This window comes from Neobacillus terrae (assembly GCF_011393025.1).
Classification (GTDB): domain Bacteria; phylum Bacillota; class Bacilli; order Bacillales; family Cytobacillaceae; genus Neobacillus_A; species Neobacillus_A terrae.
This window is the reverse complement of sequence record NZ_JAAOEO010000006.1, coordinates 1-57,671: the sequence shown is the minus strand read 5'-3', so window position 1 is coordinate 57,671 and position 57,671 is coordinate 1. Positions and strand designations below refer to the sequence as shown.

General features: G+C 36.7%; 58 protein-coding genes, 4 pseudogenes and 1 riboswitch. Of the genes and pseudogenes, 40 read left to right on the top strand and 22 right to left on the bottom strand.

All coding sequences use genetic code 11. From position 1 onward, the window contains the following. The first annotated feature begins 99 nt into the window (after positions 1-99). The 9 genes from abc-f (at position 100) to G8761_RS10435 (ending at position 8,516) form a co-directional block, all read left to right on the top strand. Positions 100-1,851: a ribosomal protection-like ABC-F family protein gene (gene abc-f / locus G8761_RS10475; RefSeq protein WP_166026327.1), complete on the top strand. Its 1,752-nt coding sequence runs from the start codon at positions 100-102 to the stop codon at positions 1,849-1,851. Positions 1,852-2,385: 534 nt separating this feature from the next. Beyond that, entirely contained in the window at positions 2,386-3,480 is a 1,095-nt protein-coding gene (gene mtnA / locus G8761_RS10470; RefSeq protein WP_243449977.1) for an S-methyl-5-thioribose-1-phosphate isomerase, read from the top strand. Between the two features lie 147 nt (positions 3,481-3,627). Further along, the gene (locus tag G8761_RS10465; RefSeq protein ID WP_166026325.1) at positions 3,628-4,164 is read left to right on the top strand and encodes a redoxin domain-containing protein; all 537 of its coding nucleotides are present in this window, start codon (positions 3,628-3,630) and stop codon (positions 4,162-4,164) included. A 293-nt stretch (positions 4,165-4,457) separates the two neighbouring features. Beyond that, entirely contained in the window at positions 4,458-4,589 is a 132-nt protein-coding gene (locus tag G8761_RS10460; RefSeq protein WP_027319564.1) for an FbpB family small basic protein, read from the top strand. Between the two features lie 67 nt (positions 4,590-4,656). Beyond that, the gene (locus G8761_RS10455; protein ID WP_166026324.1) at positions 4,657-4,800 is read left to right on the top strand and encodes an acid-soluble spore protein N; all 144 of its coding nucleotides are present in this window, start codon (positions 4,657-4,659) and stop codon (positions 4,798-4,800) included. A gap of 136 nt (positions 4,801-4,936) precedes the next feature. Next, a complete protein-coding gene (tlp, locus tag G8761_RS10450; RefSeq protein WP_166026322.1) occupies positions 4,937-5,179 on the top strand; it encodes a small acid-soluble spore protein Tlp in 243 nt (80 codons plus the stop codon). Positions 5,180-5,433: 254 nt separating this feature from the next. Further along, a complete protein-coding gene (locus G8761_RS10445) occupies positions 5,434-7,782 on the top strand; it encodes an AAA family ATPase (RefSeq protein ID WP_243449976.1) in 2,349 nt (782 codons plus the stop codon). Beyond that, on the top strand, positions 7,779-8,210 hold the full coding sequence (locus tag G8761_RS10440) for an acyl-CoA thioesterase (protein ID WP_166026320.1): 432 nt from the start codon (positions 7,779-7,781) through the stop codon (positions 8,208-8,210). The genes G8761_RS10445 and G8761_RS10440 overlap by 4 nt, the downstream gene beginning before the upstream one ends. Positions 8,211-8,222: 12 nt before the next feature. Continuing rightward, positions 8,223-8,516 carry a hypothetical protein gene (locus tag G8761_RS10435; protein ID WP_166026318.1) on the top strand — a complete coding sequence of 98 codons (294 nt, stop codon included), beginning with the start codon at positions 8,223-8,225 and terminating at the stop codon, positions 8,514-8,516. 338 nt (positions 8,517-8,854) lie between these two features. Here the strand turns inward: G8761_RS10435 and G8761_RS10430 are convergent, their stop codons facing one another. The 5 genes from G8761_RS10430 to plsY form a co-directional block, all read right to left on the bottom strand. Further along, the gene (locus G8761_RS10430; RefSeq protein WP_166026316.1) at positions 8,855-9,145 is read right to left on the bottom strand and encodes a HesB/YadR/YfhF family protein; all 291 of its coding nucleotides are present in this window, start codon (positions 9,143-9,145) and stop codon (positions 8,855-8,857) included. Positions 9,146-9,353: 208 nt separating this feature from the next. Next, the gene (locus G8761_RS10425) at positions 9,354-10,502 is read right to left on the bottom strand and encodes a CapA family protein (protein WP_243449975.1); all 1,149 of its coding nucleotides are present in this window, start codon (positions 10,500-10,502) and stop codon (positions 9,354-9,356) included. 436 nt (positions 10,503-10,938) lie between these two features. Then, positions 10,939-11,139 (bottom strand): hypothetical protein, encoded by a 201-nt coding sequence (locus tag G8761_RS10420; RefSeq protein WP_166026312.1) that lies wholly within the window; start codon positions 11,137-11,139, stop codon positions 10,939-10,941. Positions 11,140-11,273: 134 nt separating this feature from the next. Beyond that, positions 11,274-12,416, bottom strand: coding sequence for an ATP-binding protein (locus G8761_RS10415; protein WP_166026311.1), 1,143 nt, complete (start codon positions 12,414-12,416; stop codon positions 11,274-11,276). A 422-nt stretch (positions 12,417-12,838) separates the two neighbouring features. Beyond that, entirely contained in the window at positions 12,839-13,426 is a 588-nt protein-coding gene (gene plsY, locus G8761_RS10410; RefSeq protein ID WP_166026309.1) for a glycerol-3-phosphate 1-O-acyltransferase PlsY, read from the bottom strand. 172 nt (positions 13,427-13,598) lie between these two features. Between plsY and G8761_RS10405 the strand changes: the two genes are divergently transcribed. The 7 genes and pseudogenes from G8761_RS10405 to G8761_RS10375 form a co-directional block, all read left to right on the top strand. Then, positions 13,599-13,892, top strand: coding sequence for a DUF3243 domain-containing protein (locus G8761_RS10405; protein ID WP_166026306.1), 294 nt, complete (start codon positions 13,599-13,601; stop codon positions 13,890-13,892). 516 nt (positions 13,893-14,408) lie between these two features. After that, entirely contained in the window at positions 14,409-15,599 is a 1,191-nt protein-coding gene (gene chrA, locus G8761_RS10400) for a chromate efflux transporter (protein WP_338000940.1), read from the top strand. A gap of 100 nt (positions 15,600-15,699) precedes the next feature. After that, positions 15,700-17,436 (top strand): glycosyl hydrolase family 18 protein, encoded by a 1,737-nt coding sequence (locus G8761_RS10395; RefSeq protein WP_166026304.1) that lies wholly within the window; start codon positions 15,700-15,702, stop codon positions 17,434-17,436. Between the two features lie 199 nt (positions 17,437-17,635). Beyond that, positions 17,636-17,782, top strand: a complete 147-nt coding sequence (locus tag G8761_RS10390; RefSeq protein WP_166026302.1) for a response regulator — start codon at positions 17,636-17,638, stop codon at positions 17,780-17,782. Then, positions 17,775-18,131, top strand: a complete 357-nt coding sequence (locus tag G8761_RS10385) for a response regulator (RefSeq protein WP_166026300.1) — start codon at positions 17,775-17,777, stop codon at positions 18,129-18,131. The genes G8761_RS10390 and G8761_RS10385 overlap by 8 nt, the downstream gene beginning before the upstream one ends. Positions 18,132-18,387: 256 nt before the next feature. Further along, positions 18,388-18,999, top strand: a complete 612-nt coding sequence (gene wrbA, locus G8761_RS10380) for an NAD(P)H:quinone oxidoreductase (protein ID WP_166026298.1) — start codon at positions 18,388-18,390, stop codon at positions 18,997-18,999. A 170-nt stretch (positions 19,000-19,169) separates the two neighbouring features. Continuing rightward, positions 19,170-19,442, top strand: a pseudogene (locus G8761_RS10375) (IS3 family transposase); the annotation flags it as partial. Between the two features lie 628 nt (positions 19,443-20,070). On the opposite strand, the gene G8761_RS10370 reads toward G8761_RS10375, so the two are convergent. The 4 genes from G8761_RS10370 to G8761_RS10350 form a co-directional block, all read right to left on the bottom strand. After that, the gene (locus G8761_RS10370) at positions 20,071-20,277 is read right to left on the bottom strand and encodes a hypothetical protein (RefSeq protein ID WP_166026294.1); all 207 of its coding nucleotides are present in this window, start codon (positions 20,275-20,277) and stop codon (positions 20,071-20,073) included. A 662-nt stretch (positions 20,278-20,939) separates the two neighbouring features. Next, positions 20,940-21,020: a YjcZ family sporulation protein gene (locus G8761_RS10365; protein ID WP_420800246.1), complete on the bottom strand. Its 81-nt coding sequence runs from the start codon at positions 21,018-21,020 to the stop codon at positions 20,940-20,942. Between the two features lie 55 nt (positions 21,021-21,075). Next, positions 21,076-21,201 carry a YjcZ family sporulation protein gene (locus G8761_RS10360; protein ID WP_166026289.1) on the bottom strand — a complete coding sequence of 42 codons (126 nt, stop codon included), beginning with the start codon at positions 21,199-21,201 and terminating at the stop codon, positions 21,076-21,078. A gap of 661 nt (positions 21,202-21,862) precedes the next feature. Further along, positions 21,863-23,545: a GMC family oxidoreductase gene (locus G8761_RS10350; RefSeq protein ID WP_166026287.1), complete on the bottom strand. Its 1,683-nt coding sequence runs from the start codon at positions 23,543-23,545 to the stop codon at positions 21,863-21,865. A gap of 492 nt (positions 23,546-24,037) precedes the next feature. Continuing rightward, positions 24,038-24,122, top strand: a riboswitch (cyclic di-GMP riboswitch). A gap of 68 nt (positions 24,123-24,190) precedes the next feature. Here G8761_RS10350 and G8761_RS10345 point away from each other — a divergent pair. Continuing rightward, positions 24,191-25,006, top strand: a complete 816-nt coding sequence (locus G8761_RS10345) for an N-acyl homoserine lactonase family protein (protein ID WP_166026285.1) — start codon at positions 24,191-24,193, stop codon at positions 25,004-25,006. Between the two features lie 99 nt (positions 25,007-25,105). Here the strand turns inward: G8761_RS10345 and G8761_RS10340 are convergent, their stop codons facing one another. Continuing rightward, complete coding sequence (locus tag G8761_RS10340) at positions 25,106-26,971, bottom strand: YhgE/Pip domain-containing protein (RefSeq protein WP_166026283.1); 1,866 nt, start codon at positions 26,969-26,971, stop codon at positions 25,106-25,108. 157 nt (positions 26,972-27,128) lie between these two features. On the opposite strand from G8761_RS10340, the gene G8761_RS27640 reads away from it, so the two are divergent. The 9 genes from G8761_RS27640 (at position 27,129) to G8761_RS10295 (ending at position 32,850) form a co-directional block, all read left to right on the top strand. Further along, complete coding sequence (locus G8761_RS27640) at positions 27,129-27,425, top strand: family 43 glycosylhydrolase (RefSeq protein WP_166026281.1); 297 nt, start codon at positions 27,129-27,131, stop codon at positions 27,423-27,425. Further along, positions 27,337-27,762, top strand: coding sequence for a family 43 glycosylhydrolase (locus G8761_RS10330; RefSeq protein WP_243449974.1), 426 nt, complete (start codon positions 27,337-27,339; stop codon positions 27,760-27,762). Before G8761_RS27640 ends, G8761_RS10330 begins: the two co-directional genes overlap by 89 nt. A 279-nt stretch (positions 27,763-28,041) precedes the next feature. Continuing rightward, entirely contained in the window at positions 28,042-28,356 is a 315-nt protein-coding gene (locus G8761_RS10325; protein ID WP_166026278.1) for a hypothetical protein, read from the top strand. After that, a complete protein-coding gene (locus G8761_RS10320; RefSeq protein ID WP_166026276.1) occupies positions 28,307-28,936 on the top strand; it encodes a beta-xylosidase family glycoside hydrolase in 630 nt (209 codons plus the stop codon). The genes G8761_RS10325 and G8761_RS10320 overlap by 50 nt, the downstream gene beginning before the upstream one ends. A gap of 199 nt (positions 28,937-29,135) precedes the next feature. Next, positions 29,136-30,065: an aldo/keto reductase gene (locus G8761_RS10315; RefSeq protein ID WP_166026274.1), complete on the top strand. Its 930-nt coding sequence runs from the start codon at positions 29,136-29,138 to the stop codon at positions 30,063-30,065. 704 nt (positions 30,066-30,769) lie between these two features. Beyond that, complete coding sequence (locus G8761_RS10310) at positions 30,770-31,654, top strand: alpha/beta fold hydrolase (RefSeq protein ID WP_166026272.1); 885 nt, start codon at positions 30,770-30,772, stop codon at positions 31,652-31,654. Positions 31,655-32,133: 479 nt separating this feature from the next. Continuing rightward, positions 32,134-32,289, top strand: coding sequence for an NUDIX domain-containing protein (locus G8761_RS10305; protein ID WP_207789182.1), 156 nt, complete (start codon positions 32,134-32,136; stop codon positions 32,287-32,289). 293 nt (positions 32,290-32,582) lie between these two features. Beyond that, positions 32,583-32,714, top strand: coding sequence for a YjcZ family sporulation protein (locus G8761_RS10300; RefSeq protein ID WP_166026269.1), 132 nt, complete (start codon positions 32,583-32,585; stop codon positions 32,712-32,714). Positions 32,715-32,754: 40 nt separating this feature from the next. After that, entirely contained in the window at positions 32,755-32,850 is a 96-nt protein-coding gene (locus G8761_RS10295; RefSeq protein ID WP_166026267.1) for a YjcZ family sporulation protein, read from the top strand. A 1,253-nt stretch (positions 32,851-34,103) separates the two neighbouring features. Here G8761_RS10295 and G8761_RS10290 read toward each other — a convergent pair. The 3 genes from G8761_RS10290 to G8761_RS10280 all read right to left on the bottom strand — a co-directional run bounded on the left by G8761_RS10290 (position 34,104) and on the right by G8761_RS10280 (position 35,478). Continuing rightward, a complete protein-coding gene (locus G8761_RS10290) occupies positions 34,104-34,313 on the bottom strand; it encodes a hypothetical protein (RefSeq protein WP_053600615.1) in 210 nt (69 codons plus the stop codon). A gap of 142 nt (positions 34,314-34,455) precedes the next feature. Then, a complete protein-coding gene (locus G8761_RS10285) occupies positions 34,456-34,638 on the bottom strand; it encodes a hypothetical protein (protein WP_043932599.1) in 183 nt (60 codons plus the stop codon). Between the two features lie 423 nt (positions 34,639-35,061). Next, entirely contained in the window at positions 35,062-35,478 is a 417-nt protein-coding gene (locus tag G8761_RS10280) for a DUF1284 domain-containing protein (RefSeq protein WP_166026265.1), read from the bottom strand. A 231-nt stretch (positions 35,479-35,709) separates the two neighbouring features. On the opposite strand from G8761_RS10280, the gene G8761_RS10275 reads away from it, so the two are divergent. The 3 genes from G8761_RS10275 (at position 35,710) to G8761_RS10265 (ending at position 37,187) form a co-directional block, all read left to right on the top strand. Further along, complete coding sequence (locus G8761_RS10275) at positions 35,710-36,024, top strand: putative quinol monooxygenase (protein ID WP_166026263.1); 315 nt, start codon at positions 35,710-35,712, stop codon at positions 36,022-36,024. 257 nt (positions 36,025-36,281) lie between these two features. Then, positions 36,282-36,524: a hypothetical protein gene (locus G8761_RS10270; RefSeq protein ID WP_166026261.1), complete on the top strand. Its 243-nt coding sequence runs from the start codon at positions 36,282-36,284 to the stop codon at positions 36,522-36,524. A gap of 474 nt (positions 36,525-36,998) precedes the next feature. Then, positions 36,999-37,187, top strand: coding sequence for an amino acid transporter (locus G8761_RS10265; RefSeq protein WP_166026259.1), 189 nt, complete (start codon positions 36,999-37,001; stop codon positions 37,185-37,187). Positions 37,188-37,352: 165 nt separating this feature from the next. On the opposite strand, the gene G8761_RS10260 is transcribed toward G8761_RS10265, so the two are convergent. Both G8761_RS10260 and G8761_RS28255 read right to left on the bottom strand, forming a co-directional pair. Beyond that, positions 37,353-37,838, bottom strand: coding sequence for a nitroreductase family protein (locus tag G8761_RS10260; protein ID WP_166026257.1), 486 nt, complete (start codon positions 37,836-37,838; stop codon positions 37,353-37,355). Between the two features lie 545 nt (positions 37,839-38,383). Next, positions 38,384-38,515, bottom strand: a pseudogene (locus G8761_RS28255) (IS110 family RNA-guided transposase); the annotation flags it as partial. A gap of 901 nt (positions 38,516-39,416) precedes the next feature. Between G8761_RS28255 and G8761_RS10255 the strand changes: the two are divergent. The 5 genes from G8761_RS10255 to G8761_RS10235 all read left to right on the top strand — a co-directional run bounded on the left by G8761_RS10255 (position 39,417) and on the right by G8761_RS10235 (position 45,268). Further along, complete coding sequence (locus tag G8761_RS10255; RefSeq protein WP_166026255.1) at positions 39,417-40,817, top strand: DJ-1/PfpI family protein; 1,401 nt, start codon at positions 39,417-39,419, stop codon at positions 40,815-40,817. Positions 40,818-41,245: 428 nt separating this feature from the next. Further along, positions 41,246-41,506 (top strand): hypothetical protein, encoded by a 261-nt coding sequence (locus G8761_RS10250; RefSeq protein WP_166026253.1) that lies wholly within the window; start codon positions 41,246-41,248, stop codon positions 41,504-41,506. A 1,158-nt stretch (positions 41,507-42,664) separates the two neighbouring features. Further along, complete coding sequence (locus G8761_RS10245; RefSeq protein ID WP_166026251.1) at positions 42,665-43,015, top strand: DoxX family protein; 351 nt, start codon at positions 42,665-42,667, stop codon at positions 43,013-43,015. A gap of 323 nt (positions 43,016-43,338) precedes the next feature. Continuing rightward, complete coding sequence (locus tag G8761_RS10240) at positions 43,339-44,649, top strand: hypothetical protein (RefSeq protein ID WP_166026249.1); 1,311 nt, start codon at positions 43,339-43,341, stop codon at positions 44,647-44,649. Between the two features lie 388 nt (positions 44,650-45,037). Beyond that, on the top strand, positions 45,038-45,268 hold the full coding sequence (locus tag G8761_RS10235; RefSeq protein WP_166026247.1) for a hypothetical protein: 231 nt from the start codon (positions 45,038-45,040) through the stop codon (positions 45,266-45,268). 1,408 nt (positions 45,269-46,676) lie between these two features. On the opposite strand, the gene G8761_RS10230 is transcribed toward G8761_RS10235, so the two are convergent. Then, complete coding sequence (locus tag G8761_RS10230) at positions 46,677-47,621, bottom strand: metal ABC transporter substrate-binding protein (RefSeq protein WP_166026246.1); 945 nt, start codon at positions 47,619-47,621, stop codon at positions 46,677-46,679. 197 nt (positions 47,622-47,818) lie between these two features. Between G8761_RS10230 and spoIIP the strand changes: the two genes are divergently transcribed. The 3 genes and pseudogenes from spoIIP to G8761_RS10215 form a co-directional block, all read left to right on the top strand. After that, entirely contained in the window at positions 47,819-48,967 is a 1,149-nt protein-coding gene (spoIIP, locus tag G8761_RS10225) for a stage II sporulation protein P (RefSeq protein WP_166026244.1), read from the top strand. Between the two features lie 227 nt (positions 48,968-49,194). Continuing rightward, positions 49,195-50,139 carry a S53 family peptidase gene (locus tag G8761_RS10220; RefSeq protein ID WP_166026243.1) on the top strand — a complete coding sequence of 315 codons (945 nt, stop codon included), beginning with the start codon at positions 49,195-49,197 and terminating at the stop codon, positions 50,137-50,139. Between the two features lie 131 nt (positions 50,140-50,270). After that, positions 50,271-50,465, top strand: a pseudogene (locus G8761_RS10215) (L-dopachrome tautomerase-related protein); the annotation flags it as partial. 238 nt (positions 50,466-50,703) lie between these two features. Here the strand turns inward: G8761_RS10215 and G8761_RS10210 are convergent. Genes G8761_RS10210 through G8761_RS10190 form a run of 5 tightly spaced genes read right to left on the bottom strand, consistent with a single transcriptional unit; the run spans position 50,704 to position 53,019 of the window. Continuing rightward, entirely contained in the window at positions 50,704-51,003 is a 300-nt protein-coding gene (locus tag G8761_RS10210; protein WP_166026241.1) for a spore coat protein, read from the bottom strand. Positions 51,004-51,021: 18 nt separating this feature from the next. After that, the gene (locus tag G8761_RS10205; protein WP_007083743.1) at positions 51,022-51,216 is read right to left on the bottom strand and encodes a hypothetical protein; all 195 of its coding nucleotides are present in this window, start codon (positions 51,214-51,216) and stop codon (positions 51,022-51,024) included. Between the two features lie 17 nt (positions 51,217-51,233). Next, positions 51,234-52,370, bottom strand: coding sequence for a zinc-dependent alcohol dehydrogenase (locus G8761_RS10200; protein ID WP_166026239.1), 1,137 nt, complete (start codon positions 52,368-52,370; stop codon positions 51,234-51,236). A gap of 18 nt (positions 52,371-52,388) precedes the next feature. Further along, complete coding sequence (locus G8761_RS10195; protein ID WP_166026237.1) at positions 52,389-52,757, bottom strand: spore coat protein; 369 nt, start codon at positions 52,755-52,757, stop codon at positions 52,389-52,391. Positions 52,758-52,773: 16 nt separating this feature from the next. Next, positions 52,774-53,019 (bottom strand): spore gernimation protein GerQ, encoded by a 246-nt coding sequence (locus tag G8761_RS10190; protein ID WP_166026235.1) that lies wholly within the window; start codon positions 53,017-53,019, stop codon positions 52,774-52,776. Between the two features lie 728 nt (positions 53,020-53,747). Between G8761_RS10190 and G8761_RS10185 the strand changes: the two genes are divergently transcribed. Together G8761_RS10185 and G8761_RS10180 are read left to right on the top strand one after the other, a co-directional pair. Then, positions 53,748-54,191, top strand: a complete 444-nt coding sequence (locus G8761_RS10185; protein WP_338000939.1) for a CBO0543 family protein — start codon at positions 53,748-53,750, stop codon at positions 54,189-54,191. Between the two features lie 586 nt (positions 54,192-54,777). Next, positions 54,778-55,557, top strand: a complete 780-nt coding sequence (locus G8761_RS10180; protein WP_166026231.1) for a PAS domain S-box protein — start codon at positions 54,778-54,780, stop codon at positions 55,555-55,557. A gap of 199 nt (positions 55,558-55,756) precedes the next feature. On the opposite strand, the pseudogene G8761_RS10175 reads toward G8761_RS10180, so the two are convergent. Then, positions 55,757-56,593 (bottom strand): annotated as a pseudogene (locus G8761_RS10175) (STAS domain-containing protein). Between the two features lie 296 nt (positions 56,594-56,889). On the opposite strand from G8761_RS10175, the gene G8761_RS10170 reads away from it, so the two are divergent. Then, a partial coding sequence (locus G8761_RS10170; RefSeq protein ID WP_166026229.1) for an IS110 family transposase occupies positions 56,890-57,671 on the top strand: 782 nt, incomplete at its 3' end.

Below are 57,671 nucleotides of genomic sequence, written 5' to 3'. Positions count from 1 at the left end.
AGCGCAAAGAGACTATGCTGTTTAACTATGGCTCTATTTGTACTCCTTTTTAGCTATGGCTTTATTAATCCTCTTCAGGTACCTGAGGAGGATTTTTTTATGGCAAAAAATAATAATTTATACGAGCATCAGTTATTAGAAACAGTGTTAAATGTAAAGAAGCTGACTAAAAGCTTCGCTGACCTAACCATTATTAATGAAATTGATCTGCAAATTAAAAGGGGTGACAGAATTGGTCTTGTTGGTTATAACGGATCAGGGAAAACCACCCTGGCGAAATTATTAATAGGAATTGAAAAAGCCGATAGAGGTTCAATAGAATTTTTAAGAAAAATAAATATTGGTTATCTTCCTCAGTCAATTGAAATAAGCGAAGAAATTGCTGATATGGATCAGGACTACTCCCATACCTTAAAGCAATTGAGTATGCTGGGACTTCAAAAATTACAAGCATGGGATGATGACCGTTTGAAGAATTTAAGTGGCGGGGAAAAACTAAAGCTTGCTTTATCTCTGATTTGGCATAAGAATACAGACTTCCTCCTTCTTGATGAACCAACAAACCATTTAGATTTTAAGGGAATGGAGTGGCTGGCTACAGAGCTTGAAAAATTTGATGGACCTGCCATTATAATTTCCCACGATCGCCACTTTTTGGATAGGACAGTTAATCAAATTTATGAGTTAAGAAATAGCAAACTGCATGTTTATAATGGAAACTATAGTGATTATCAGAAGGAAAAGCATCGGCAAAAAGAAGTACAGCTACATCAATATGAGACACAAATGAACATGAAGAGGAAGATAGAATCACAAATACAGCAGTTGAAAAACTGGTCTGAGAAGGCACATAGGGAATCCACAAAGCAAGGTTCACCTTCCGAAAAGCGTCAAATAGGCTTTAAAGAATATCACCGTGTAAAAGCCAAAAGAATGGATCAGCAAGTTAAATCCAAAATGAAAAGGCTTGAACAAGAGCTGGACAAAAATAAAATTGAAAAGCCAGATGAAGAAGCTTCTATCTCGTTCCAATTTGAATCAAAGAGTAAAAGGGGAAGGAGAATAATTGAGGCGAAAGGAATAACAAAAAGGTACGGAACCAGGATATTATACAAGGATAGCCATTTTACGATACAGCATGGCGAAAGAATTGCTTTATTAGGCGAGAATGGCTGTGGTAAAACCACGTTAATAAAAAATATTCTGGGGGATGCCCCGTTAAGTTCAGGGGAAATATGGTGCAGTGATTCATTAAAAATTGCTTATCTTAGCCAGGACGTGCTTGATCTGCCACCAAAAAAAACAATCCTTGAGGCTTTAGACTTAAACACCAGGGAGGAAACCCAAACGGCCAGAACCCTCCTGGCAAATCTGGGACTGAATAAAGAAACTATAGGGAGGAAGGTCGGAACATTAAGCCTTGGTGAACGAACTAGAGTCAAACTGGCAGATTTATTGATGAAGGAATATGATCTGTTGATTTTGGATGAACCAACCAATCATCTTGACCTTCCCAGCAGAGAACAGCTTGAAGAAACATTGAACCTTTTTAATGGTACCGTCATAGCTGTATCTCACGATTTTTATTTTATTAATAAAATCTGTGATAAGGTACTTGCTTTTGAAAATGATAAAATTCAGCGGTATGAGCTTTCACCTTATGAACATTACCATAGGAAAAATCAGTTAGAAGAAAGCGGTATTCGAACAGAAGAAACTCTTATGGTAATTGAAAACCGTATCACTGCGTTACTAGGAGAGCTCTCTTTACTTGATCCAATAAGTGAAAAATATAGGGAGCTTGATACAGAGTTCAAACGTCTGCTCTCTTTAAAAAAGGCTCTTTTTTAAGAAATTGTTGCAATTTGAAGAAACAGTGAGAAAAAATAGGCGAGACTCCTCGAAAATGCATTCGCATTTTCTTCGTGCGGTGACGATTCACCGATGCAATCTCAACGTCCTGCGGGAAAAGCAAGCCAGGCGAGACCCCGCAGGTCGTTAGCGACCGAGGAGAAAGAAGAACGGAAGCGCCTTGTTCAGCCCCGACAAGCGCTGGAGGGCCTGACGATGAAGTCGTTCTTTACTTCAAAGTCAGGACTGAAGCGACCTCGAGGGGCTAGGTGCTGAAGTTTGACAGGCTCGTGGATTGCCCTCGGAAAGCGAGTCTATTTTTGCTTTTATAAACAACAGAGCTTACGAAAAGAGCTTTAAAAAAAGGTCTATTCTAATAATTTAAGGGGCCAAAGGATGGCCCTTTTGATGTTTTCATAAATTTTAAGTATTAAGTATTATAAAACCGATTGATTTAAAAAATTCTAAAAAGACGAATAAATTTCTTCCTCTAAAGTCTGATTTAATGTTAAAATGTCGAAGGAATCTTATGGAATGGCTTTTACAGATTTATCTGCAGAAGAGGGGATGGAAGAATTGAGTGAGCAAGTTTTTTTAAGTTCAGTATCATACAGCAATGGAAAATTAAAAATTTTAGATCAAACTAAAATACCCAATAAAACCGAATTCCTTGAAATAGAAGATATACAAGATGCCTGGGATGCAATCAAGCAATTGAAAGTACGTGGTGCTCCTGCGATAGGTATTGCTGCTGCTTATGGATTATTGCTGGGAATCAAAAATGCTCCTGAAAGTTCGTTCGAGAATTTTTATCAGGTTTTTAAAGATCAATCCAATTATTTGGCGACTTCAAGGCCAACAGCCGTTAATTTATTTTGGGCTTTAAAGCGTATGGACGATACAGTTCAAAAATCAAAGCTTCTTTCTATAAAGGAAATAAAGGAAGCACTTGAAAGAGAGGCTCACTTTATTCGACAAGAAGATGAGGAAGTATGCCGTTCCATCGGTGAAAACGCACTGACTCTTTTCGAAGACGGAATAGGAGTGCTGACACACTGTAATGCAGGGGGCATTGCTACTGCAAAATACGGGACGGCTCTTGCACCGCTTTATCTTGCAAAAGAAAAAGGCTGGAATCTTCGTGTATTCGCTGACGAAACAAGACCTTTGCTCCAAGGGGCCCGTTTAACAGCATGGGAGCTTCAGCAGGCAGGAATAGATGTTACTCTTATAACAGACAGTATGGCTGCCATGGTAATGTCTAAGGGATGGGTACAAGCCGTTATTGTCGGATGTGATCGGGTAGCTGCAAATGGTGATGTAGCAAATAAAATCGGTACTTATGGGGTCGCTTTGCTAGCAAAAGCTCATAATATTCCTTTTTATGTTGCCGCTCCTATTTCTACGATCGATCTTGAAACAAAAACAGGAAATGACATACCAATTGAAGAGCGTGATGCAAGAGAGATCACCGAGGGATTTGGACAAAGAACCGCACCTGAGGGTGTAAAAGTGTTTAATCCTGCATTTGACGTCACTCCTTCACATTTAGTTTCTGCCATTATTACCGAAAAAGGAATTATCAAAGGAAACTACGGTGAAGAATTAGAAAAGCTCTTACAAAAGTAAAGAATGGAATTAATAAGAACATACTCTTAGTACAGTTAGTATTCTTTTTTATTGTTTACTGAATCGACACATTTACAGCCTTATTTCTACCTGTATTATAGTGTAAAATCAGTTTAGCAGTATCTTTCTGGAATAAGGAGGAGCACTATGATAAAAAAAGTAATAGCGGCTGTTATTTTAATCGTTCTTTTGTCTGTCGCTATCGTCCAGGCCCTGGAGAAAAAGGCCGACACACCCAAGGAATCAAAAACATCCATGGAAGAAAACCAAGGATTAAAAACTGGTGTAAAAGCACCTGATTTTGAATTAAAGACATTGACAGGTGAAACAGTAAAACTTTCTGATTTAAAAGGAAAAAAAGTCATGCTTAATTTCTGGGCAACGTGGTGTCCGCCATGTAAAGCTGAAATGCCTGAAATGGAGCAATTTTTTAAAGAAGATCATAAAGCTCTTGAAATACTCGCAGTTAATATTGATCCACAATTGGACGTAAAAGGCTTTGCAGATCAAAATGGGATTACTTTCCCTATCCTGTTAGACGATAAAGATGAAGTTAATGCAAAATATCACATTATCTCAATTCCAACAACTTATTTTATTGACAGTAAAGGCATAATACAGGATAAGTTTACAGGAGCAATGCCACTAGAGGCAATGCAGCAATATACACAGGATTTAAAGTAAATAGAGAAGATTAATGAAAGAACACCAATGCGGGTGTTCTTTTTTAGGTAATAAGAATTTATATCTATAAATTCTGAACGCTTAAGCAAAACTAGGGCATCCGCCAAAAGGATTTGGCGAATGACAAGTTTTTCTGATATTTCACTCTTACTGCTTTTGAAAAACAGAACAAACAGGCTTGACATGAAAAGAGGAAAAGTTAAAATACGATTAAATTTTCAAAAAGTTGTAATAATTGCAACCGTTTCCGGGCATAATAACTGTTAGAATAGTGAATAAGGAAGGTGATAAACATGAGAAAGCCAAGAAAAAGATCTTTTGCCGAGCTGGTATTAGAAAATAAAAATCAGCTTTTGAAGGATCGTGCTGCTATGGATAGAATCGAGGAACGTTTGGAAGAAAAACGCCTTGGTAAAGCGGAATAACTCTCATTGTTTTCCAAACATGATTCCTGCCCCCTCGGGAAAATTATTATAGAGGAGGGATAAGGAAATGGGTAACCCAAAAAGAGACAGTAAACATTATGTTCCCAGCCATCTTGGCACACAGCCGCGAGGATTCAGCGGCAATAAAGGGAAAAAAATGAATGATACCTCAGGTCAACACGCTCAGGTTATACAAACCAAAGGCGAATAATTAAAGGACCCGGTCAATTAGACCGGGTTAATTTATGTTCTTATACCCATTTAAAAAACATCCACAAATTTGATGTGATAAATTTTATTATCCGATACAAACTATATTTGTACCAAACCTTCAAGGAGGAATTGAAATGACCCTATATAATAATAAACCAAAACCAGATGACAGAAGCGATAATGTTGAAAAGCTTCAGTCAATGATTCACGATACAATTGAGAATATGGAAGCAGCTGAAGAATCTCTAGCCTATGCTAATAATGATGAACAGCGAAGACAGATCGAAGCAAAGAACGAACGCAGACGCGAAAGCCTCGAGGCTTTTCGTGAAGAAGTTAAAGATGAAGCTAGAGCTTCCCAAAACAACGAGTTTTAATTTTGACGGCCTCCAGAAATGGATGGCCTTTTTTTCTGAAATCGAGACTCATTTGGGAAAGGGAAGGAGAAATAGAATAGAGCGAGTCTGAATGCCGATTTCTTTTGGAAAGGGGAAGAAAAAAAGCGTGAGCGAGTAATTCCTAATTTAGAAATAGGATTATGGCTTTTTTAGGTCCAGTTTCTTTTTTTAGCCTGCCGTTAATGGTTATGATAAGATATAAAAGGAAATTTGGATGAAGAAGTGATGAAAATTTGAATAAACAAAAAGTTAGTACAGCGAATTTAAATGAAATGATAAATGTTTGGGAACAGCAGCTTGAAACGCATAGTAACCTTAAAAACGAGGCAGTCCTATATTCTTTAATCGATTCTCTTGATCAGGAAAAAGATAATGAACTTTTAAGCAAACTTCTCACGATAGCAGCTTTTTCACGAATGGAAAAAAAGCCAGGAGATACACTTGCTCTTGGCTGGCTTGAAAGAGCGGTTAAGCTGGATTCGGAAAATAGTAAAGCGTATTCTTTTTTACTTCAGTTTGAATGGAAAAAGAAAAGGAAACTGCTGAATCAGCTAAGTTTTCCTCCTATTAGAGAAACAGACAACCGGACAGCAAAGAAGAAAATCGCCGAGCAATATATACTTATATGCAGGAATTTTTTAGATTCTGCCGTAAACGACTTAGAGGAGTTGCAGTCAAAGCTCAGAAATACAATGGATTGGACTAATCCTGATTTAAAAAAGATTTATCAAAAAATCGTCACTCTTTTATCCGATGCGGTCGAGGTTACAGCTGAGCTCTTAAAGGCATCTGAGGAATACGAGGAGTCTATCATTGGAGTCTTTCATACTGCAGTTCATGTTCAGGATTTAAAACTCCATCTTTCTAAGCTGGAGGAAATTCAAAGTCTTTGGGAAGAACTATTCATAGAAGAGGAGCAGCCAGCTTTAGATGCCCCAAGGGCGCTTGAACAATTAAATCAAATGGTTGGTCTGACTGCTGTTAAAGAACGTATAAATAGCTTTTATAATTTTCTTAAATACCAAAGACAGCGAAAAAGCCTCGGATTTCAAACAAAGGATGATGTAAGTCTTAATATGGTTTTGACGGGGAACCCCGGAACAGGAAAAACTACTCTCGCCCGTCTGCTGGCCAAAGTATACTTTGAGCTGGGAGTCTTACCAAGGGAAGAGGTAATTGAGGCTGACCGTTCGCAATTAGTTGGTGCCTTTGTAGGACAAACTGAAGAAAATGTAAGAGCAATCGTTGAAAAAGCAGTGGGCGGAGTACTCTTTATCGATGAGGCTTACAGCTTAAAGCGGGAAGGACAGACTGGCAATGATTATGGTCAGACTGCCATAGATACCCTGGTATCTCTTATGACAGGCAGGGAGTATGGCGGAAAGTTTGCTGTCATTTTAGCGGGATATCCAGATGAAATGAGAACCTTTTTGGATTCTAACCCAGGACTTCAGAGCCGTTTTCCGCATTCCAACTTCATTCATTTGCCTGATTACAGTAATGATGAATTACTTGAAATAGCTGACCAATTTGCCAAAGAAAATGATTATATACTGACTGAGGATGCAAATATGGCATTATTGCAGAGGGTCGAACAGGAAAGAGTAGACGACACTTTTGGGAATGCACGAACTGTCCGCAATTTAATGCTAAACGCCATTTTTTTCAAAGGATCTAAGAAAACATCTAGTGACAGCAATATAATCCGCTTTACACTTTTAGAAAAAGAAGATTTTTCCCGCCCGTCTGATGAAAATTCGGATTCACCTATAGAAGAGTTAAATGGGTTAATTGGCCTCGGAGAAATTAAAGAAGAAGTTAAGTCTCTTATGGCTTTCGTGAAAATGCAGCAATACAGAAGAGAGCATAATCTTCCCCCAGTTCCGATACAGCTTCACGCAGTCTTTACCGGAAATCCTGGTACAGGTAAAACATCGGTTGCCAAAATATATGCTGGATTATTAAAAGAATACGGAATTCTTAAGCGCGGCCATTTACTTGTTGCGAGCAGGGCGGATTTCGTAGCAGGATATGTTGGCCAGACTGCGTCAAAAACTAAGAAAAAAATCAGGCAAGCTCTGGGAGGCGTACTATTTATAGATGAAGCCTACTCACTTCTGGGTCATACGTCTGGAGATTTTGGTAAAGAAGTAATTGATACACTTGTCGATGAAATGACGAAGCATAATGAAAATTTGGTTGTTATACTTGCCGGTTACCCCAATGAAATGGAAAGTTTGCTCGAAAGCAATCCTGGCCTTCGGTCAAGGTTTAAGAAGTTTTTTCACTTTCCTGATTATACCGTTGAGGAGCTTTTTGCCATTATGTCATTTTACGCAGGAAAGTTCCAATATAGGATAACGGAAGAAGCCGAAGCACTTATCATGGATACCCTGCAGGATCGCTTTGTTCAAGGGAACGGCAGGTATGCTGCTAACCTCGTTGATGAAATAATCCAGGCACAGGCTATGCGTCTAATGAATAGCGGCTCCCTGGATGGAATGGATGAAAAAGCAGGATTATTAGAAAAAGAAGATGCAGAAAAAGCGCTGAACAAAGCTGGAAAAGGGGATAGCTTATGATAGTCGGAACAAAGGAAATAGAGGTACGATATGCAGAAACCGACCAAATGGGAGTAGTTTATCATGCAAATTATCTGATTTGGATGGAACTGGGAAGAACAAGCTTTATAGAGAAACTTGGATTTAATTATGCTGCAATGGAGCGTGATGGTATCATTTCCCCTGTCATTGATATTCAGGCCTCCTATAAAAAACCCGTGAGATATGGAGAAAAAGCTACAGTAAAAACCTGGGTTGAAGAGTACGATGGACTTCGAGTAACTTATGGATATGAGATCCTGACAGAATCAGGTGAAATAGCTTTGATTGGTAATTCTAAACATGTATGTGTTAAAAAGGATAGCTTCAGACCCATATCCCTTAAACGATTATTTCCTGAATGGCATGAAGCTTATGAAAATGTAAAAAAACAGCATGCTGCTGAATAAAGGAAGATACTTATGGCCTTCGGAATAAAAAAAGAAGAAGTTAGGGAATGGAAGAGAAAGATAGATAAAGGTGAAATTGCCTTTTTAACACATTATTGGCTTGATGACCGGTTTCCAGACTGTAAGTCAGTTACAAAAGCAGGCTGCGCCAATCTAAAACAGCTTGCCGAATGGGGTAAAAAGTATGGGCTTAAAAAGGAATGGATTCATATTAGAAAAGATGGGTATTCCCATTTTGACCTGCTTGGAGACAAACAAAAGGAAGTATTGGTTCAGGAAGGATATTCTGATCAGCTATTACAATAAAAGAGGCGGCATAATTGCCGTCTCTTTTAATACTTTCTATTTCCAGCACCTAGCAAGTTTCCATCATTGATAAGCTTCTTGGAGTATCTTGCATCAAGTATGGCGGTTAGGTGATACTTGATTGAGCTAATGTCAATCCACTTCTCCCTGGGATAAACAAATGCAAATGCATTTTCGTAATTGATTTGATGTAAACGAATAATGTGCTACTGAGACATAGATTAAAAAAAGAAGTGATTTTCTAAATCGTCACAAAGCTGCACGTTGTGATTTCAAAGAAGTGACGTGGGTGATGTTTAGAGAGCGGCTGCTTCACTGAAAAGGTGCTTACCTTTTTCTTATTTATCATAATTAAATACTGGTTCGTCAGCCTGCTCATGGAAGGAAACGGATAAATCATGTCCATCAAAGTACCAAACGTCTTTTTCTTCTATATAAAAAGTAATTCCATCTTTTTCTGTTTTCACTGCAGCATCAGTTGGCTCTTCTGTGGAGATTCCAAGCGAAAAACCGCTTTGCACTGTACTGCAGCCGCCATAACGAACATAGAAACGAACAAAGTCTCCAGGTTTTAAATCCATTTCTCTTTTATACCACGCTGCTGCCTGATCGTTTATTATAATATTCATTAAAATCTCCTTCCGCATTCCACGGTGTTAAAATCTTAGTATATGTTATTCATTATAAAAGAACTTGGAGAAAGAATCGAGAAAGGAGCTTTTGCGTGGGAAATCAAAAGGAGATTATTTTTTATTAAGAAGGGGAATGGTAGGGTATAAAGGAGTTTCGATAGATTATAAAAAACACCCGGCATGCTGCCGAGTATTTTAAAAACTATTATTTAAGCCACTGAGTCATAAACTTCTCTATTTCGTTATTTTTGGCAGCAGCTTCCGAAAAACCGTAAGTTCCTGCCTGTCGAAGTGGAACGACTCTGTAGTTTTTGAGATGCTGCTGAGCAACAAAGGTTGGCTGGAATAAGGGATTTGAAAGCTCGATCCTCTTGCCATTATGATCAACACTTTTTGTAACTTCAACTGACGCCATTCCTCCAATATCCTTATAATCTCTCATCTGGCCGGAGATAAAATTCCCCAGTGAATAGACTGTAAGTACCTTGCGTCCATCTTTAGCTTTTATCCACTCCATTGGTTGGAGTACATGAGGATGGGAACCAAAAATGACGTCTGCTCCCTGATCTGCGAGGAAGCGGGCAAGTTCCTTTTGGTCTTCGGTAGGATATCTTTGATATTCATTTCCCCAGTGAATACTCATGATAACGACATCTGCTTGTGTTCTTGCTCGGTGGATTTCTTCACTCATTTGTTCTCTGTTAATGATATTAACCAAATAGTCTTTACCAAAGGGAACAGGAATCCCATTTGTACCATAGGTATAGGACAAGAAGGCTATTTTGATACCTTTTTTATTTATAATTCTCAAGGCTTCCTGATCCTTCTTATCTGTAAAGCTTCCAACATGAGGAAGTCCTATGCTGTCTAAATATTTAGTTTCAGAGAAAATTCCTTTTTCTCCTTTATCGAGCGCATGGTTATTTGCAGTAGAAACTATATCAACACCAGCATTAACTAGTGCATTTGCCACTTCATGAGGGCTATTAAACATTGGATAGCTGGAAAGACCCATTTCTGTGCCCCCCAGAGTGCTTTCCTGGTTGGCAGTTAATATATCCGGTGTTTCCATCATTTCTTTAACAGGCTGAAAAATAAGATTAAAATCATAATGTGTTCCTCGATGGGCATCTTGATAAACCCAGTCATGTATTAGAATGTCTCCAATGGCGGCAACTGTGATTTTTTCAGTAATCGTTTTTCCCTCCAGACTATAAGTCCGCGGGGAGAGTTTTGTTGATGCATACTCTTTGGTCTTTGCTTCTGCCTTGTGATACTGTTTAAACAGTAAAGAGGATGAAATAGCAAAGCAGGCCAGAAGAATAAACAGGGAATAAGCGGTTAATTTTTTCATCTTCATCTCCTAAAAATACAATTTTTTCATGTTTAGGACAAAATATGCTATATACCCATTATGCAGGTTAATTTGATTATTTTAAATAGTTTTTTTTTGGAAAGAAGGAGGAGATTCTATGTTTAAATTGTCGGGGAAGGCACAGGAAATGTTAAAGAATGCCGTAAATAGAGAAAAGAAAACAGAGGATGAACAGCTGTTTGTCCGACTAACCATGGGAATTGGCTGAGGCGGCCCTAAATTAAATCTGTCTCTGGAAGAGCAGAAACTTCAAAATGACCAGCTGTATGAATTCGACGGTTTAAATATTTTAATCCATGAAAAGGATCATGTATATTTTAACAATACCAAGCTGGATTATATAAAAGATGTCTTTGGAAACGGAAAATTTCAATTGTTAAGAATATAAAAAAGCGGATTCCCTGGGAGTCCGCTTTTATGCTGTTTCTAACGTATCCTTTTCATCCATCTCGTCCAAAAACGCTAATAGTTCATCAAAATTATCAATCACCTTTACGGGAGATCCACTACATTCCAATCCTTCTGAATACTGATAAAATTCTACTCTGAACTCATCTTTTGATTCTGTACCAGAAGCTAAAACTGCATATACCAATGCATTCTTATTCAATGGCATATTTAAGATCTCCTTCCATATTAGGACTTACTTTTATTTTACAAGATCTTGCTCCTTCATGAACCTGTTACTTTTGACTATAAGGTGACAAGAAATGCAGTTAAATGCCTTATCAATCAACTTTACAGTCTGAATTAAGCCCCTTCATGAGATATACTCATTTCCTTTGAAAAGAGACTAGATGGAAAGCAAAGCTTGAATATAGTACCAGTACCTGGAAGGCTGTCAACTTGAATGGTTCCGCCGTTTTCTTCAATAATTTTCTTACAAACACTAAGACCAATTCCGGTTCCTTTTTCCTTCGTTGTATAAAAGGGAAGGAAAAGGTTTTTTATTGTTTCAGGAGACATACCTGAACCATTATCCTTTATACTAATCGTCGCAATATCCTTGGTTACTCTTGTTAGAAGTACAATCAATCTTTCCGCAGCAGTTCCTGTTGATTCTTCAAACGCTTCCATGCTGTTTTTTATCATATTTATTAATACCTGTTTTAACTGGTTAGTATCTATTTTCAGGTTAATGTCTTCCACATCTAGAATCGTCTGGATATGTATATTTCTTAGGATGGCTTCACTCTCATAAAGCATAGCTATATCCTTAACAAGGTGATTTACCGACCGTTTATGTCTGGCTTCGACTTCAGGCTTCGCTGCGTTTAAAAACTCAAAGATAATGCTGTTAGCTCTATTAATTTCCTCCAGGGCAATATCCGCATATTGTTCTTTGCCAATTTCTTTTAAGTAGGGTTTTAATAGCTGAATAAAGCCTTTTACTGTTGTAAGTGGATTTCTAATTTCATGCGCTATGCCTGCAGCCAGATTTTCAATATTATCCCGCCGTTCAGCCTTAATAGCAGCTTCCTTTAAAACTTCCACACTTTTTTCAAGGTATTCTTTCTTATCTGCAAGCTCCAGATTATATTGTTTTAATTTTTGTTCAACCCTGTCCATCATCTCCTGCAATTCCGCCAATTCAGTACTAATCGGAAGGCAATAGAGGTGAAGGCTTCCATAGGGGTCCTTTGCTTTATAGATCTGATAAAAACGCTTCTGGTTTTTTTCGTTCATTGGAACTTCAATTGATTTTATTTCACCCTCTGATAATAAGAATTGAATGGTATCTTCTTGAAATTGAATATCAATTAATTGAATAAAATCATCGGTTCCCGGAAAAACTTCCAGCGCTTTTAGAGAGGAGGCCTTAAATTCCATCGATTTATTGAAAATAAAATATGGAAAAGGCACTTCTTTTATAAATAAACCATTCAAATCCATCCATTCCCATCCTTTAAAGAAAAATAGAATCTTTTGTTCATTTTATTTTAATTGAGTGATAATCATTCCGGATTATGTATTATTTAGAGCTAAAAACTCAGATACTATTATAATATCAAACTTTCATTGTAATTTACAATGTCTTACAAATTAAGAAAAAACAACTAAAATGGAGAGATTACGACAGGAAAAGACAATATCATATAAAAAACTTGAGAGGCAAAGGATATAGGCTGGCTTGGCATCTTCTCCGCTGAAAAGGGGGCCTCATGACAAGGAAGGGTACAGAGGAGACCTAGAATCGCATGAAGGGAAATAGCAGGTTTAGGAGGAAGTGGCGAATTTAGCCTTTCACCTATTAATAGGTGCATGCGCCAAAAAAGTCAACGTAAAAAAGGCTTTAAAGAAACCAAGAGGTTTCATTAAAGCCTTTTAATTTTGGGCTCAGTTTTATTAATAATTCGTTTAATGTTAGCTCTATGACGATAAAAAACAAACAAAGCCAATAGTGAAACAACGATTATAAGGGGGATATCCCTATTCACGAAAATGGCGAACAATAAAGCCGTCAAGGCTGCCACCATGGAAGACAGAGAAACATACTTTGTAAGGTACAAGGATAGAATGAACACGACCAGAACGGTTATAAATAGAGCAGGTGCACAAAATAGGAGAATTCCCCCTGATGTTGCCACTGCTTTACCACCTCTAAAGCCTGCAAAAATCGGATACATATGTCCCACTACAGCAATGATCCCTGCAAAGAGTGGATTTAAATCGGAATGAAATATGACTGGCAAGGCTGCCGCCAGTGTTCCTTTTAGAATGTCAGCAAGAGTAACTGCTATACCTGCCTTTTTCCCAAGAGTTCGGAATGAGTTTGTCCCACCAAGATTTCCGCTTCCGTGCTCGCGAATATCGATCCCGTAAAAAACCTTTCCAATAATCAGTCCGGAAGGTATTGAACCGAGCAAATAGGCCAGGATCACGATTATGATTGTTATTGCCATTAAAAATTTCCCCTTCTTAATTAGATCCAGTGCTTTTATTGTACCATTTTTTTATAAAAACGCCATCCCGCCTTTTAAAATCACACAGCATATTCGATGTGCTGAGAAGAGTTTATTAATCCTGTCACGGGGAATCGTAGAGGGAACCTAAAATATTAAAGGAGTGATAAAGATGGACAAGCAATTAAATGAAGGCAAGTTACAAAACGAAGTGAATAAAAATGAAGAGGTTATGTCTAACTTTAATGAGTTTAAAAGCTTTTTGCAAGGAAAGGTAGAAATGGGAGAAAAATTAGGAATGGGTGAGGAGCAACTTGCAAAGGCTGCCGAAAAGGTAGCTGGTTTCCTTGCTGAAAATCAATCTCCAAAGAATAGTGAAGAACGATTACTACAGGAACTTTGGAAGGTTGGAACTGAAGAAGAGAAACATAACCTGGCTCACATGCTAGTCAAATTTGTCCAATAAGATAAATTTTTTTTAATTTTATGAAACGATAGCCAGATTAATAAACATGTAAAAATAAAAATGGTTCCTTCGGGGACCTTTTTTTATTTAGCTCTTTTCTAAAAGATTGTTGCAATTTGAAGATACTGTGAGCAAAAATAGACGAGACTCCTCGAAAATGCATTCACATTTTCTTCGTGCGGTGATGATTCACCGAAGCAATCTCAACGTCCTGCGGAAAAAGCAAGCCAGGCGAGACCCCGCAGGTCACAAGTGACCGAGGAGGCGGCCATAGAATATTCGAAGAAGCTGACCTTTAGCTCGTCGAAAATCTGCAAGTAGTGGCACACAGATGTTTATCACGAATTTATTTACAGGCAGAAGCCTGATTGCCCGCGGAAAGCGAGTCTATGTTTGCTTTTAAAAACAACAAAGTTTACCAAAAGAGCCTTTTATTTATAAATTATTACCTTCTTTTTTTATAAAGAATTATAATTTATATGAAATTAATTAAACTTTAAAGGGAGGCTTTCGCTCGTGTCTGGCAATTCTGCCGAAAAATCAAAAATACATAGATTAAGGGAGCTTTTTCTTGTTTCCTTAAAGCTAGGGCTGTTATCATTTGGCGGACCAACAGCCCATATTGGGTACTTTCATAATGAATATGTTAAAAAGAAAAGATGGCTTGATGAAAAAGCTTTCGCAGATTTAGTTGCATTGTGTCAATTCCTTCCTGGACCGGCCAGCAGCCATGTTGGAATGGGGATTGGAATGATGAGGGCAGGTATAATAGGCGGTTTGGTTTCCTTTATGGGATTTACCCTTCCTTCTTCTATTTTACTTGTTTTATTTGCTATATTTCTTAAGGGGACAAATATTAGCAGTCAGGGATGGCTTCACGGATTAAAAATTGTTGTGGTAGTGATAGTCCTTCAGGCAGTACTTGATATGGGAAAAAAGCTGGCAAGCCAGAGGATAACAGCAACTATAGCGCTGCTTTCTGCTGCCACTGTTCTCATTTGGAATCAAGGCGCTGTACAAATTTTTGTGATTTTAATAGCTTCTGTATTTGGCTGGTGGTTTTTAAAAAAGAAAACTGACAATATGGTCACTGCTTTTTCGATTGATATAGACAGAAAAACATCAACAATTGCTCTTTTTCTTTTCTTTTTATTATTGGTATTACTGCCCCTTTTAAGCTATTACAATGGTTCAGTTAGTCTTCAATTATTTGATAAATTCTTTAGAAGTGGTTCTCTTGTATTTGGAGGAGGCCATGTTGTGCTGCCATTACTTGAAAAAGAGTTTGTGCCTCAAGAATGGCTAAGCAAGGAATCATTTTTAGCAGGCTATGCCGCTGCTCAAGCTGTACCTGGACCTTTGTTTACCTTTTCATCTTATCTCGGAGCAGTGATTGGTGGATGGAAGGCTGCTCTTATGGCTACTATAGCCATTTTTTTGCCTGCATTTCTGTTAATTGCCGGTACCCTTCCTTTTTGGGAGAAGTTAAGAAAAAAATCAGCAGTATCAGGTATGCTTGCAGGTGTGAATGCAGCGGTGGTTGGGTTACTGCTGGCAGCTTTATATAATCCTATTTTTACAAGTGCTATTCAATCAGGGAAAGAATTTGCAATCGGTTGTATTTTATTTGGCACTTCTTCATTCTGGAAAGCTTCTCCATGGATGATTGTACTGCTAGGGGCAGCAGCTGGATATCTATTTTTATAACAGGAATCTCTAATTTTGAGATTCTTTTTTTCTTTTTAATTCCAAAACGCCTTTTCATTTCCATGGGTTTTTTATACAGTAGAATGAAGGGGGAAATTGAATGGCTCGAATAGAATATCACAAACAGAAAACACCTGCATTTAAATGGATAATAGGCTGGACATTAGTAATTTTATTTCTAACCTCATCTATTATTCTTCTTATTTCGTACCCTTTTGCCTCAAACGAAAGGAAATCCTATTTTCAGGGCAGCAATCCAATCATTTATCACGGAAGCACAAAAGGAAATGCGCTATTTTCATCAAAGGAACTTTATCTTCCTTTCGATTTTTTTAAAAAATACCTGGATCCTAATTTGGTTTATGATGAAAAATCCAAATCTGTCATTTTAACGACTAAAGATAAAGTCCTGCAAATGCCTGAAAATTCACTTACTTATTTTAATAATAGGAAGCCCGCGAAATCGTCCTATCCAACTGTTTTATCAAAAGATGGGAAGTTATATTTAGCTGCTGCTCCATTAGCAGGCTATTATGCAATCCAATATCGACAGCTTCCTAAAAGTGGTGCGATCCTTATTGAGAAGGATGGGGATATCTACTTTAAAGGCAATATTGAAAATAATAAAATAAAAAAGGCAAAGTTAAGGCTTAGAACTGGTCCCGGTTTGGATTTTCCTTATACTGCTGAAACTGTTCTTGGGGAACATGTCCGAATTGAAAAGGAAATAAATGATTATTATTTTGTCAGAAAAGAAGATGGTGCTGCAGGATATATAAATAAGGATTACGTCCAAAGAGGTGAAAAAGCAGAGATCGTCATAAGCCATCAGGTGGAAAATAAGCCTCTTCCTCTATTAAAAAGTCCAATACAATTAACCTGGGAGGCTGTTTACAGTAAAACACCTGACTTTTCAAAAATTTCTCCGATGCCTGGGGTTAATGTCATCTCACCAACCTGGTTTTCCCTTACAGAAGCCGATGGAACCATTAAAAACCTTGCTTCTCTTCCGTATAGCCAGCAAGCAAAAGCAAAGGGGTATAAAATCTGGGGGTTATTTTCAAATGGATTTAATCCCGAGCTGACACATCAAGCGTTTAAAGATTTTAGTATAAGAGATAAAATAATTCAGCAACTTGTAGCTTTTACGCAAAAGTACCAGCTGGACGGCGTTAATTTTGATATTGAAAATGTCGATCCTAAGGACGGTCCGCTCGTCACACAATTTATGAGAGAAGCTGTACCTTATCTTCATGCAGAGGGCAAAACCGTTTCCATGGATATTACATTTGCTGCAGGGTACAGTAACTGGTCCTCATTTTATGAAAGAGACAAACTTTCAAAGGTTGCTGATTACCTGATTGTCATGGCATATGATGAGCATACAGGAAAATCAACCGGTGCAGGCAGTGTCGCTAGCTTTCCTTGGGTTGAAGACAATCTTCAAAATCTTTTAAAAGAAGTACCGGGAGAAAAATTAATACTCGGTGTTCCGCTTTATACAAGACTTTGGAAAGAAGCAGTATTGGAAGACGGAAGCACTGAGCTTTCGGTACAGGCATTATCCATGGATAAAGTAAAGGCTTGGATAAAAGAAAAGAAGCTAGTTCCTAAATACGATAGTGCCAGCGGCCAAAACTATGCAGAGTACCTCGATTCTAATGAAAAAGCCACCTATAGAGTGTGGATAGAAGACGAACAATCCCTTAAAAAGCGTGCTCATTTAGTGAGTAAATATAAACTTGCGGGTCTAGGCAGCTGGTCACGTTACTTTGCAGATCAGTCAGCATGGACAGCGTTGCAGTTAAACTTAGAAAAGGAAGTAAGTAAAAAATAGCTCTTTTATATATTAACATAAGCTATATTAAAATAAATTTATTACAAAAATGCGGATAGTTTTCAAACTATTAAAGCAATTTATTGTAGAAGCAGCTATATGTCAATATAATTTAATTAATAAGACAACAAGTGAAACCGGCCAATGTCCTTATTGGCCGGTTTTTACATACCAGATCATTTTTGAAAGGGGCGGGCCCATGCCAAAACCCCATGGGCAATTAGCGAAATACAACTATCATAATGTCAGAGTCCTTTATGTTGAAGATGAAGCCGAGTCAAGGGAAAAACTTCTTCGTGTTCTTAACCGCCGCTTTTCTGATATTCATGTTGCACTTGATGGTTGAAGAAGGATATGAACTTTATCACCGTCTGTTACCTGATTTGATCATAACAGATATTAAGATGAACCAGCTTAGCGGGCTGAATATGATCGAGAAAATCCGGGAACACAGTGATAAGGTTCAAATTATTGTTACGATTGCACATGATGATAATGAGTTTTTTATTCAGTCCATAGAAAACAACGTAAACCATTTCATCCTTAAGCCAATCGATTTGAATAAATTTCATCAGGCTATCCAAAAGCCTGTTTACGAGGTACAGCTTGAAAAGGAGTTGGAAAAACAAAAGAAACTTACCAGAACCATACTTGATTTTCAGGAAAACCTTATATTTGTTGTCGAAAATGTTTAGATTCTAGAGTGAAAAAAGGTGTATAACATTAGCAACTTCCTTTTGGTGCGGAATTGGCTTTATGGATGCTAAGGGGTCTAATGCTGAACAGCCAGTTACCATAATAGGGCAGTGGCAACTACAGGCGGGTAATGCATTGTTTTAGAAGAAAAGGCGAATAATAGGAATAAAACAAGCTATTATAATAGGTGGTGCATTTACTGTGGGTTTTTTGGCGAAACTATTTGGGAAAAAACCAAACAAGGAGGATGATAAAATGACAAATGTAAAATTAGCAGTAATTTTCTACAGTATGGGCGGAACAAACTTCCAACTTTCAAAGTGGGCTGAAGAAGGTGCAAAACAAGCTGGTGCCGATGTAAAAATATTTAAAGTCCAAGAATTGGCTCCTCAATCAGTGGTTGAGGGGAATGAAGTATGGAAACGCACAACAGAAGCAACTAAAGATATCCCAGTTGTAACTTCAAATGATCTTGAATGGGCAGATGCAATTATTTTTAGCGTTCCTACCAGGTTCGGAAACATGCCTTCCCAAATGAAGCAATTTCTTGATACTCAAGGTGGTTTATGGGCTACTGGTAAAACAGTAAACAAAGTAGTTAGCGCTATGACTTCTGCTCAGAATCCACATGGCGGACAAGAAGCAACCATTCTTTCATTATATACTTCAATGATGCACTGGGGTGCCATAATTGTACCTCCGGGTTACACTGATCCTATTTTATTTGGAGCAGGTGGAAACCCATATGGAACAAGTGTCACAGTTGGTGAAGATGGAAAAATGATAGGCGATGTAGAAGGTGCGGTAAAACATCAGGCGAAACGTACAGTTACCGTGGCAGAATGGGTTAAGAAAGGAAATCAATAATTTTTAGGCTTTTCAATAAGAACTGGCAGGTATTCCAGAAGTGCCCGCTCTATCGTTAATCTAGCGATTCACATAAAAATTAGGGGAAGGTCCTCACTCCCCTAATTTTTATTGCTCTCCGTTACTTCTCTAGCTCGGTTTCTGTAGCATAGTTTGCGAGATGATACAAACAGAACCAGCTGATTGACAAAGTACTGAAGACGTTTGATATCAAGCGATCGCTCAGCATGAAAGGCTGCCCCTATGATAATGCAGTAGCAGAGGCAACGTTCAAGATTGTTAAAACAGAGTTTGTAAGAGGACAGCATTTTACTAGTTTAGAGGAATTAACGAGAGAATTACAAGACTATGTCCATTGGTTTAATCACATTCGTATTCACGGAACGTTAGGGTATTTAAGTCCCATTGAATACAAACTTGAACACCTTAAAAAAACTGTCTAGTTTAGTGTTGACAATCCACTTGTGGTCTTACCTATGATTTTGATTTTAATAGTATCAAGTGCACTTTATAAAGCGAAGGACGATAGTGATGAATATATAAATCTGAGTAAGACACAACTTCCGCTACGACGCAAAAAATATTACAAGAGAATCCTGAAGGTGAAAAATTCAATATTTATTATGATGAAAAATATACTTATGTATTATATAAAGCTGACCATAAAATTAATGAATATATGAAAACAGATTTAACACTGAATAAGCAGAATGGAAATTATGTTGTTAATGCGGTTATGGACATAGTAACAAACGAAAATAATGTTTCATACGAGAAGATAATTAGGTTTAAGAATGTCCCTAAAAAAGATATTGAGCTAAATGAAATCGACAAGAGATAAACCTCTTTATTGCACTAAAGGGCAGGTTAGTTCAATAATAATACCTTTTAAAATCAAAGTAGCCACCTCCTGAATAACAGAGTAAGGAAGCACCCGATGGTGGAGCTTCCTTTCAGGGGTTAATGTTTGACAACTGTTAAAAGTTTAATATTCTCTTTTGTGTTTTTTGCCGTCTTTATGATGATTATCACAGTTGCAATTCACAACAACAATTGGATTTCCAATATTTCTTAAAGTAACAGTGTCAGTGTCATTTTGTGCCTGCGCTTGATTTTGCCGTGAAGCTGTGCTTGCAGTTGAGCTTGGAGTTGAGCTTGAAGTTCCACCTGTCGCTGATTTTGAGCTTGTACTACACGTTGAGTCTGTAACTGAGTTAGAAGTTGCTCTTGAAGAACTTCTTGGATTCCCCTTAGCATTTCTCTGACTTTTTCATCCATAAGAACCACCTCCTTATGTTGAGTTATTAGCAATATATGAGAAACATAAATTGTTTGAAATGGACAAGCGTGGAATCTTAAAATCAATGATCAGGACGGCTACATTTCCTAATTTCATTTTTAATGAGCTTATTGGGGCAGCATTTTCCTATGCTATTTGGGAAGGTTAGTTTAAGAAGGGGTTGCAGCCTCAACTCCTTTTGATTTGTGCTAACGGGCAGTTTAGTTGAATAAGATTAGTTTCACTGCAGGATTTTTCTCAGACAAAAAATGCGTTAATCATGAAGGATTAACGCATCCGTTAGCGCAGTTCTGAAAATCCGCAGCTTAACCTTAAGCCCTTGAGAGAGGTAATTCATAAAAACTTATGTTATATATCTTAGAAAATACGACGTCCTCTACTAAAGAAAGCAAAGACAAAAACAAATGCAAAAAATCTTCTTCTTCCGAATCCATCTCGTATAAATACTCCTCTTGGGGGGTCAACTCCGTCCATTATACCCCTATGAACTCGGCCGTCTCTTGTTCTAATTTCTACTGGTTGTCCTATATGTCTCATTAAATTTGGCATTTTAATCCCCCTTTCATATTAGCGTAATTTATGAAAAGGACAGATTATTTCAACCTGTCCTAAACGTATAAAGCAGTTTGCCTGTCCTTATTTAGTATCCGCCTGTAAAAGCAGTACCGACGATAACCAACAAGATGAACAATACCACGATTAAAGCAAAAGCTGTTCCCATTCCTTTGTGTCCGTCAGACATATTCAACACCTCCACTATCAAATAGGCGATGCCCTTAGTACCCTGACCACATAACTGCACCAACAATGATTAATAGAATAAACAGCACTACGATTAAAGCAAAGTTTGTACCCATGCCACCACCGTAGCCATATCCACCGCCGTAAGATCCGTAACCCATAATTATCACCACCTTTTTCTGTGTGAGAAGCCATTTAACATTCTCATTACAATCATATGAAGTTTTAGAAAAATAGTTTGGACAAACATCCTGCTTTAAAAAAATTCCATAAAAGTCTAAATCTCAATAGCAAAAAAGAGAAGCGTGGAGGGTACCTTCGCTTCTCTTTCTGGTGAGGAGAAAATATGGTATGGCGCATTGGCGGCTGAAAGGTTGTTTCACCTCTCACTTATACATTATTCTCAAGTAACAAAAAGGTGTTGGACGAGTTCCCTAAAACGAAGGAAAATTTTCTGAGGACGATTATTCAGGAGTCAGACATTTAAGATGAATACTCATTAGTTCAACTATATTTGTTTGCAAAAAAGAACTCTTAAATCACTTATCTCTATTATATCTATGCTTTTAAAAGCAGAATTTGAAGGAGAAGGTATTCCTACAAAAGTTACTCCGCAAGGAGGTATCCAATCACCTTTACTTTCCAAACCGAGAGGTAATTAGAAGTAATCGAACCCAAAGATTGTTGAGTACAGGACATTAAGAATTTCTTATAAGATAAAAAACGTTGGTCAATTTCTAAACAACGGCCTTTTTCATATTTAATAACAGATAGATTTCTTGTTATATATCTTAGTCTTAAATTAAACCCGATTTCATCTACTCATTCTTGGTCCTGAATAAATTTAACGGCATTTAAACCAATCATTTGGGAAGGCATTGAAGTGTTGCCATCTGGTAAAATGGGGGAGATTGAAAGATCGGCGACTTTTAAGTTCTTGGTGCCAAAGACATTCAGATATCCATCTACAACGCCTTCATTAATACTCCTCGCCATCTTGCATTGACCTCCAAAGTGGAAAATATTGCGATAAGAAGCTCTTACGAAACTTTCTAATTTTTTTCGCTGTTCTTCCTTATTACTTATCTCAAAGATTTTTTCAGGTGGGTAAACGACTTTGTAAATGCCTTCAGGGTCGAGTTCACGTGCTTTCTTTATAATGTGGAAGGTCTCAATATACTGATCAACCATGAAATCCAGGTCATCAGGATCTCCAAGTGGATTAAGGTCGATGGAAGGATAGGCCTCAGGATCGCTGTGTGCGGCCAATATAGTACCCCTGCTTTTTGGGTTTAGGTCAAAAAGGCCAATGCTCATGATATTGCTCTGCTTTTTAGGATCAAACCCCCAATTATTAGCCAGTACATCTTGAGTAGGGAGAAACGTTGGCGTTGGAGAGCCATATATTTGAAGGCGGCGGCCTCCGCTTCTGCCGTCTCCTTTAAAAGCCCCCAGTGGAAATGGATTGTCTGGGTCTGCAGACATGAGATCTAAAATCCGCTTGGTTTTAACTGCTACTCCCATTCCAATCGTAAAATGAGCTTGAAAGTTGTGCCCCACATTTGGGCTGTTTATAAGTGTTTCAATACCTGCTTTCGCTAAATCTGCCGGATTTCCAATTCCAGAACGTTGCAAAATAACGGAGGAAAAATTACCGGCACTAACAATAATCCCCTTTCTGGCGTATGCTCTATTTGATTTACCGTCTCTGACAAATTCAACGGCCACGGCAACTTGAATTCTTCCATTTTGTTCAAATAGAATTTTATTCACTGTTGTTTTAGCCAAAATAACTAATTTTCTGTTGCCAACGCCAACTTCATCTGGATGGAACTCATTTCCTTGCGTCACAATTTTTTTATTTAAATATCCTGTGGCAGTAGATGAGCGGACGAAGTGTCCATTCACTTCCTTATTTAAAAATTGTGATTTGAAAAATGTACAATCCCTTATTCCAGTATTGTAATCCTCAACAATAGGAATATTTAATACATCTGATGCTGCTTTTGCTAACGTAACGGTAAGCCCATCCTTGGGAATGGTTTGCTGCCTTACAAAAATGGGGCCATTTTTTCCGCGTTCTTCAGGTTCTTGTGTCTTACCCGTATAAGTTTCATTTTTTATGAATAAAGAACTTACATTATTATAACTCCATTGAGATCCAACTGAGTTTGCCCACTCATCATAAAGTTCACTGCTTCCCCGTACTGCATACATGGCATTATGCTCTGAACTTCCCCCGATCGTTCTGCCGCTTGAGATTCTAAGCTGCTGGTTCCCAATACTTGGCTCAGCATTTGTAAGCATATTAAAGGAATGCCTATTATCAGAAGCCAAAATCCCTGATACTGCACCAGAAGGACTGCTTAGCTCTTTAACCATATTTGTTCCTGGTTCAAGGACAAGTACAGATGTACTTGTGTCATCCGATAATTTTTTTGCAATTACTCCACCAGCAGTTCCAGCCCCGATTACAATATAATCAAAGGTATTTTTTGCGGACATTTCATCATTCCTCTCCAAAGCCAATATAGGCGGTATAAGAGCCTTAGTTTATATGTATGGCGTATTCACCTATGTGTGAGTGTCCATGTAACCTTAGTCTTTGACTATGGTGGCCGATTTACTTTTTAAGGAACAAGGGTAATTAATAAATATTGTTTTATTTCTATTAAGAAATAGTATGTATATGTAAATCGGTTGTGTATCAACGGGACAGTATTATGCAATTTTTCCTCTAATGTTTCCCTGTCATAAAGCCCAATTAGGAAATTTGGTGATTAGAGTGGCTCAAAATACAGTTAGCAAAAACAAGTAAAAAGGAGAGAAAACAAATCAGGTAAGATTGTGAAAAAATCTACTTGCAACAGCGGGGGCGTTAGCTGAGGAACGATAAATATAAGAAAAACACTTATTTATCTGTAAAAAGGATTAACTGCAATTCAGAAGAATTATAAATTAAAATGCAGCAATTATTTGGAAAAAGAAAATTTGATATTTAGATAAAGGCAAATTCATTGAAAAATGAAGACGCAATACTATAGGGACTTACGTCGCCTGATTAAGCCAACTAGTTACCGAAGAAATCTTTAAACACCGCCTACTATATTATATTGGTAATAAAATTAGTGTTTCCAGGGAGGGAATAGAATGAAAGTCCATATATGGCATACTGGTAGGGTTTATATTGATAAGGCATTAGCTTTTCGAGAGAAAGGACTACACCCTATACCGTATTCAGGTTGGTTAAGGGGAGAAAGTAAAAAGATGTGGGTTCCCGTTTCCACTTACCTTATTGAGCATCCTAAAGGACTTATTTTGGTTGATACAGGATGGAATGAAGAAATCAGAACTAACCAAAAAAAACATTTAGGACGTTTAGCATACTCTATGTTCAGAGGAGAACTCCCTGCGGGTGAATCAATAGTTGATAAATTAATTCATTTCGGAGTAAAAAGTAGCGAAATTGATTTTGTTTTATTAACGCATCTCCATTCAGACCACGTTAGTGGATTAAGTCATGTCAAAGATGCAAAAAAAATTTTTACAAGTGAACTAGAGTGGAAAGCTGCAAACAAAAAAGTTGGTTACATAAAGTCAATGTGGGAAGGTATTCCGATTAACACATTTAGTTTGGAAGACATACCATATGGTCCTTTTAATAAGGGGCTTGATTTTTTTGGAGATGGTACTTTATTTTTAGTTCATACTCCTGGGCATAGCGAAGGGATGTTTTCTTTGCTCGTTAAATTGAATGATGGTTGGTTGTTGTTAGCTAGTGACGTAGGATATGCAAAAAAATCATGGGAACAAATGATGTTGCCTGGTATCACATCTAATAAAATTCACGCAAAAAAATCCTTAGAATGGATACAAAACTTTTCACAAAGGAAGGATTGTATACAGGTTATAGCGAATCACGATTCAGAGATAACTCCTATTACGATTGAATCATCAGAAATATAGTTTAGAAAAAGGTAGAGCCTTACTCTCATTTTGGTGCATTTATTAAAAAAACCACCTCAAAATGGCATCCTTTAATCATTTCTCGAGGTGGTTTAGTTTTCAAATTTTTAATCTTCTTTTATGAATGCTTAGGGCCAAAAGTGTGAGCAAAATTGAAACAACTAAAAATGCCAGAAGCCTTAAAACATCCTGGTAGAGTATTTGATCATTACCAGTGGAAATCACCGTCCTAAATCCTTGTACGGTGTAAGTCATTGGCAATACATAGTTAAGCCGCTGAAGGGCAGTAGGTAATAGTTCAACAGGAAAGGTGCCTGCGCTCGATGTTAATTGAAGAACGAGCATGATGATACAAATAAATCTTCCTGCATTATCACCAGCTGTGACCAGGAATTGAATGAGCGCCATAAACACTAAACTTGTAAAAAAAGAAAAGAGATACAAATGTCCGAGGTGCAGCGGTTTCAGTCCAACCAATTGAACCAATAAGAAATTGGTAATCAGGCTATGTCCAATTGAGATGACAAATAAAACCGCAAATTTCGAAACAAACCAGCTGAGACCAGAAGGGGGCGGGGCGATTGTATCCCGAAAAGGAAATACAGTTGATAGGAGTAACGCACCTGCAAATAAGCTGATCGATATGAAATAAGGAGCAAGCCCTGTTCCATAGTTCGGCACATCATGAAGGAGTTCTTCTTTTAATCGGACAGGATTGGCCATCATTTTAGAGAGAGGCTGACCTGATTGCATGGCCTCGATATTCTTTGCGCCACTGTTTAATTGATCTCCCAGCTGTTTGCTTCCCTTCAGTAATTTCTTCTGACTGTTTGATATTGTCCCTAATGACGACACAGAACGATTCCATCCCGAAGCTAATGAGGCTGTTCCATCGGCAATTGTCTTTTGTGAGGAAGCAATTTTGGATGCCCCAGAGGATAGATCATTCATTTTGGAGTTGATCGTCTGTGCTCCATCCCTTAACGTACTTATATTTTGATTTGACATACTGCCAAATGAAGTTTCTAATTGCTGAATTCCGCCATTTACATTCTGGCTGGATCCTAATATCTGTTGAAACGCTGCATCATTGTTTAATTCCGGATGTGCTGCTGCATAGCTTTGGAGAACTGTACTCAGGGTACCTGCATTTTGCCTCAGCTGAGTAGTGTTCTTTTGTACATCACCCGGCGCGTTTTCAAGGGAATTGATGCCTTTACTTACGTCATTCATACTTGACTGAAGTACATTCGCACCGTCTGCGAGAGAAGCAGCCGCATGACTAAGTTTATTTGCACCATTGGAAAGCTGCTGTATCGAACCGCTTTTATTGCCCATTTCGTTTTTTAGCTTAAGCGTTCCAGCATTGACCTCAGCCAGTCCATTGCTTATTTGATCAGAAGCATTGGCAGCCTTCTGTAATCCTTGGCCAATTGTATACACTTCCTCAAGCATCGCCCGCGCATAATTCTCGCTAATCGTTTCTGAGAGCCGCTCGCGAATTTTATCCACTCCAGCTTCTCCAATCCGGGAAGCAATATAATTAGTCCCTACATTTGAGCGATAATAGAGATTTAAGGGGCTTGGATGACCCTGCGTTAAGGTAGTAGCCCGTTTTGAAAAATCGTTTGGAATCAGGATGCTGAAGTAATAACTGTTATTTCTTATTCCTTTGTTTGCTTGAGATTTTGATACAAATTTCCACTCAAAGCTTTTTTCCTTTTTTAGTTCATTCACTAAATCGTTCCCTAAGGAATAATCCTTCCCGTTATACTGAACAGGTTTATCCTCGTTTACCACTGCCACCGGAAGGCGTTGCGTGTGCGCATAGGGATCCCAGAACGCCCATAAATATGTACCGCTATACAGAATCGGAATAAATAAAATGCCAATCAAAGGGATTAGCTTCTTCGGATCTTTCACCAGGCTTTTCCATTCCGAAACAATCCATGAAAAATCGAGCATAATTCACCACACTTAGATTATTTTTCCTTTTCTACCTAAGTAGTATGGCTTGTATTAATTTTTACATTCAGCCTGATACAAATTTAAAGTAAAAAGAGTTAATGGTTTTAATTAAATTTCATTGTTGATTTTTCGAAACTATATATAGGAGCAGAAGGTGAGAGACCCCAGCGTTAAGAGCAGGCCACGGGAGACCTCGCAGGCGCATAGCGTAGAAGAGGCTCCCGGTCCAGACCCATTTTCCGGAACGTGGAGGTTCAAAGGGAAAATTTCAGACTCCACGGACCGATGGGCCATTGACGGCACAGTCCTTGAACTCGAAGGAACAAAGTATTTCATTTGGTCCGGCTGGGAAGGAAACACTAATGTCAAACAAAACCTTTATATTGCAAGAATGTCTAATCCCTTTGACAATCAATTCAGAAAGGAAAATGATATCCACTCCTGTATATGATTGGGAGACGAACACCGACCCGCAAGTGAACGAAGGGCCTGAAGTCCTTGTAAAGGGTGATACTATTAATCTGGTTTATTCAGCAAGCGGGAGCTGGACTGATTCCTATAGTTTAGGGCTGATCACTGCTTGTGTTTCAGGCAATTTAATGGATCCATCATCCTGGACGAAGAAGGATACACCTGTATTCCAAAGTGCCAATGGTGTATACGGCCCGGGACATTGCAGCTTTGTAAAATCTCCTGATGGCAGTGAAGACTGGATTATTTATCATAAGGCATTCGGGTGCTGGGTGGAGCAGGAATGTCCGTGCACAGCAATTCACCTGGAACGCTGATAACACACCGAACTTCGGGACTCCAGCCAATCCAAATAGTCCACTCACACTTCCATCCGGGGAACAATCCTGCGTAAGATATGAGGCAGAAAATGCAGTGCTGGCAAATGGTCCAAGAGCGGTTGATGAATCAAGTGCCTCCGGCGGTAAAAAAGTGGATTTAAGGATAATCTTGATAGTTATATAGAGTTTACTGTCAATGCAGAAAAAGAAGGCTACTATGTTCTGGCAGCCCGTACGGGAACTGGGGTAGGAGAGTGGGCACTGGATTCCCTCCAGGTGAATGGGGGCAGTGGATCCAATTTTTATACCATCAATTCCGGTTGGAACAATTGGGGCATTTCTACAGCGAATGTTTATTTGAAGGCAGGAGAAAATAAATTCCGGTTTATTAAAAAAGTAGGTTATGTGGAGTATGACAGTCTTGATGTATTTCCTGGAACTAAACCGGTGCCATTTATAACTGACAGCGGACATGCCGGTGACAATAAAGTGGGACCGATGATGGATAATTTCAATGATCCAATTCTTGGGAAAGAGTGGATTGTTGGACCAGGTGCGGGACAGGAGAAAGGACTTTTGGTCACTAACTAAAAACAAAGGGTTTTTAACCATTGACACCCAGGATTCTGATCTCTTTCAAGGTCGCAATCAACCATTAAACTTTTTTCTGCGTCAGGCGCCAAAAGGAGATTATGAGTTTTCAACCAAATTAAATTTCAGTCCTGCACAAGGATTCGAACAGGAAGGTCTGGTAGCGTGGGATGGATCGGACAACTACATGAAGCTGTCTTTTGTCTTTACGGACAGGAAATGTTCGAGACTGCGATGGAAACTGATGGACGTTACTTCTCAGCTCAATCTCCAAACGAAATCGGGGATGATGTGTGTCTTAAAAATGAGAAAGCATGGTACGGCATATACTTTCTTTGTAAGTAGAGACGGAGAAAAATGGATCCCTGTTGGAATCCCATTTGACGCGTCTTATGGAAATGAACAAATTGGTTTGTTTGCCATCTCGCCTGTAAGCGGAAGACTATCCCAGCCCAATTTGATTTCTTTCATATTCAAAAGAACCTTGAATAGCAGCCCTGTAATGGGGGGAAAAGATGCTGCTTCCGGAGGCATCTTTTTTTCTTTAGCATACTGCTTGCAGCAAAATGCAGGTTGCTAAACCCTTGAAATCTTTGTTAGGCGGCCATATCATTATTTGAGTATTAGCCTAGCCTGTCCGATTACGAAATTCTGAACAGCTTCAACATCTACTACGGTAATTTCTTTAGCGGATTTAAAAAAAAGATAAGCGTTTTCTTTCCTATTTCTTAGCCATACTTGTTATCATAGCATTAGAAACCAAAAGGAGCTGAAGTGAAATGACGAATCAAACCAGAATTGGCAAAACTGATTTATACGTAAATCCAATTGGTCTAGGTACCAATGCAGTTGGCGGGCATAATCTTTTCCCTAATCTCGACGAAGAAGCCGGACGTGAACTCGTGCGAACAGGGCTTAGCAATGGAATCAATTTTTTAGATACGGCTTTTATTTACGGGCCGAAGCGCTCAGAAGAAATCGTCGGTGAAGTTTTAAAAGAAAGCGGAAATCGCTCGAAGATCGTCATTGCAACGAAAGCTGCCCATAAAATCGTGGATGGAGAGGTCCAGCTCGATAACACACCGGCATTTTTAAAAGAATCGGTTGATGAGGCTTTACAACGTCTGCAAACGGATTACATAGATTTATTTTATATCCATTTTCCTGATAAGGATACACCGAAGGATGAAGCAGTTGGAGCATTAAAGCAGCTTAAGGATGAGGGTAAAATCCGGGCAATCGGTGTTTCTAATTTTTCCATCGAACAATTGAAGGAAGCCAACAAAGACGGATATGTGGATGTGTATCAAGGGGAGTATAACTTACTTAGCCGTGATGCGGAGAAGGAATTGTTCCCATATGTTACAGAGCATCAGATTTCGTTTGTCCCTTTTTTCCCGCTGGCTTCTGGTTTATTGACCGGAAAGTATGATAAAAATACCAACCTGTCTGAAAAGCGCGGCAAGTTTTTCCAAAAGGAATTGTTTGAACAGACCTTAGAAAAAGTGGAACAAATTCGAAAAATCGCTAATCATAAGGGGGCCGAAGTTGCCCATATCGTTCTTGCGTGGTACCTGACTCACGATGCCATTGATGTTATCATTCCAGGAGCAAAGCATGCTGACCAGGTGTTAAATAATTTAAAAACTCTTCAAGTGCATTTAACGAATGAGGAAGTTAAAGAAATCAGCCGGATTTTTCAATCATAATAAAAAACCGTTGAAGCGGTCCATAGATATACCCCGAAAATCGAACACGATAAAAAAAGTGCTCCTTATTCTATCGAGTTCAGTTTTCGAGTACAAAATATTAAATAACACACTAATTAGCAGTCCAATTCGTATGTGAATCGGACTGCCTTTTTTTGTTGATATTATGGTGTTTTAAGTCGCATTTAGAGTGAAAAAGCACTGTAATTTACCATTTTTAGAAGAGTGACAGAAATTTGTGTTACTCAGCGAATTCATATGTAAAGACTGTTGCCAATTGCTTTACTAGTTTTCATATGATAATGGCTTGGTGGATTTTTTTTGTGTTTTATTTACCGTAGATAAAAAATTCTCTTAGGTGAATTGTAGTATTGTTATAAAATTACAATTAAAGGACGGGAGTTAATATGGATAGCCTGGAAACCGTAAGAAAATTCTCTGATGAAACAGTAAAAATGAATGGGAACGGCTAGATAGACACAAAGTGGAGTTTTAACTAGGTAAACGCTACATAAACCGTTATGTTAAAAGAAATGACAGAGTGTTGGACCTCGGCGGAGGACCTGGAAAGTATTGTCTTTATCTTGCTCAGCAGGGGTGTGTGGTTTTGTTTAACTAAAGGGGTTAGTTGAAGAAGGAATTGAAGAAAAGAAAACAGAATTTAAATAAGATGGTTATAATAATTCCTTGTGAGTGATGGTTAGATGAGTTTTAAAAATGGTGAATATAATGTTGAGTTAAATGGAATTAAGCATTGGGTTAAAATTGATGGAAGTGAGCATAAAACGAGACCACTAATAATTATTCACGGTGGTCCTGGAGGAAACCATTATACGTTTGAAAGAACAATTGGACCGTTACTTACCGACAAAAGAACGATTGTCTATTATGAGCAGCGTGGATGCGGTAGATCTCAAAAGCCTCATTCGGATAGTGACTATACAGTAGATATTTTGATTAAGGATTTCTTTCAGCTTAAGAAATGGTTAAGTACCGAAAAAGTGGATCTATTAGGTTATTCCTTTGGAGGGGAACTAGCACTTGAGTTTGCATATGCTTTTCCTGAAGAGATTAATGACCTAGTACTTTCTGGCCCTAGTCTGATGCACTCAGAAATTCAAATAATGATACAGATAACTGGATTTATGTCAGTAGTTAATAAGGATCTTTATAAGCAATTCCTTCTGTTAACAAAGAATATCTTTTCAATAGATGATCTTTATAAAAAGATTTGGGAAATGGTTGATACTGAAACTGTAGATCTTCTATTGTTTAATAATCAAGAAATTGCAAAAAAGAACAGACAATTTTGGGAAGAAAGTAAGCTGGTTAATACAGGATTAATGATAAAAGCACTATACGAAAATCCAGGTAAGATTCCCATAGAGTTGCGCCTTAAAGAAATAAGACAAAGAACTTTAATCATAACAGGTGTCTTTGACCGAAATACGGGAGTTTCGATTTCTAATATTATACATAGAGAGCTTTCAAATAGCAGTTTGAGATTGTTCGATAAAAGTGCCCATTTTCCTGATTTAGAAGAGACTTATTTGTTCGCAGGAACCGCAGTGGAATTTCTGGAGTCTTAACTTGTAGTTTAATAATTCTGGTGGGTTGCACCCGGCAACCCTTTTATATTATTCGACTAAGGGGCAGATAAATTTTAGAAGATATTAATATATAGAAAAAACACTCTAAGTTTTTTTGCTGATGATGTTTTAAGGGAGTGAGGGAGACTTTCTTTTAAAGAAGTTAGGCAAAAAAAAGACAATGGGAGAACCAGTGCTGAATAAATTAGCATTTTATAAACTAAATAACTCCTTGTATTTTTAGCTTGTCTGTGAAAAATTTGTAAAACTAGTTTCTTCAACAAACGTGGCAAGTTAGTTTAATAACAAAATTCAAATAAAGGTATTTTTTTGCTTTTACTAGAAGTAATTCTTTAGCTAATGAAAAGGGGCTTCTGATTTGATTTGTCTAAAGAATAATGGATTCCATTTTTCGATTTTATCAGTGCAAAAGAGACAAGCATAAATAAATATCAACCCTTAGCTGGTTCTTTTCATTTTTGAAATGCGAAGGAAAGTACCTCCTTTGCTATAATACCTGTCGTAGACAATGGGAACTACCATCTGATGGAAGAGAAAGTTACGAAACACCGAAGGAATGTGTCATTAGAGAACTTTATGAGGAAACAGGACAGGAATGGGTAGTTAAAAAATAAAAATTTTAATTATGCATCCATAGTGGTGGCTGCGAAAGAAACTTAAATTGAAGACAGGTTTTTTAATGGATAATCACCATTTATCCAAGCACTTTTTATTCTTAGGACATATGTATACTATCCGTAACCAGACATATAATTTCCTACCTTAGTAAACGTTCGCGATCGCTGCGGACGTTTTTTCTGTTTTTAGGGAAAATGTTGATTTTTTCCTTATTAATGATGTTTGTCTATCCCACACTTGTCTGCACTTCATATAAATATTGTGAGTTGAATAGAAGGTGGTGACTAATATGGGATTTTACGGTGGCGGATGCGGCGGCTATGGATATGGTGGCGGCTACGGAGGAAGTACTTTTGTTTTAATCGTAGTATTATTCATTCTATTAATTATTGTAGGTGCAACAATGTGGTCCGGTTATTAAAACAATTTATGCACTTTAATAAGAATGGAGGTGTTAAAATATGAGCGGTGGTGGTGGCGGCTACGGAGCTGGTTTTGCTTTAATCGTAGTATTGTTCATTCTATTGGTGATTATTGGAGCTTCTTTTGTATATTAATAAAAAGATTCATGGTCTATTGCATTTAGCGATAGACCTTTACTTTGCACAAAGAACATAATTACACTTAAAACTAACCGGGGCTTGAATTGAGGAAGATTTAGATCCTCTTTTATTGTAGTCTAATTCAAGTAAACCAGCTAATGGTTCTTTGAAAGATGCAAAGGTACGTAGGTTAATCTTAAAACCTTGTATCGGTAAAATTGATAAAGGCCAATACATTGGGAAGGAAGTATATATTGTTGACTTCCCTATAAAAAGTATTACCAGCTATAACAATATATTATTCTTTGCAACATAAAAAACCAGGAGATTATCGGAGAAGGATATACAGATTAACAAAATTCGTGCATTAGTTCAAAAGGATGAATGCCTTTTTACTAAGTTCAAGGGGAGTTTTGTTGATTAAGAAGGGTGGAAATATGAAGGGAAATCCTACTAAAATAAAGCATATAAACAAATAGAAAAGGAAGGAGTTTAAGAAGAGAAATGATAAATGAAATTTCCCTTAGTCGCAATTGACCGCTTAGGAAAAGATGGGATTTTATTTTCAATGTCTGGTTATGATGACGGAATGTAGGAAGTACAAGTAAAATATCAAAAGAGGTTGTTGGAGTAATGAATGACTTTGGAGATGAGGAAAATGCTATTCACAAACGGGCAGTGAAATACACTTGTTCTTATTCAACTGGGTGCTTAAGTTGAATAAGATACCGCTATAAAAAGAGCTCGTATATGAGTTGTTTTTTGGATGAATTATCAACATTATTGCGTACCAAGGGATAAAAAAAGCCGCTTTAAGAAGCGACTTTTATTTTTATTTCTGCGAATCTTTTGTAACAGGGTCTATTGGCTGTGGCGGTGAAATACGTTCTAAAGCATCCGCAATCCTTCCTAATTGCTTAATCATTTCTTCGGATTGTTGATCGTTCATATCGTTTCACTTCCTCCCCAAGTCATTTAGACTTAAAGTAAATATAACATAAACCTATTTTAAAGGCTCTGTATAATTGATGTTTTCTTCCTTCTTTAACTAAGGGTCATTTATTTTAAAAAGGAATTTATATTTTATATATAGAATTAGTTATACTAACGGAGCTGGTTAATTTATAGATGCCCAAGGGATTTATTGGCTCTGTGGGTTATGACGGTTCATAATTTCTAAATCTCATAAAAAATTTATGCCCATCTTGGCTTACTGTATAACTTAAAGATCCCGATGGTGATTCACCCAAAATAAAAAAAGCATCCGATTATTCAGATGCATACTTAATTATTCCATGTAAATAAACGGAGTATTCTCTCTGTACATATTCTCTTAATTTAATTCTTTTTTCTGTTTCTAATACTCTAATCAATTCTTGAATCTTTTTTTGATTTTCTTTTGTAGTAGGAATCTCTAATGAAAACATATTACCTCGACTGCTATTTAGTAATTTTTTTAATAACTCAACTTTATTCATTGGATAATCCCCTTTATCTCTTATATTCGACATAAAGGCGACTTTTTCCTTGGAAAATCTTATAATTGTTTCTAGTATTACCTACTTTCCACTAAAAAAATCTGATTACAGGTACTATGCCATGAATGGGGTAGCTTTTTTATTAGCTTTTTTTATAACTACCTTCCACCAATCTAATCATATCACGCCCTGATATTTTTTCTGTTTCATGATAACCTTCTTCATCACGCAAACTCAAGTACCAGCTGCTATCGTTATCTTCATTTAACCTATATAACTTATTGGTAAAAACATTTGTATAAAAATCTCCATTTCTTAGCCTCATACTATCCCCCCTCTCTAATGTATATAAACCATATTATGCCCAAGATACTGACCTGGAGCCATTAGACATATACAGTCCAAAAATCCTGGATACACATGGAAAAGAAGTGAAGATCAGGCGGTAGGGATAGAGCCGGGATTGTTGTGTAAAGTAAGAAGTGCGAGCAACGGAATTTTTCCTTATTCAGCTAACGAGGGCTCCAGTTAAAGAATAAACTTCTATTGTTAAGACGACCTTTGTATATTTAAAATCTGTTCATTTTAAATACCAAAATTGTTTGATCAAAAAAGGTGTTATATGTTATTCAACCCATTTTCAAGGTAGCAAATTTTTTTTGTTGGCTAAGTTGCGCCCCGTAAGTGTAGGACTTGGATACTGTTTATAAATTCACCTCTAAATAAAACTTTTAAAAAGGGGGATGGCTTATTTAACTTCCCTTAGGCCCTTGCCTTCATGAATTTCTTGAATACCTTCCTCACAAACACCATATGAACGCCAAGAACAAGTTTCACACACAATTTGAATATCGGAGGGGACAACAAACTTTCGGATGCATGACTCAATGTCCTCCCAATATAGAATTTGTCCAGTTTTAAGCCCCATTTTTTCCAAAATAGCGGCATCTCTTTCATAAATATTGTCGTCTTGGCAATGGTATTTTCCTGAGTTGGGGTATTTTTCACACAGCTGATCAGGTCCCTTCACAAGCTGAATTAACGTCTTAGGTTTATCTCTCAAGGTTTGATGCAAACGTGTCATATTTCCCACATATTCTTCTGAATAGCCCATTCCCCTATAGCCCAGAAGGCAAAAAAGATGATGACCTCGCAGTTTATACATAATGCTCCCCCTAGATTACAGGTTTAATTAATTTTAAACATTAACTAAAATGGATTATTAGTTAACACTTTTTATTCATCATATCACAACTGATAAAATGGGAACTTTTTTGTTTCACTAACGTGGCAGGTTAGCTCAAGAAGCCTTGATTAGTTTTATTTATGGGAATAATAGGAGAAGCGTGTTTAGTTATAGAAATACTTAACAGGTGACAAAATTAAGGAGGATGGTATGAGCAAATTTAGTTTATTTAACAAGTTTATGGTACAAGAAGGCGAAAAAGAAAAAATGGTTGATATTCTGTTAGAAGCAGCAGAATCAATGAAGAATCTTGATGAATGTGAAATATATCTTGTGAATATTTCCGAGAATGAACCAAGTTCTGTTTATGTTTATGAAGTGTGGGCTAATGAAGTTGCCCATCAAGCGTCTCTAGGTCTTGAAGCTACCCAAACCTTAATAAGTCGTGCGAAACCAATTATTACTGGTATGGAAAGAATCAGCACCTTAATAACAAAAGGCGGGAAGGGCATTTCATCTAATTAGAATTAAACCCCCGTAGATATTAAATTAGAATTGGCTGTCATTGTGGCAGCTTTTTTCTTATTCAAAGCAAAGATTTTGAACAAATGTACTTAAACAAACGGGTGCTTTACTTCAACTAGGAGTAATGCCGTTTTTCTGTTGTTTCACTACCGGGGAGTTTAGTTGAACAAGAGTCTTTAAGAATAATTGAAAATAATACAATTATGAATGTAATTATATGGTAAAATATATAAGAACTTTTTTAAGGAGGTGGCAAAATGAGCTTTAGAAATAACTCTGAGTACGAAGAAAGGGGTATTTTTAAAAGCGCAACAAAGTCATTCCTCAATAGCGTTAAATTTGGATCAATATTTGATCGTGATTTAACAGATGAAAAAATACAAAAGACCAAAGAACTTAGGGCCAAGGATTTTTTTAATCATATGACAGGCAAAAAATCTATGTCTAAAGAAGATATAGACAATTTAAAAACTGTTGCGAAATATATGGGTAAAGTTTAATTAAGTGATTTGAAGGAGTTGCGAGTATTTGCAACTCCTGTTTTCTTTCAAGTTATTCAACTATCGTGGCAGGTTAGCGAAGGAGAATAATTTTAGAAAATGATGTAAAGAGGAGTGAATAAATATGAAACGTGGGTCAGCATTTAATATTGGTTGGGTAATATCTATAATAGCTATGATTGTAATGGTAAGTGTACTCACGTATAGATATTTCATTGTTGGTATATTAGTACCACAAATATGTTTTGGAGCATATCAGTTATACCTCGTCAAAAAATAATTTTATAAAGGCCACTCCACAAAACATAAAAGAATCCCCCTATGCAAAAAAATAAAACATGTACTTATTGAACTAAAGGAGGCAAGAGTTGAAGTACCGGTTGCCTGAATTGACAGCCGATTTTTTTTGTGAAAATGGCAGGTTAGTTAATTAAAAATTGAAGGATACGTTAAAATTTAGTAAAGGGTGGTTATATGGTAGAGGAGAACAAACCGTTTAATGATATTATTGACCACTTTAACAAAGTAGAAGGAAATGCTTCCGAAATAGTTAAAACTGATTTAAAAAAGCTGCCCAAACCGATAAGATATATTGGCTACTTTATGATTGCCTTCTTATGTATCTCATTCTTGCTAGTGCTGGTTTTAAATATTTTAAATTAATTGTCTGTTGCCGCCATCTTGAAGGCGGCATTTTTCTTATTGGGTACAATAAAATAAGTAAGGGCGCAATGAAAAACCACCGATTCTGACTATCGGTGGTTTTTTGTGTTCACTAATTGCTCATCTTTAATCAAGGGTTTTTGCTTTAAACTGTCAAAGTTATTTTCAAGAAAGCTGCTTTAATTTATTTTCGATTGGTGTACGTTGTTTTGGCTCAGGAATTTCTTCCGGATAACCCACACCAAAAACTCCAATTACTTCATAACCTTCCGGAACACCAAGAATTTCACGATTTTTCGTATTCCCACCCATAGAGGACCAAAATGTTCCCACACCTTCCGCCCAAGCGGCTAAAACAAAGTTTTGGACGAAACATGCTGTTGCTAGTGCGTTTTCCTCTGTTTCAATATCAGTCTTACCGTACTTTGACAATACCGCTATAACAAAAGGAGCATTACCAAAGTTTGTTTTATGATTTAACTTTGCTCTTGTTTCTGGTCCTACCAAATAAATTTCCCACGGTTCTGTCATTCGATGATTAGGAGCCATAGCGGCGGCTTGTAACCATAATAGAAGCTTATCTTGATCAACAAGGTCTGACTTGAAAACTTTTATATTACGACGAGTTTTAATTGTTTCTAAGATATCCACGTGATTTCCTCCAATTGTTTGTGAATAATTTGAACTCTATAAATCACCTACTTTCCTTTTTAACAAATTATCAGTGTTAGCACAAGTTTTGAAGCTCAATGAAAATTTCATGATTAAGAATAGTAATGGGGGGGTTAGATAGTAGAGAAAATGGTGTTAAAATTAGCAACAAACGAATTCGGGATTAATACGAGTCGGCTTACACTTGTGGTAGGCTATATCAATGACTTTTTTCTATACCCTGCACAAAATGGGGACCCTTCAAGGAGTGCGTTTGACAAAATAATCGTGGCGTAACCAAAAAGAGGTATTGGTAGAATTGCACTTCATGAAATATCTGTTTGATAAGGGTGCTTCTGTTCCTGATATACCCCCATCAAAAGATGGAAAATTGGTTGAAAGTGTGGAAGGCGTATATCACGTCTCTATGTTCACCAAAGCTCCTTTCGAGTCCCTTATGTAGATGATGGGGAACGAGAAAATGAAGATCTGACAAAAGAATAATCGGATCTTCTGTTATTTAACTATCCTGAAAAATAGTAATGGATTAAATTAACAATAGGTTTCCAATGAACACTGGTACTTTCCATCGCGACGTGTGTGCTGCCGTGCAATTTAATCCAATCCACCAACTGTAGTAGAAATACAGTTTTAGTGGAAAAGGTTTTAATCTCCTTAACCGGGGCTTTACTTCAATAAGGAGTAAAGCCTTTTGGGGTTGTTCCTCAAAAGGGGGAGGTAAGGTCAAGAAGGAATACAATCTTGCCTATCAAAACTTACAATTTTGGTAAATCGGTAAAAGGAATTTGAAGAAGGAGAGGGGAATATTATACGATTAGACCAAATTATCCAAAGAGGAGTTCAGGATGAACCTAACAAATGGACAGTTAAAATTTTTTCTGTTTTATATACTTATTTTGTTTTGTTCGGAATATTGGTCTTGGATAAATGGTTTCCTACGAAAGACTTAAGATTTTTTCTTGTTATCCTTATATCGGCTTTCCTATTAGCATTCAAAGAAAAAAGCAAATGGATGAAACAAGATACTTCAAAACTAAGTTGGAAGATTACAATTATTATATTTGTAAGTGGGTTTGTCGGTCCATTAATATTTAATGTTAAGTAAAGGTGTTGCTTTGGCAACACCTTATTCCTTATATAGCTAACAGGGAATTTAGTTGAAGAGAGAAGGAAAAATTCTTCCCTTTTAATTCATATTTGAAACAAAAAGCGAATTAATCAGTTATTGTTCATGTTACGGTCTATTTCTGATATCGGTTTTTAAGGCAATGTATTTGGCAGAGACTATTTCATTCTCTGTCTTTTTTGTTGTCTGAAACCAGCTAAGTCTGTAGTCTGATATAAAAATCAAGCTCTAGCACAATTATGCAAGTTTTTGAAAAAAGGTAATATGGAATCAAGATAACAACAGATACCCTATGGGGGTACAACGAAATTTTGTGGAATACCCAAAAAGAATACGATTTTCATCATGTTCAAACTAAGTACAATGTGACACAAGACTAGTCAAAACAAATATCCACATTTTGGTGGGCGAAAATTGAGGAGGAATTTAAAATGAAAAGGTTAGTAGTACGGTTAGCTGTTTATGTATTGATTTTCCTTATGTTTATGGGAGGGATGGGGTTGTATGGATTTAATCGTCATCAAAAAGATTTTTACCTAAACATCCGCCATGAGCCAGTTCCTTCGCTGCAAGGACTGAATATACCTAAATACAATCCCAATAAACCTACAGTAGCAGTCGTACTAGCGGATTCAAGTATACCAACCGAAGATTTCGATTTTCTTATTCCCTACGAACTGCTGTCGATGACAGATGCTTATAATGTATACGCCGTTGCACCGGACAAAAACGTGAAGTCCTTATCAGGCGGACTGGATGTACTGCCACATTACTCGTATATAGAACTAGATAACCTATTAAATAAAAGTCCAGATATTATTGTAATCCCTTATATGCCTATTGATATACCCAAAGTAGATGAACTGAAATATCAACCGACTCGCAAATGGATTCAAAAACATTCCAGAAGTAAAACGACGACTTTTGTAAGCATTTGTGGAGGGTCAATGAATCTTGCCGATGCAGGTTTATTAAAAGGGAAATCGGCCACCTCACACTGGCAGGCCTTACCTGGATTAATGAAGAAATATACTTATACACATTGGAAAGAGGATCTGCGGTATGTTCATGAAGGAAACACCTTAACATCAGCCGGTCAAAGCGCAGGTATCGATGGAGTACTTTATCTGATATCTCAGCAACTAGGAGAACCCGTGGCTGCAAAAATTTCTAAGGAAATTAGTTATCCTTCGTACCAATTCGTTCAAAATCCAAAGGTGGCCCCTTTTTACAGGGATATAAAATTCGCAACATATCTACTAAATATTGGATTCCATTGGAATAAGAAACAGATGGGTGTACTTCTGTATAAAGATATGGATGAAATAGCTTTATCTTCTATATTTGATTCTTATGGAGATACCGGAACGACACAAGTCTTGACCGTTTCTAGTTCGGATGCACCAATTACTACAAAACATCATCTTAATATACTGGCTAGGCATCAAATATCTAATGCTCCAAAATTTGATAAAATGATTATACCAGGTGGCGACGCAAAATCACTGGCGGCAGCAGATGTAAGACTTTGGAATGAAAAGGGTAATGCAAAAGAAACCCTTCTTATTCATAGTGATTCGCCAAACAGATATGTTTTCGAAGCGCCATTGGAAGATTTAGCTAAACAAGAAGACCTTTTAACTGCCAAGCATGCTGTAAAACGATTTGAATATCGTGCGAATGGTATCCATCTTGAGGGCAAACCACTTCCTCTTGAAACTTACGGCAATGTACTTCTGACCGGTTTACTAGCTTTGTTGGCAGCTTTCTGTATTGACAGACGATTCATTATGAAGAAAACAATTTTCAAATCCTATAAACAAGCCAGTTAATCACTACCGCCTTCGGGCGGCTTTTTACATTCTCACCATTAACGTCCGATAGCTATCATTTTAGTAAATTAACGAACCAGGGGGATCTGACATTCCGTCAACTCCGCTATCCTACCCGTTAGCCACCCACGAATGAGTGCGTTTCATCAAGTTATAAGTGGCTTTTCCTAATTTCACAAGAAAGAATGTGAAAGATTGTACTTAAAGAAACGGGGGCTTATGTTAAGTAAAGGTATTGCTGTAACGGAAATTATTATTCTTATTCGACTAATACGAACGGGGCAGGTTACATAATAAGCAGATAATGAACGTATTGTGACATTACTCTCCTAATCCAACTTTTTTCGGTCTATTGACCACTCCTATAAATATATTTCTTCTCCTTGGACAAACTTATTTTGTCAGATTTAAACAAGGAGGAATCATATATGGTAAACGACATCAAACAGCAAATGGAACGTATTTGGGCTGAAACGTGTGGCTCATGGGAAAACTGTACTGAGGAAAACATTCAGTCTTTCCTAGCACAATGCCGAGAAAAGAGCATAGACCCACAATATTGTATGAGTTGGGTAGAACAATATAGTAACCATATCCCTAATTGGCCAGCCGTTTCGAAGGTATCTCTTGATTGGGTAAATGAACATACTTCAACTGGCTCGCCTATTAACGGACATGAACCTCAGTAACAAGGAGAGAAATACTCTCCTCTTTTTTTAGATTGAAGTTTACCGCATAATAAAGGAAAAGTGTTCGGTTTTAACAACGACGATAAGCGACTTTTGGCATTGTGCTAAAGGGGTACTGTAGGACAATACGCCGAAATATTGAAAAATGCTCAGAGTTTAATGCTCTGAGCATTTTTATGCCAATTTATTGTGTTAATTCTTTTTTAATTAAAATGCTAATTTCGTTGTTATTTACCGGTTAATTTGAATTTTGTACTTCAAAACCGAACCCGATACCCTTATTGTTACATGTGAAAGATGTGTTGAAAGAAACATATTTGACCGCACTGCTTGGAATATTCGTCTTAGGATTACTATACATTACCATAAAGACTAAACTTTTTTATAATAAATTCCTAACGTTGAAATTATGAACATCTAAAGCCCGATTAATCAGGGGATATAACAGTAAATTTCATGGGTAATATCGAAAAAAAATAAAACTGCCAAATATCCAAAGGACAGTGATAAGGATTCCAAATTCTATAATGTGAAGTGATAAAAACATAGACATAAATAAACTTTCCTTATATAAAACCCTCCTATAGGCTAAGTATTTTATAATCCATTATTAATCGCAGTTCTCAACGGATACTTTTTGACTTGGACCAAAGTTTAATGTTCAATGAGACAATGTTTAGAAACAAAAAGATTTTAACTAAACAGAAAAGATTCAGAAAAAATAAATGCCAGGCATCTCCTATTTGAAGGTACCTGGCACTATTGTTAAAAGCGGTGGCGATGAAGTTCTTGTTTGTCATCACAACAGTTAAGCACGTATTCATTTTTTTGCATTGAAATGGAAATAAATCCGATATAAATTAAAGGGAAAATAAATGTTTATTAAAGATGGAAAAGAAGTGGAATTGTGGATAAAGGGGAATAATAAATGTCTTATTCTTGAGAAAAAAGAAGCTATATCCCAGAATTATTTAGGTAAGAGTAAGGATTGTTTTTTTTGCTTAATTGACGGCATTTTCCCAGTTCAATTTTTTTAGACTACTCGCCCGGCCACATACCCGCCAATTTTAACTATAAAATTAGAATTACAAAATATGTATCTTTTTTGTTCGTTTCTCATAAATATAGTATAGCATCCAACAAGTAAGGGGGTACCAGATGTCTATACTTTCTTGGAGTCTGCAAGGCGTTTTAACAGCTATATTTTTGATGGCTGGACTTCCCAAAGTTACTGGTTCAAAGACGTATATCGATATATTTAATCACTTGCGTTTACCTCAATGGTTTCGAGTAATAACAGGGTTAGTGGAAATACTTGGTGCCAGTTTATTAATAATTGGTTTTTGGAAAATTTCTTTTGTCATTGCAGGGGCGTTACTACTTGGTGTTACGGGTGTAGGTGGAACAATATCACATATACGTGTTAAAGATGGGTTTAAAGAAACATATATGATAGCATTGCTTGCAATATTCGCCTTTGCTTTACTATCCATTCAAATAACACGATAGAGGAATTATTTAGTATAGGGTTGCGGCAGCGACTCTTTTTTTCATTGTATTACTGTGCCGCTTATGTTTTTCTAGAGTGATTCTAAGAGGATTAATAATAATTATAGAATTATTTTATTGGGGGTGTAAAATGATTTCCAATATCTTAATTTCGTTACTTATCATGGTTTTAATCGGTTTTGTAAGTTACTTTTTAATCCGTCTTTCCAGAAACATTTCAAAGAAATAATTATCGGGTAATGAAATAATACGATAAAACTTATTTTTAATGGTTATTTCTACAAGAGATCCAGGATTAATATCAAAAGAAGTGGAGAATCAGGATGGAAGAGAATATAGTTGCATTAGCAGAAGGCATCTATAATCCAAAAACAAAAGAATATTTTGAAGAAGTACTAAGCTCCTACAAGCATGGAAATTACCGATCAGCGGTGGTGATGTTATATACCGTGGTAATTTGTGATTTAGTTTTTAAATTAAATGATTTAAATGATATTCACAAAGATGAGAAAGCTAAAAAAATTTTAGAGGATCTGAAAGTAGAGAGGGAAGGAGATCCAGTTTCACTCGCTTGGGAAAATGAACTCATTGAAAAAGCATATAGAGAAGCTAATTTACTGGAAAATGATATTTACATCCATATTACAAATTTAAAAATGTTTCGAAACCTGTCTGGACATCCATTACTAAATTCCTTGGAGTTTTTGTATAGACCTAGCCAGGAACTGGCAAGATCTCTTATTATTTATGTACTTGAGGGATTGCTGATTAAACACCCGCTACTTACTAAAAATGTATTTGATCCTTTTATGTCAGATATGGAAAGAATCAAAAATGAGTTCCCTACAGCAGAACGATTAGAATCCTATTTGGACTCAAGATTTTTTAACTATTTTAACAAAGAGAATGTTGAATATATATTTAGCCACTTATGGAAGTTGGTCTTTAAAAACAATGGAGAAAAAGAAAAAAGTAACAGAGATATTCATTTTAATGTACTCTTAATCATGTACAAAAAATATGAAGAAATACTAATACAGTTTATTAAGAAAAATTCTGTGCATTTTAGTGACTTTCTAGATGGAAATAGCAGAATACTAAATAAATTTATTGATTTTTTGTCGAAGTATCCAGATACTTATCCTTTGTTAAAGCAACACACACAGGAATTGCTTTCTAAACGCGTATCATCGAAAAAAGAATTATTTATAAAGAGTTATTTTCTTTCCGATTCCATAAAAGAACATTTAAAGAAATTGGACCGAGAATTTAATACAACTGGTGGTTATTATAACCAGCCTTTTTCACATAATCATCTAATAGAAAAAAAGAATGTTCAGTTTTTATATAACCTATGTGAAAAATATGACGCTCTCCCTGAGTTTTATGATTTGTTAATCGCACACTATTGCCATAGTGGCTCTTTTGATACAGCCGATCGGTTATTCGATTACTGTATTACACCTTACTTTGAAAGTTTTAGTAAGGACCAGATGGAATCTTTAATGGAAAAGGCCAATTCTAATCCCCAATGTTACAATGAGAACGGGAAAAGCAGACATCGGATCCTCTTAGAGACTGCTAAGAAATTATTAGGAGAAGAGATTGAAGAAAAATATACAAATATATTTTGATACTGCTAAAGGCCCTCCCTTAAGCGTTCTGAAATATAAGGGGATACTTAATAATTATCAATGCAAGATATGCGATGATACGATTCTCATCCCCAGCAATATTCATTTTTAAAATAACCCAATGTTGTTAAAACAGGTGGCAGGGACTCGTCGTATTTTTTAACAATGTTATTTTAGGTGATTTGAGACGGGAGAGATCCGTCTCTTTTTCATTTTCCTTATTTTACCTAAGCCATGTCACCTCCGCCGCAACTATATGATTGGCAGATCGCTGATTATTTGGGTTATTAAATCGGAGAGATAAGGTAAATACTAGGGCTATGGCTTTTTGAAAGTTATGCTTAACAAGCAATAGCTTTTTAAAATTTTCTAAAACAGAGGTAACCGGATGAAAATACTTATAAACGGAAGAGTTTATAATTCAGCAATGACTCCGATTGTGCTGGAGTTCGAGGATCAAGAAGCACATGTATTAGGTCTGGCGGTAAAAAGGATAGTAACAACCCCTAAATATATGACGCAGGATGAAGCAATGGATCTTGCTGAAGTAAACATGGAGTTTGATTATATGGAAGTAACATTGGAGCCAAAACGAAGGAAGGGTGACCATTACCTATAGGTAACAGGGGCATTTTCTTATGAACTAGCTTTGTGTAGCCTTAATTCTTGCAGTGTCTCTTAACTTGCAGGAAAATGCTTGTAAAGATTTTGTACATAAAAATCAACATATATCTTTAATAAATAGGACAAAATATATAATTCATATAGCGCACTGACTTAGAAAGCGGGTTGCGGATCCATATGCATGATATTAATGAATTTGTAAATCGTGTACAAAATAATTATCTGCTTATAGCTATTGTAGCCATTTTATTTTTTCTGATTAAAGCAATTACTGCTTACATCACTTTTCGTCACTACGAAAAGAGGCTTAAAAAAATCGAAGAAAAACTTGATAAGTTACTGCGGAAAAAATTACATTAACAAACCATGTTCATTAAAAAGTGATGTTTTCATTTCCCTAAAAAGCTAAGAAAATGGAGGAAATACGAGATTTAAAAAGCATTCAAAAGAATTAAATAAGTTAATGTAAAAAAAAACCTCTGTCTGCTACAGTACGTTTTCAGGTGCTTTCTTAATAAATAAACAAGATTTGACGTATGAATTGGATTATGTGGTGGTTCTTTTGCGTTATCACTATTGGTATTTATTCATTCTGGCTTTTTATTGCCCTTGAAAAGTGGAAAGCAAAACATACAACTTTTGCAAATTCATAATTATGGTAATGAGTGCGTTAATCCAAAAAGGATTAACGCACTTTTTGTTGAACTTCTAATTGAACAAACGGGCAGTTAGTTGATTAAGAAAAGGGTTTTTTGAACTTTCTTCGCCGTTTATAATCAAAATATTGTAGCAGTACACCATTAACCTATACCTTTGCAATAAATCTGCACCAAATATATCTTTAGATTTAAAAAGTGAACCAGTTATAGACTTTACAGAAAATAGTAAATGAATGACAGATAATAAAATATAGAAAACAATGCAAGTTACGTATCTTACTTAAAACAAGGCTGATTATAAAATATTAAGAGGGGACAATAAATGTCCATTGTGAACCAAAGAAAAAGATACTCGGTCGTTGTTGAGGAAATGGTAAAATCGTGCAATCAGTAATAATTGCCAAGAGTGTAGACCTTATGTATTGGCAAGTACACCAAACTTTATGGATACCTACTTAAAGACGAAGATGATAGAGATGTTGGAAAAGTTACATTTGAAGAATCTGTCTTAACTTAAATGCCTGAAGGCAATCAAAAATGGGTGTCTTTTCTTTTCCTATTAATCTAACGGGGGCTTAATTCAATAAGCACTGCACATATTCAAATAAAAAGCTTGAGGTTTCTTTAATTTACCTCAAGCTTTGTTGTGTGCTCATTACATTGTTATTAAACCTGTGATTTTCATTTTTCTCCACGTTATCGGAACTAACTTAAGTGAAGAATCTTGCCCTTTTACAGGTCAGTCTAATAGAATAATGATAATTTCAATTTATTCAGGTTCTTTTTCATGACACCTATATAATCCAATCCCTCCTTTTGGTCTTCTTTCGTTAATCCTTCAAGAGGGTTTAGAACTTCTGTTTTTGCACCAGTTTCATCTGCAAGCGTTTGTGCAACCTTAGAAGAAGTAAGTCCCTCAAAGTAAATAATTTTAATGTTGTTCTTTTTTGTTAATTCCGCTAATTCCTGCAATTTACCCATGCTTGGTTCAACGTCAGGTGAAAGCCCTGCAATCGGTATTTGCTTTAGCCCATATTCCCTTGCTAAGTAGCCGAAAGCAGCGTGCTGGGTAACAAATTGTTTTTGCGTTGCAGTTTTTAAGGTGGTTTTATATAGCTGATCCAGATCGGAAAGCTTGCTCTTAAGAGAACTGGCATTTTCTTCGTATAGATTTTTATTCTTTGCATCTGCTTTTATGATTGCTCTTGTGATATCTTCCACTTCATGCTGGGCTAAAACGGGCGAAAGCCAAACATGCGGATCCTTAGATGAACCAGAATTCAATTCACTTTTATTTTCCTCAAGCGCGTTAATTAGTTTAATCCCTGAGGATGCTTCCACAACTTTTAAATTTGAAGTATCCACACTGGTTAACATTTTTTTAGTCCATGTCTCGAAGTAGCGGCTATTATATACAAATATATCGGAGTCTTGGATATTGGCCAAATCCTTTGTTGTAGGTTCCCAATCATGCGGCTCTGTACCATTTGGTATTAATAAATCAACATCCGCCTTATTGCCAACAACTTGTTTGGTAAAGTAGTACATAGGATAAAAGGTGGTTACAATATGTAGTCTTTTAGCGCTTTTGGTACTCTGCTCTTTGTCCTGGCTATTTGAGCATCCGCTTATAATAAAAGCGATTATTAATAATAAGTAAATGTAATTCTTCACAAGTATTTTCCTCATTTCTTTTCAGGTGTCATGTTTTTATTGTCATTTTATTTAAAAAGGACGTTCTTTATTCAATAAATCGTAACCGTTACGAATTGTACTTTATTTGGTATTCGCTTGTCAATCGAATGCTTTTTTTAAATCTATTATCTATTAATGAATAATATAATCCCGATCGATCTCATATAAATGTGGTCAGGAGGGATAAATCTATGAATTTTTTCAAAAATATTTTACTTAAATATACTATTCAATCCATGTTACTAGTTTCTTTTATATTCCTGACAATTTTTATAGTGGTTTTAATGGATATCAAAATAACTTCTCAAAGTCTCAATAATTCAATTGGTATATTTAATACAGAGAAACTTTTTGTTGAATTAATCAAATCCGAAAATCATGCGTTTTTTCCAGAAGCAGGTGATTCGATGTTCAATTCATCAAGAATTTCAAATATATTTTTTCAACTGCTCGCAACGATAAAACCAACAGATGTAAGGACATTTTTAGGAAATGAGTTACCTGGCTTAATGCAATATAATACAGAGGTAGTAATCGCAGGAGAAGGGACAAACCTTACAAATCTGCCATATGAGTCTTCACCGCCAACAGAAGTTTTATTAAATGAAAAGAAGGTAGCCGAGGACCAATTGAATCAAAACCCCTTATCGGAGGCTCCTGTTTCTAACCCGGATCATAAATCAGTATTCATCTACCATACTCATAGTTGGGAAGCATTTCTGCCATTATTAAAGGATGCAAAAGAGCCAGACGATGCAATAAGTTCTGATAAAAGAGTAAGTGTGGTTGGACTGGGTGCACGTTTAGCTAATGATTTAATGAAAAATAAAATAGGCGTGCTGCATGATGAAACAAATATGACTCAGGAGTTAAGGAGCAAAGGGTTGAAACCGACACAAGCTTACTCAGAATCACGAAAAATTGTTCAGGAAGCGGCTGCTCGTAACCATGTACTAAAATATTATATTGATATTCACCGTGATTCAGCCCGTGGGAATGTTACAACTAAAACAATTAACGGAGTAAACTATGCACGACTTTATTTTGTTATAGGAAAAGAGAATAAAAATTATTTGGATAATCTGGAAATGGCAAAAACCTTAAATCAAAATCTCGAGAAAAAGTTTCCGGGTATTAGCAGGGGAGTTTTCTTAAAAACCTATAGTGAAGGAAATGGTGTATATAATCAGGATATCTCTAATAAAGCCATATTATTGGAGATAGGCGGGGTAGATAATAATCTGGCTGAGCTCAATAGAACAGTGGATGCATTTTCTGAGATACTTACGGATTATTATTGGAAATCTAATGAAGCAAAAGAGGTAAATGGGAACAGGTAATCTATTAACATATTTAAAGAGGCCGCTTCGGCGGTCCTTTTACTTAAAATCGAGAAACTCAAATAAGCTTGATAAGAGACTTTATTTAGAAGAAGAGTAGAAATTTAATTAATTTTGTAAAATTAAAAATATTTTAGAGGATTGTTAAATTTCTCTCTCGAATTATTTGCCTTGTAAGAATTTAGATCGGCTAAATTCTTGCCAAATTACATAAATGGGCGAAGAAGATGAAGTGGAAGAAATCTGCTTTGACTATTAGTACTGCAGCTTCATTGTTATTAGGTGCTGTACCGGCAGTTTCGCATGCGCAACAAAATGACAATGTAGTAATTCAGCAGGGGAACGGGGCAGGAATTTTATCGAAGGCAAACTATTTTGGGGATTTGGATCCGAGCACAGTTGTCACCGTAGACATCGTTATGAAAATCCAAAACAAAGACGCACTTGCCCGGTACATTAATGAAACAACAGACAAAAACAGCAACCACTTCAGAAAGTATTTAAGGGTAAGTGAATTTAAAGCGAAGTTCGCTCCATCCCCTAGTCAAATTCCAGCAGTTTCTAAATATTTGAATTCCTTTGGAATTAAGAGAAGTACATATCAGGATAACCAGATTATTACTGCTACAGGTACGGTTGATCAATTTAATAAAGCATTTAGTGTTGATATTCAAAAAGCCAGTTATAACGGGAAAAGCTTTCATGCTACCAAAAAAAATCCGACAGCTCCAAAAAGTGTGGCTGAAAATATTCTTTGCATATTAGGACTAAGTGATTATTCCAATTTCAAAGCCAATTCGGTGAAGCGTTCTGATACGATTGCACCAGAAGACAATAACAGTCCGGTTGGTCCTCTTCGCCTCAACCCACAGGATTTAATCAAGCAGTATAACGTTGCCCCACTTTATAACAAGGGAGCAGACGGATCTGGACAAACAATAGGAATCGTAAGCCTTTCTGATTTTAACTCTCTAGACGCTTATTCATTCTGGGATCTAATGGGGATTAACGTTAAACCTGACCGCCTAGAAAAAATTAATATTGATGGTAGCACCGACTGGAATGGCTATGAGGAAACCACATTGGATGTACAGCAATACGGTGCATTAGCGCCACAATCTGACATTAAAGCATATTTAGCACCAAATACTGATACAGGCTTTGTAAATTGATTTGCAAAAGCAATCAATGACAAAAAGATTCAATCTCTTTCCGTTAGCTGGGGATTAAGTGAAACCATTCTGCAAATGGGTGTGCTGGAAAATTGGGAAACTCCTGAATACGCAGAAGCATTTAACCAGCTTTAATGGAAACAATCGCACATGATCCGAGAATTTTGTGGCCGGATACTTTTTCAATTGGTCCGGATCAATATTTGTATGTCATTGTGAACCAATTACATAGGCAGGCTAGATTTCATTATGGAAAAGACTTACGACAGAAACCTTATAGTTTACTTCGTATAAAAATTGATGAATTTCCTGCTCCTACCTTTTGATAATAAAAAATAGTTGGTTCAATTTTTTGTAAAATTTTGAACGGGTAAGCATGGAGCCAATAGGTTGGATTGGGCTTAATTTAGCTCTAATCCTAAAAGAAAAGACATCAAATTTATAATTGTAAAAGAAAATGGCGGTTGCAAAATGAGGGAAATCGTATATTTCCCTCAAATAAATATAAATGGTTTATTAGGACCGGTTCTAGGTTGGTAATGTTAAACTGCTCCTATTTTATTTTTATAGAGTGGGTAAGTTCAATGCTGTATTGATATTATTTAAATCTAAATTGATTTGTTCGTTTGTATCCCAAGCATGGTACAATCCTTTTTCTGCCATATATGCGGAAATTTGTTCATGCATATCAATAGCTTCCATTAAATGGCGAGTGAGTATTTCTTTAATTTCTGGCGTTCCTGCTTCCGTAACTGCCATGGCATAATTTCTAACTCCACTTTTAGCTGCAATCAATAAATCCATTGCAACGACTTGATCCGATAGTCCGTCCATGCCCGTTAAAGTTTCAATGATTGGATTCATGTTCATTCATCTCCTAATTTACTGCTTAGCGTTGGAAAGGATAGAAGCATATTCTTGTAATTGTCTCGTAGATACATCAATGTCTTGCTGCATAATATCTTTTAATAGCTGATCTGTAACTAACGCTTTCATCGTTTTGGATTTAGTTAAACAAGTGGTTTTAAATGCAGCCATTTCATGGACCTCAAGAACTTCATGTAAGGCGTAGTTCATTTTTTATACCTCCTTCCTCAAGGTTTCAACACGACTTTTATACAATCATCCATTTTTGTGTCAAAAATCTCATAGCCACGCTTTGCTTCACTAAGTGGAAGTACATGACTTACGACATCTCCTGGATCAATTTTTCCGGTCGTAACTAATTCAAACATATATGGCATATAGTGGATGACAGGTGCTTGACCGGAGCGGATATTGATATTTCGCTGCATAATATCTCCAAGAGGGAAACCATTATATCTGCCGCCGTAAACGCCAGTAACTTGAATTGTCCCGCCTTTACGCACTGCTTGTGAAGCCATGATAAACGCACTTAATGCTCCGCCTTGAAGCTTCATTCCGCTCGCAAGGAACTCCATATCAGTCATTTTACCGTCCATACCAACTGCATCAATGACAACATCAGCGCCGCCTTTGGTGATTTCCTTCAGGTAACTTCCTACATTCTCATGGTCCTCAAAGTTAACAATTTCTACTTTGTTGGTGCGCTTTGCGTGCTGCAGGCGATAATTGACATAATCAACGGCAATGACACGCTTTGCTCCTTTTAACCAACAGAATTTTTGAGCAAAAAGGCCAACCGGACCGCAGCCAAGAACAATAACTGTATCTCCATCCTTTACGCCTGCATTGTCAACACTCCAAAAACCAGTAGTCATCGCATCGGCAATAACTGCTAACTTTTCATCTGGTTCTTCACAAGTCTCTGGAATTTTGAAATGAGTAAAGTTGGCAAATGGCACTCTTAAATATTCAGCTTGCCCACCTGGATAGCCACCCGTCGAACCAGAATATCCGAAATAGGCACCCATATCACCATTATCATTAGAATTATCACATTGGCTTTCCAAATGGTTTTTACAGTAAGAGCATTCACCGCATGCTATATTAAAAGGAATAATGACACGATCTCCCTTTTTTAGCTTAGTCACACCTGGACCCACTTCTTCGACGATTCCCATTGGTTCATGGCCAATAACATAGTTTTCTTGCAGGTTAGGAATCATGCCATGAATTAAATGTAAATCAGACCCACATATAGCTGAACTGGTTACTTTAATAATCATGTCATCTGGTTTTTCAATCTTTGGATCTGGAACTTCTTTGACTACAACATTTTTAATACCTTGATACGTTACTGCCTTCATGCTATACAGCCTCCAGTGTTAGTGTTCATCAGGTGTCCGGTCAAACATACCTTTTCTATTGGTCTCAACAGGAAATAGATTCATTTTGCCAATCATCAATGTATTGTTGGCAGAGAGTTGGTCTAATTGATATTGTTCACTTAGTTCGTATGGATGAAACCATTTTTTACTAATCATTAGGTCTGTAATTTCTTGGTGCATGGCAATACCTTGCATTAACTGGTTTCGTAAGAGGGTTCTAACATCAGGTGATGCGGACTCCGTTAATGCGACAGCAATATTGCGAACACCCTCTTTGGCACGAAGAAGTAAATCCATTGCAAATGTGGTATCTGCAAGCTCTGGTACGTGTAGCGAGTTTATAGGGTCTAAATAGTCATGGTTCAATGAATTTGCCTCCCTTTCAATTTATTATTGGTGTTGGCCGGTTTTGAGGAACAGGAGCTTCAAAAGGTGAACGTTGATAAATTGCCTGTAATTCTCCAAGTGCTTGCATGGATTGTTCAACATCTTTTTGCATTAATGCTCTCAAATCATGATCAAAAACCAGTCCTTGCATTAGTTTTGATTTCGCTAAGCAAAGGGTTTTAAAATTAATAACTTCATGTAGATCCAATGACTCATGATCGGCTAATTTTTGAATGTCCATTTTTGGTCACCTCCTTATTGGCTTACACAAAGGTATTATTTCAAATTTACGATATATCATTCATTAATAGTTTATTTAGATAGGAAAAACGCTCATTAAATGGCTGGATTTATATAATGTAGAGAAAATTTCATCATAAGGGATCGCAATATTCGATACATTATTCTTAGAAGGGCATAAGGTTCACTCGTTAACTTTGGAATAGGAAATGAAAACTTCTAGCTGCACTTATAAATGGGAAGAGAGGGGGTTGTCATTAAATTGTTCTTATAGTAAAACTAATGGAAATTAAAACAAAAATGATTGCTTTCTTCAAGTTAGTTCTAGTTTGATGCCTGTGGTTGTCTGATCTTTAAATAGATTTAGACATTGAACTTCCAAAATAATCCGTTCCGTTTTAAGGTCAAAATGGTAAATAGGGTTACGATCACATGCTCATAAAGATAATATTATTGAATGAGTATGATTTAATCCTTTTAAAGCAATGTCTATTCTTGGGGTCCTGATGACAAAACGCGTATAATAGACCCTAAGAAATTTTTGAAAGGAAAAGCCGCTGATTTTTTCTACGCTAAGCAGAAAAATCAGGGCTTTTTATGTTATGAGTGTTATATATCCAATAACGACCGTTTTTCCTGCTTATCCAGTTGGATAATTATGTTGATAAAATGAAAGAATAAAAAACAAAAAAAGAGGGGTTTGCTATCTTTATTCTATTTTTTCTAACAGTGATAGTTGTCCTAATAGTAGCTTTTTGTGTAAAAAGGAGAAAGACCAGGCATGAATTGTTTGCGAGCATTTTATTTGCTTTAATGATGAATTTTGTAACTGATTTATATCTTGATATTAAATACCATCTTTATTGGTATTTTGATAAAAAGGAGGTTGATTGGGCGTATTTAATAGTTCCCATGGGGCAGGTAGGAGTATTATATATTATTGTTAATTACTTTCCGAATAACGCTGCTACAATTAGAAAATTAATATATGCCCTGGTTTGGACAGGAATTCTTGTTTTGCTAGAGTTATATACTGTAAAAATTGAGGTATTACATTATGGTAAATGGAATCCTTGGTATTCTGCAGCAGTGTATTTTGTGTCATTACAATTTCTTTATTTTGTATTAAAATACATACAGGATAGTAGAGAAGTTAGTGAAAAAACGAAATAATTTAGCAAAATTTCCTATGAGAAAAGAGAGTAAGAAAAGCTATAAATAAAATTATATCTTAAGCATAATGTAGGACTACGTTCTAAGACATTGTAACTTTGGTTTATCAAAAAGATTGTAAAAAAATACACTTAAAGTAACGGGGCAGCATGGCCGACATCCACCTCATGGAAAGGTTGGACGAAGGAATTTGAGAGCGAAGACTCTGTGAGACATGGGAGGGTTGACCTCCATGAGAAATGTGGACATCTACCAGTGCGATCATATTTTGACTCACCCACCAATTTTTGTAATTGGCTGGTTAGTGGGTGACGGCTCTTTTTTCTTTTGAAGTCCAATTTTATCCTTTTCAGTGATTATTCCCCAACTATTAAACATTTACCGGAAGGTAAACTACTATGAAAATCTAAGAAAACAGGAGAAAACGGGAGATTTTCCATTCTTCATTGAGGGAGGTTAGTTGAAGAAGGATTTTTAAACAAATAAGCAAAGATATGGGGCATAAACTACAATAATTATTCTTCACTTATAGTATAATGTTTTTAGTTGAAAACTTATAGCTTTGGGTAAGGAGTAGTGGATTTTCATGGGAAATAATACGGATGAAAAATTGTATCGTCAAATCGTGGAATCGACCACGGAGGCAATTATTATTCAACAAGATGGGAAATTTAAGTATATAAACCCTTCAGGAGTAGACTTTTTACGGGCCGCTTCCAGTGAGGAAATTATAGGTAAATCTGTATTCGATATCGTACCCGAGGAGTATAGAGAGCTGACAGTAAGGCACACAAAATCGATCCTTGATGAAAATAAACCAACTGGAACTATCGAAAAACAATTAAGACGGTTTGATGGTTCACTAGTTGATGTAGAAACAAACTGTACTCCTGTTTTGTATGAGGATAAAAAAGCGATTCAATCTGTCGTCAGAGATATAACAAAGCGTAAAGAAATCGAAAGATCACTCGAAAAAGTGTCCAAAGAAATTAACACACTATCAGCTCCAGTCGTCCCTATATTGGAAGGGGTCGCTGTGTTACCCCTAGTAGGTTCTATCAATTCTGAAAGAGCGAATTATATTTTAGAACATGTGCCTTTAAAAGTACAGGAACAGAGTGTCCATACTTTGATTAGCGATTTTTCAGGCATCTATGAACTTGATGCAATGGTAATCCAATGTCTGTTTGAAACTAGTGCCGTACTTGGTTTGCTTGGTGTTCGTTCTATTGTAACGGGAATAAGACCCGAAATTGCCAAAAGTGTTGTTCAGCTCGGAGCCGATTTATCCCTAATACAGATATTTGGAACTTTACAGCAGGCAGTACTTGATTTGGTGTTAAAGGATAGCTTCGTAAGTGATTGAATAGGATATCAACTATATTCCGTGATATATTGTTATCCATCTTCATTACAGGTTCGTTCTCTGGAGTCAGAGCCGTCATGAGACGGCTTTTTCTTATTGTGCTAATGGGGCAGGTTAGTGCAATAAGAAGAGGGAAAATCGTACTTTTTGTAATTTTCTATTTAGGAAGCATAAGGGTGTGAGCTATAACAAAAAAGACCTAAATGGTCTTTTCCACGTTAAAGTATTTCTTTAATGTTTCTTGCAGCGTTCCTTTTGTTTCACATCTTTTTCAAAGCGGATTCCTGAATGAACCATTTTTCTTACAAGGTCAGGTCCTAGTCCAGCAAGTATGGCTTTGCAACCCATCATCGAGACTCCAGATAATACTTTTTCCAAATTCGAGATGACATCCATTTCCATCATCGCTATACCTGAAAGGTCCATAACCAGTGTCCGTATTCTTGATTCAGCTATATCGTTTAAGACATTTTCCTCTATTATTTTTATCCTGTATGAGTCAATTGTGCCAATCAAAGGCAAGACAGAAACACTCCCGCTAACAGGAATGATTGGAACTGACAAATGTTCCACCATTTCTTTGTTGATGTAGCATTTCATCTTTATAATCTGAATAACTAAGGAAAAACGTGTTAAGGAATTGGTCGACCCTGTCATTTATTAGTTTTTCGAGTTCGTAGTATTCTAACCGTTCTTTTGTTATACCCTTTGATTCATCGGGTGAACATATTATCTGCCATATAGTTCTCCTGATGGCTTGCACCCATTCTAATTTTAATGCAAGTGTTAATGAATGGGTCGCCCAGGCAATTCCCTCCTATCGAGCAAAAGAGACTAATTCATCATCTTTCTTATCAACTACATAGAAAATTAAACTTCTCGCATTTTTTAATAAATCAATGTTTCCTTTATTTTAAATATCATTAATTTTTCCCGACACGTTTATTGCTTCAGACAGCAGCTTACTCTCAAATAATTCCCCTTTTTCGTTGATGTACCTTTTTACCTCTTCCTGTAAGATGCGTATGGTTTCCATTCTCATACTGCCCCTCCTAATTAAATTCTTTCTATTTATATGATAACCATAACATATACCCTTTTGTAATATATTAATACCCATCTCCTAAAAAAGTTAAAATTGTGTTTTCTTCGCAAAGATACTGATTAGAGGGGAGTCACTGTACCAGCTCTTTTATCTTATTGCTAACGGGGCAGCATTCCTGTAATGAGTGAAAATGGAGTTTGAACAAAAAAATAACCTCTTGGTAGAATGAGAAGGTCCTGAAGCTGCGCAGCAAAAAGGACATTACTCAAATACCAGGAGGCTTTAAAATGAATTATAACCAGAATAAGAAGATTGCTCAAATAACTTCTCAAACTCTTATTATAGGAGTCGATATTGCTAAATTTAAGCATGTGGCACGTGCCCAGGATTTTAGAGGTATAGAGTTTGGATCACCATGTCAATTCGAAAATACAAAAGAAGGTTTTGAGCTTTTTCTACAATGGATTTCGGAAATCAAAAAAGAACACAATATGGATAAAGTCGTGGTTGGGATGGAACCAACAGGCCACTATTGGTTTAATCTCGCTCATATTTTAAAAGAAAACGAGATTAAATTTGTAGCGGTAAATCCATTGCACGTAAAGAAAAGCAAGGAACTAGATGATAACTCACCTACCAAGAATGATGTGAAAGACGCTAAAGTTATAGCCCAGCTGGTCAAAGACGGAAGATACGCCGAACCTACGATACCACAAGGTGTCTATGCCGAACTCCGTGTCGCAAAGAAAATACGCGATCTTTTAACAGAGGATCTCCAAACGGTCCAAGGGCAGGTTCACAACTGGATTGATCGCTACTTTCCTGAATTTCTAACAGTCTTTAAAAAGTGGGAGGGCAAGGCAGCGTTACAATTCTTAAAGCTCTATGCCTTACCTCATGAAATCGTAAATTTCACTGAACATGAACTGCTCTCCCATTTAAGAAAAGCTGTAACACGGAGTGTGGGATTAAGTAAGATTCGAGAGTTAAAACAAGCAGCCAGTAAGTCCATCGGACTTCGACAAGGCTCCGAAATGGCTAAATTAGAGCTAAAAACGATTCTGGCTAA

Bases quoted from the DNA above. Each gene is read 5' to 3' on its own strand.
- abc-f (WP_166026327.1), top strand. From the start codon at position 100: ATGGCAAAAAATAATAATTTATACGAGCATCAGTTATTAGAAACAGTG.
- mtnA (WP_243449977.1), top strand. From the start codon at position 2,386: ATGGCTTTTACAGATTTATCTGCAGAAGAGGGGATGGAAGAATTGAGT.
- G8761_RS10465 (WP_166026325.1), top strand. From the start codon at position 3,628: ATGATAAAAAAAGTAATAGCGGCTGTTATTTTAATCGTTCTTTTGTCT.
- G8761_RS10460 (WP_027319564.1), top strand. From the start codon at position 4,458: ATGAGAAAGCCAAGAAAAAGATCTTTTGCCGAGCTGGTATTAGAAAAT.
- G8761_RS10455 (WP_166026324.1), top strand. From the start codon at position 4,657: ATGGGTAACCCAAAAAGAGACAGTAAACATTATGTTCCCAGCCATCTT.
- tlp (WP_166026322.1), top strand. From the start codon at position 4,937: ATGACCCTATATAATAATAAACCAAAACCAGATGACAGAAGCGATAAT.
- G8761_RS10440 (WP_166026320.1), top strand. From the start codon at position 7,779: ATGATAGTCGGAACAAAGGAAATAGAGGTACGATATGCAGAAACCGAC.
- G8761_RS10435 (WP_166026318.1), top strand. From the start codon at position 8,223: ATGGCCTTCGGAATAAAAAAAGAAGAAGTTAGGGAATGGAAGAGAAAG.
- G8761_RS10430 (WP_166026316.1), bottom strand. From the start codon at position 9,145: ATGAATATTATAATAAACGATCAGGCAGCAGCGTGGTATAAAAGAGAA.
- G8761_RS10425 (WP_243449975.1), bottom strand. From the start codon at position 10,502: ATGAAAAAATTAACCGCTTATTCCCTGTTTATTCTTCTGGCCTGCTTT.
- G8761_RS10420 (WP_166026312.1), bottom strand. From the start codon at position 11,139: ATGCCATTGAATAAGAATGCATTGGTATATGCAGTTTTAGCTTCTGGT.
- G8761_RS10415 (WP_166026311.1), bottom strand. From the start codon at position 12,416: ATGGATTTGAATGGTTTATTTATAAAAGAAGTGCCTTTTCCATATTTT.
- plsY (WP_166026309.1), bottom strand. From the start codon at position 13,426: ATGGCAATAACAATCATAATCGTGATCCTGGCCTATTTGCTCGGTTCA.
- G8761_RS10405 (WP_166026306.1), top strand. From the start codon at position 13,599: ATGGACAAGCAATTAAATGAAGGCAAGTTACAAAACGAAGTGAATAAA.
- G8761_RS10395 (WP_166026304.1), top strand. From the start codon at position 15,700: ATGGCTCGAATAGAATATCACAAACAGAAAACACCTGCATTTAAATGG.
- G8761_RS10390 (WP_166026302.1), top strand. From the start codon at position 17,636: ATGCCAAAACCCCATGGGCAATTAGCGAAATACAACTATCATAATGTC.
- G8761_RS10385 (WP_166026300.1), top strand. From the start codon at position 17,775: ATGGTTGAAGAAGGATATGAACTTTATCACCGTCTGTTACCTGATTTG.
- wrbA (WP_166026298.1), top strand. From the start codon at position 18,388: ATGACAAATGTAAAATTAGCAGTAATTTTCTACAGTATGGGCGGAACA.
- G8761_RS10370 (WP_166026294.1), bottom strand. From the start codon at position 20,277: ATGGATGAAAAAGTCAGAGAAATGCTAAGGGGAATCCAAGAAGTTCTT.
- G8761_RS10365 (WP_420800246.1), bottom strand. From the start codon at position 21,020: ATGGGAACAGCTTTTGCTTTAATCGTGGTATTGTTCATCTTGTTGGTT.
- G8761_RS10360 (WP_166026289.1), bottom strand. From the start codon at position 21,201: ATGGGTTACGGATCTTACGGCGGTGGATATGGCTACGGTGGTGGCATG.
- G8761_RS10350 (WP_166026287.1), bottom strand. From the start codon at position 23,545: ATGTCCGCAAAAAATACCTTTGATTATATTGTAATCGGGGCTGGAACT.
- G8761_RS10345 (WP_166026285.1), top strand. From the start codon at position 24,191: ATGAAAGTCCATATATGGCATACTGGTAGGGTTTATATTGATAAGGCA.
- G8761_RS10340 (WP_166026283.1), bottom strand. From the start codon at position 26,971: ATGCTCGATTTTTCATGGATTGTTTCGGAATGGAAAAGCCTGGTGAAA.
- G8761_RS10330 (WP_243449974.1), top strand. From the start codon at position 27,337: ATGTCAAACAAAACCTTTATATTGCAAGAATGTCTAATCCCTTTGACA.
- G8761_RS10315 (WP_166026274.1), top strand. From the start codon at position 29,136: ATGACGAATCAAACCAGAATTGGCAAAACTGATTTATACGTAAATCCA.
- G8761_RS10310 (WP_166026272.1), top strand. From the start codon at position 30,770: ATGAGTTTTAAAAATGGTGAATATAATGTTGAGTTAAATGGAATTAAG.
- G8761_RS10300 (WP_166026269.1), top strand. From the start codon at position 32,583: ATGGGATTTTACGGTGGCGGATGCGGCGGCTATGGATATGGTGGCGGC.
- G8761_RS10295 (WP_166026267.1), top strand. From the start codon at position 32,755: ATGAGCGGTGGTGGTGGCGGCTACGGAGCTGGTTTTGCTTTAATCGTA.
- G8761_RS10290 (WP_053600615.1), bottom strand. From the start codon at position 34,313: ATGAATAAAGTTGAGTTATTAAAAAAATTACTAAATAGCAGTCGAGGT.
- G8761_RS10285 (WP_043932599.1), bottom strand. From the start codon at position 34,638: ATGAGGCTAAGAAATGGAGATTTTTATACAAATGTTTTTACCAATAAG.
- G8761_RS10280 (WP_166026265.1), bottom strand. From the start codon at position 35,478: ATGTATAAACTGCGAGGTCATCATCTTTTTTGCCTTCTGGGCTATAGG.
- G8761_RS10275 (WP_166026263.1), top strand. From the start codon at position 35,710: ATGAGCAAATTTAGTTTATTTAACAAGTTTATGGTACAAGAAGGCGAA.
- G8761_RS10270 (WP_166026261.1), top strand. From the start codon at position 36,282: ATGAGCTTTAGAAATAACTCTGAGTACGAAGAAAGGGGTATTTTTAAA.
- G8761_RS10265 (WP_166026259.1), top strand. From the start codon at position 36,999: ATGGTAGAGGAGAACAAACCGTTTAATGATATTATTGACCACTTTAAC.
- G8761_RS10255 (WP_166026255.1), top strand. From the start codon at position 39,417: ATGAAAAGGTTAGTAGTACGGTTAGCTGTTTATGTATTGATTTTCCTT.
- G8761_RS10250 (WP_166026253.1), top strand. From the start codon at position 41,246: ATGGTAAACGACATCAAACAGCAAATGGAACGTATTTGGGCTGAAACG.
- G8761_RS10245 (WP_166026251.1), top strand. From the start codon at position 42,665: ATGTCTATACTTTCTTGGAGTCTGCAAGGCGTTTTAACAGCTATATTT.
- G8761_RS10240 (WP_166026249.1), top strand. From the start codon at position 43,339: ATGGAAGAGAATATAGTTGCATTAGCAGAAGGCATCTATAATCCAAAA.
- G8761_RS10235 (WP_166026247.1), top strand. From the start codon at position 45,038: ATGAAAATACTTATAAACGGAAGAGTTTATAATTCAGCAATGACTCCG.
- G8761_RS10230 (WP_166026246.1), bottom strand. From the start codon at position 47,621: ATGAGGAAAATACTTGTGAAGAATTACATTTACTTATTATTAATAATC.
- spoIIP (WP_166026244.1), top strand. From the start codon at position 47,819: ATGAATTTTTTCAAAAATATTTTACTTAAATATACTATTCAATCCATG.
- G8761_RS10220 (WP_166026243.1), top strand. From the start codon at position 49,195: ATGAAGTGGAAGAAATCTGCTTTGACTATTAGTACTGCAGCTTCATTG.
- G8761_RS10210 (WP_166026241.1), bottom strand. From the start codon at position 51,003: ATGAATCCAATCATTGAAACTTTAACGGGCATGGACGGACTATCGGAT.
- G8761_RS10205 (WP_007083743.1), bottom strand. From the start codon at position 51,216: ATGAACTACGCCTTACATGAAGTTCTTGAGGTCCATGAAATGGCTGCA.
- G8761_RS10200 (WP_166026239.1), bottom strand. From the start codon at position 52,370: ATGAAGGCAGTAACGTATCAAGGTATTAAAAATGTTGTAGTCAAAGAA.
- G8761_RS10190 (WP_166026235.1), bottom strand. From the start codon at position 53,019: ATGGACATTCAAAAATTAGCCGATCATGAGTCATTGGATCTACATGAA.
- G8761_RS10180 (WP_166026231.1), top strand. From the start codon at position 54,778: ATGGGAAATAATACGGATGAAAAATTGTATCGTCAAATCGTGGAATCG.